The organism is Winogradskyella psychrotolerans (genome assembly GCF_018860545.1).
GTDB lineage: Bacteria > Bacteroidota > Bacteroidia > Flavobacteriales > Flavobacteriaceae > Winogradskyella > Winogradskyella psychrotolerans_A.
Genome location: NZ_JAHKPN010000044.1, coordinates 57,672 through 115,342 on the forward strand (window position 1 = coordinate 57,672; position 57,671 = coordinate 115,342).

The 57,671-nt window shown below is 33.1% G+C and carries 53 protein-coding genes (2 of these 53 cut by a window edge); 15 read left to right on the forward strand and 38 right to left on the reverse strand.

What is annotated here, in order from left to right; genetic code table 11:
• Both KO515_RS14910 and KO515_RS14915 read right to left on the reverse strand, forming a co-directional pair.
• On the reverse strand, nucleotides 1-63 hold the start of the coding sequence (locus KO515_RS14910; protein WP_215937136.1) for a T9SS type A sorting domain-containing protein. Its footprint begins 1,413 nt before the window's first position; only the first 63 of its 1,476 coding nucleotides appear in the window; it begins with the start codon at nucleotides 61-63; the stop codon falls past the left edge of the window.
• Nucleotides 64-379: 316 nt separating this feature from the next.
• Nucleotides 380-1,312, reverse strand: a complete 933-nt coding sequence (locus KO515_RS14915) for a peptidylprolyl isomerase (RefSeq protein ID WP_215937137.1) — start codon at nucleotides 1,310-1,312, stop codon at nucleotides 380-382.
• 210 nt (nucleotides 1,313-1,522) lie between these two features.
• On the opposite strand from KO515_RS14915, the gene KO515_RS14920 reads away from it, so the two are divergent.
• Entirely contained in the window at nucleotides 1,523-1,969 is a 447-nt protein-coding gene (locus KO515_RS14920) for a hypothetical protein (protein WP_215937138.1), read from the forward strand.
• 195 nt (nucleotides 1,970-2,164) lie between these two features.
• Here the strand turns inward: KO515_RS14920 and KO515_RS14925 are convergent, their stop codons facing one another.
• The gene (locus KO515_RS14925; RefSeq protein ID WP_215937139.1) at nucleotides 2,165-4,366 is read right to left on the reverse strand and encodes a RecQ family ATP-dependent DNA helicase; all 2,202 of its coding nucleotides are present in this window, start codon (nucleotides 4,364-4,366) and stop codon (nucleotides 2,165-2,167) included.
• A gap of 88 nt (nucleotides 4,367-4,454) precedes the next feature.
• Here KO515_RS14925 and KO515_RS14930 point away from each other — a divergent pair, with 88 nt between their 5' ends.
• From KO515_RS14930 to lptB, 4 genes are all read left to right on the forward strand, one after another.
• Nucleotides 4,455-5,420 carry a KpsF/GutQ family sugar-phosphate isomerase gene (locus tag KO515_RS14930; protein WP_215937140.1) on the forward strand — a complete coding sequence of 322 codons (966 nt, stop codon included), beginning with the start codon at nucleotides 4,455-4,457 and terminating at the stop codon, nucleotides 5,418-5,420.
• A complete protein-coding gene (tatC, locus tag KO515_RS14935) occupies nucleotides 5,420-6,256 on the forward strand; it encodes a twin-arginine translocase subunit TatC (protein WP_215937141.1) in 837 nt (278 codons plus the stop codon). The genes KO515_RS14930 and tatC overlap by 1 nt, the downstream gene beginning before the upstream one ends.
• A 10-nt stretch (nucleotides 6,257-6,266) precedes the next feature.
• Nucleotides 6,267-6,623 (forward strand): carboxymuconolactone decarboxylase family protein, encoded by a 357-nt coding sequence (locus tag KO515_RS14940; protein ID WP_215937142.1) that lies wholly within the window; start codon nucleotides 6,267-6,269, stop codon nucleotides 6,621-6,623.
• A gap of 74 nt (nucleotides 6,624-6,697) precedes the next feature.
• Entirely contained in the window at nucleotides 6,698-7,438 is a 741-nt protein-coding gene (lptB, locus tag KO515_RS14945; RefSeq protein WP_215937143.1) for an LPS export ABC transporter ATP-binding protein, read from the forward strand.
• 116 nt (nucleotides 7,439-7,554) lie between these two features.
• On the opposite strand, the gene KO515_RS14950 is transcribed toward lptB, so the two are convergent.
• Together KO515_RS14950 and KO515_RS14955 are read right to left on the reverse strand one after the other, a co-directional pair.
• Nucleotides 7,555-8,436: a DUF808 domain-containing protein gene (locus KO515_RS14950; protein ID WP_215937144.1), complete on the reverse strand. Its 882-nt coding sequence runs from the start codon at nucleotides 8,434-8,436 to the stop codon at nucleotides 7,555-7,557.
• Between the two features lie 25 nt (nucleotides 8,437-8,461).
• A complete protein-coding gene (locus tag KO515_RS14955; protein WP_215937145.1) occupies nucleotides 8,462-9,217 on the reverse strand; it encodes a CDP-alcohol phosphatidyltransferase family protein in 756 nt (251 codons plus the stop codon).
• A 306-nt stretch (nucleotides 9,218-9,523) separates the two neighbouring features.
• Here KO515_RS14955 and KO515_RS14960 point away from each other — a divergent pair, with 306 nt between their 5' ends.
• Both KO515_RS14960 and KO515_RS14965 read left to right on the forward strand, forming a co-directional pair.
• Complete coding sequence (locus tag KO515_RS14960; protein WP_215937146.1) at nucleotides 9,524-10,597, forward strand: PorV/PorQ family protein; 1,074 nt, start codon at nucleotides 9,524-9,526, stop codon at nucleotides 10,595-10,597.
• A gap of 8 nt (nucleotides 10,598-10,605) precedes the next feature.
• Nucleotides 10,606-11,775 (forward strand): lipoprotein N-acyltransferase Lnb domain-containing protein, encoded by a 1,170-nt coding sequence (locus KO515_RS14965; RefSeq protein ID WP_215937147.1) that lies wholly within the window; start codon nucleotides 10,606-10,608, stop codon nucleotides 11,773-11,775.
• A gap of 258 nt (nucleotides 11,776-12,033) precedes the next feature.
• On the opposite strand, the gene KO515_RS14970 is transcribed toward KO515_RS14965, so the two are convergent.
• The 18 genes from KO515_RS14970 to KO515_RS15055 form a co-directional block, all read right to left on the reverse strand.
• A complete protein-coding gene (locus KO515_RS14970; protein ID WP_215937148.1) occupies nucleotides 12,034-13,428 on the reverse strand; it encodes a sugar transferase in 1,395 nt (464 codons plus the stop codon).
• Nucleotides 13,429-13,484: 56 nt separating this feature from the next.
• Nucleotides 13,485-14,492, reverse strand: coding sequence for a glycosyltransferase family 4 protein (locus tag KO515_RS14975; RefSeq protein WP_215937149.1), 1,008 nt, complete (start codon nucleotides 14,490-14,492; stop codon nucleotides 13,485-13,487).
• Nucleotides 14,443-15,807: an O-antigen ligase family protein gene (locus KO515_RS14980; RefSeq protein WP_252723887.1), complete on the reverse strand. Its 1,365-nt coding sequence runs from the start codon at nucleotides 15,805-15,807 to the stop codon at nucleotides 14,443-14,445. Before KO515_RS14980 ends, KO515_RS14975 begins: the two co-directional genes overlap by 50 nt.
• Before the next feature lie 67 nt (nucleotides 15,808-15,874).
• Nucleotides 15,875-16,681, reverse strand: coding sequence for a transglutaminase-like domain-containing protein (locus KO515_RS14985; protein WP_215937150.1), 807 nt, complete (start codon nucleotides 16,679-16,681; stop codon nucleotides 15,875-15,877).
• Between the two features lie 154 nt (nucleotides 16,682-16,835).
• Nucleotides 16,836-17,972: a glycosyltransferase gene (locus KO515_RS14990; RefSeq protein ID WP_215937151.1), complete on the reverse strand. Its 1,137-nt coding sequence runs from the start codon at nucleotides 17,970-17,972 to the stop codon at nucleotides 16,836-16,838.
• Between the two features lie 3 nt (nucleotides 17,973-17,975).
• The gene (locus KO515_RS14995; protein WP_215937152.1) at nucleotides 17,976-19,073 is read right to left on the reverse strand and encodes a glycosyltransferase family 4 protein; all 1,098 of its coding nucleotides are present in this window, start codon (nucleotides 19,071-19,073) and stop codon (nucleotides 17,976-17,978) included.
• Nucleotides 19,074-19,139: 66 nt separating this feature from the next.
• Complete coding sequence (locus tag KO515_RS15000; protein WP_215937153.1) at nucleotides 19,140-20,495, reverse strand: glycosyltransferase family 2 protein; 1,356 nt, start codon at nucleotides 20,493-20,495, stop codon at nucleotides 19,140-19,142.
• A gap of 156 nt (nucleotides 20,496-20,651) precedes the next feature.
• Nucleotides 20,652-21,506: a sulfotransferase family protein gene (locus KO515_RS15005; RefSeq protein ID WP_215937154.1), complete on the reverse strand. Its 855-nt coding sequence runs from the start codon at nucleotides 21,504-21,506 to the stop codon at nucleotides 20,652-20,654.
• Between the two features lie 108 nt (nucleotides 21,507-21,614).
• On the reverse strand, nucleotides 21,615-22,679 hold the full coding sequence (locus tag KO515_RS15010; protein ID WP_215937155.1) for an exostosin domain-containing protein: 1,065 nt from the start codon (nucleotides 22,677-22,679) through the stop codon (nucleotides 21,615-21,617).
• Between the two features lie 26 nt (nucleotides 22,680-22,705).
• Nucleotides 22,706-23,572: a hypothetical protein gene (locus KO515_RS15015; protein ID WP_215937156.1), complete on the reverse strand. Its 867-nt coding sequence runs from the start codon at nucleotides 23,570-23,572 to the stop codon at nucleotides 22,706-22,708.
• 3 nt (nucleotides 23,573-23,575) lie between these two features.
• Nucleotides 23,576-25,012: an MBOAT family O-acyltransferase gene (locus KO515_RS15020; RefSeq protein WP_215937157.1), complete on the reverse strand. Its 1,437-nt coding sequence runs from the start codon at nucleotides 25,010-25,012 to the stop codon at nucleotides 23,576-23,578.
• A gap of 5 nt (nucleotides 25,013-25,017) precedes the next feature.
• Nucleotides 25,018-26,196 (reverse strand): glycosyltransferase family 4 protein, encoded by a 1,179-nt coding sequence (locus KO515_RS15025; RefSeq protein ID WP_215937158.1) that lies wholly within the window; start codon nucleotides 26,194-26,196, stop codon nucleotides 25,018-25,020.
• A 3-nt stretch (nucleotides 26,197-26,199) separates the two neighbouring features.
• A complete protein-coding gene (locus tag KO515_RS15030) occupies nucleotides 26,200-27,048 on the reverse strand; it encodes a sulfotransferase family protein (RefSeq protein ID WP_215937159.1) in 849 nt (282 codons plus the stop codon).
• Nucleotides 27,035-28,135, reverse strand: coding sequence for a glycosyltransferase (locus tag KO515_RS15035; protein WP_215937160.1), 1,101 nt, complete (start codon nucleotides 28,133-28,135; stop codon nucleotides 27,035-27,037). The genes KO515_RS15030 and KO515_RS15035 overlap by 14 nt, the downstream gene beginning before the upstream one ends.
• A 75-nt stretch (nucleotides 28,136-28,210) precedes the next feature.
• Nucleotides 28,211-29,599, reverse strand: coding sequence for an asparagine synthase-related protein (locus KO515_RS15040; RefSeq protein WP_215937161.1), 1,389 nt, complete (start codon nucleotides 29,597-29,599; stop codon nucleotides 28,211-28,213).
• 32 nt (nucleotides 29,600-29,631) lie between these two features.
• Entirely contained in the window at nucleotides 29,632-30,633 is a 1,002-nt protein-coding gene (locus tag KO515_RS15045; RefSeq protein ID WP_215937162.1) for a glycosyltransferase family 2 protein, read from the reverse strand.
• Between the two features lie 162 nt (nucleotides 30,634-30,795).
• Nucleotides 30,796-31,707 (reverse strand): hypothetical protein, encoded by a 912-nt coding sequence (locus tag KO515_RS15050; RefSeq protein WP_215937163.1) that lies wholly within the window; start codon nucleotides 31,705-31,707, stop codon nucleotides 30,796-30,798.
• Between the two features lie 85 nt (nucleotides 31,708-31,792).
• Nucleotides 31,793-32,647 carry a glycosyltransferase family 2 protein gene (locus tag KO515_RS15055; protein ID WP_215937164.1) on the reverse strand — a complete coding sequence of 285 codons (855 nt, stop codon included), beginning with the start codon at nucleotides 32,645-32,647 and terminating at the stop codon, nucleotides 31,793-31,795.
• 109 nt (nucleotides 32,648-32,756) lie between these two features.
• On the opposite strand from KO515_RS15055, the gene KO515_RS15060 reads away from it, so the two are divergent.
• Nucleotides 32,757-33,650, forward strand: a complete 894-nt coding sequence (locus tag KO515_RS15060; protein WP_215937165.1) for a sulfotransferase — start codon at nucleotides 32,757-32,759, stop codon at nucleotides 33,648-33,650.
• Nucleotides 33,631-34,470, forward strand: coding sequence for a sulfotransferase family 2 domain-containing protein (locus tag KO515_RS15065; RefSeq protein WP_215937166.1), 840 nt, complete (start codon nucleotides 33,631-33,633; stop codon nucleotides 34,468-34,470). The genes KO515_RS15060 and KO515_RS15065 overlap by 20 nt, the downstream gene beginning before the upstream one ends.
• Before the next feature lie 182 nt (nucleotides 34,471-34,652).
• Here the strand turns inward: KO515_RS15065 and KO515_RS15070 are convergent, their stop codons facing one another.
• The 15 genes from KO515_RS15070 to KO515_RS15140 form a co-directional block, all read right to left on the reverse strand.
• Nucleotides 34,653-35,801, reverse strand: coding sequence for a glycosyltransferase (locus KO515_RS15070; protein ID WP_215937167.1), 1,149 nt, complete (start codon nucleotides 35,799-35,801; stop codon nucleotides 34,653-34,655).
• The gene (locus KO515_RS15075) at nucleotides 35,798-36,871 is read right to left on the reverse strand and encodes a glycosyltransferase family 2 protein (RefSeq protein ID WP_215937168.1); all 1,074 of its coding nucleotides are present in this window, start codon (nucleotides 36,869-36,871) and stop codon (nucleotides 35,798-35,800) included. Before KO515_RS15075 ends, KO515_RS15070 begins: the two co-directional genes overlap by 4 nt.
• 128 nt (nucleotides 36,872-36,999) lie before the next feature.
• Nucleotides 37,000-38,106: a glycosyltransferase family 4 protein gene (locus tag KO515_RS15080; protein ID WP_215937169.1), complete on the reverse strand. Its 1,107-nt coding sequence runs from the start codon at nucleotides 38,104-38,106 to the stop codon at nucleotides 37,000-37,002.
• Nucleotides 38,107-38,139: 33 nt separating this feature from the next.
• Entirely contained in the window at nucleotides 38,140-39,018 is an 879-nt protein-coding gene (locus tag KO515_RS15085) for a glycosyltransferase family 2 protein (protein WP_215937170.1), read from the reverse strand.
• A complete protein-coding gene (locus KO515_RS15090) occupies nucleotides 39,011-39,817 on the reverse strand; it encodes a sulfotransferase domain-containing protein (protein ID WP_215937171.1) in 807 nt (268 codons plus the stop codon). The genes KO515_RS15085 and KO515_RS15090 overlap by 8 nt, the downstream gene beginning before the upstream one ends.
• The gene (locus KO515_RS15095) at nucleotides 39,814-40,512 is read right to left on the reverse strand and encodes a WbqC family protein (RefSeq protein ID WP_215937172.1); all 699 of its coding nucleotides are present in this window, start codon (nucleotides 40,510-40,512) and stop codon (nucleotides 39,814-39,816) included. The genes KO515_RS15090 and KO515_RS15095 overlap by 4 nt, the downstream gene beginning before the upstream one ends.
• Nucleotides 40,509-41,582 carry a DegT/DnrJ/EryC1/StrS family aminotransferase gene (locus KO515_RS15100; protein ID WP_215937173.1) on the reverse strand — a complete coding sequence of 358 codons (1,074 nt, stop codon included), beginning with the start codon at nucleotides 41,580-41,582 and terminating at the stop codon, nucleotides 40,509-40,511. The genes KO515_RS15095 and KO515_RS15100 overlap by 4 nt, the downstream gene beginning before the upstream one ends.
• Complete coding sequence (locus KO515_RS15105; RefSeq protein WP_215937174.1) at nucleotides 41,575-42,210, reverse strand: sulfotransferase; 636 nt, start codon at nucleotides 42,208-42,210, stop codon at nucleotides 41,575-41,577. The genes KO515_RS15100 and KO515_RS15105 overlap by 8 nt, the downstream gene beginning before the upstream one ends.
• Before the next feature lie 3 nt (nucleotides 42,211-42,213).
• Entirely contained in the window at nucleotides 42,214-43,443 is a 1,230-nt protein-coding gene (locus KO515_RS15110; protein ID WP_215937175.1) for an ABC transporter ATP-binding protein, read from the reverse strand.
• 77 nt (nucleotides 43,444-43,520) lie between these two features.
• A complete protein-coding gene (locus KO515_RS15115; RefSeq protein WP_215937176.1) occupies nucleotides 43,521-44,366 on the reverse strand; it encodes an ABC transporter permease in 846 nt (281 codons plus the stop codon).
• A gap of 204 nt (nucleotides 44,367-44,570) precedes the next feature.
• Entirely contained in the window at nucleotides 44,571-45,548 is a 978-nt protein-coding gene (locus KO515_RS15120) for an SDR family oxidoreductase (protein WP_215937177.1), read from the reverse strand.
• A complete protein-coding gene (locus tag KO515_RS15125; protein WP_215937178.1) occupies nucleotides 45,548-46,843 on the reverse strand; it encodes a nucleotide sugar dehydrogenase in 1,296 nt (431 codons plus the stop codon). The genes KO515_RS15120 and KO515_RS15125 overlap by 1 nt, the downstream gene beginning before the upstream one ends.
• Complete coding sequence (locus tag KO515_RS15130; RefSeq protein ID WP_215937179.1) at nucleotides 46,840-47,430, reverse strand: sugar transferase; 591 nt, start codon at nucleotides 47,428-47,430, stop codon at nucleotides 46,840-46,842. Before KO515_RS15130 ends, KO515_RS15125 begins: the two co-directional genes overlap by 4 nt.
• Nucleotides 47,431-47,539: 109 nt before the next feature.
• A complete protein-coding gene (locus tag KO515_RS15135) occupies nucleotides 47,540-50,017 on the reverse strand; it encodes a polysaccharide biosynthesis tyrosine autokinase (RefSeq protein ID WP_252723888.1) in 2,478 nt (825 codons plus the stop codon).
• Between the two features lie 6 nt (nucleotides 50,018-50,023).
• Nucleotides 50,024-50,824: a polysaccharide biosynthesis/export family protein gene (locus KO515_RS15140; protein ID WP_215937180.1), complete on the reverse strand. Its 801-nt coding sequence runs from the start codon at nucleotides 50,822-50,824 to the stop codon at nucleotides 50,024-50,026.
• 102 nt (nucleotides 50,825-50,926) lie between these two features.
• On the opposite strand from KO515_RS15140, the gene KO515_RS15145 reads away from it, so the two are divergent.
• The 6 genes from KO515_RS15145 to secA all read left to right on the forward strand — a co-directional run.
• Complete coding sequence (locus KO515_RS15145) at nucleotides 50,927-52,789, forward strand: ABC-F family ATP-binding cassette domain-containing protein (RefSeq protein ID WP_215937181.1); 1,863 nt, start codon at nucleotides 50,927-50,929, stop codon at nucleotides 52,787-52,789.
• A gap of 170 nt (nucleotides 52,790-52,959) precedes the next feature.
• Nucleotides 52,960-53,730: an O-methyltransferase gene (locus tag KO515_RS15150; RefSeq protein WP_215937182.1), complete on the forward strand. Its 771-nt coding sequence runs from the start codon at nucleotides 52,960-52,962 to the stop codon at nucleotides 53,728-53,730.
• Between the two features lie 166 nt (nucleotides 53,731-53,896).
• A complete protein-coding gene (locus tag KO515_RS15155) occupies nucleotides 53,897-54,583 on the forward strand; it encodes an ABC transporter ATP-binding protein (RefSeq protein WP_215937183.1) in 687 nt (228 codons plus the stop codon).
• Between the two features lie 439 nt (nucleotides 54,584-55,022).
• On the forward strand, nucleotides 55,023-55,598 hold the full coding sequence (locus KO515_RS15160) for a cob(I)yrinic acid a,c-diamide adenosyltransferase (RefSeq protein WP_215937184.1): 576 nt from the start codon (nucleotides 55,023-55,025) through the stop codon (nucleotides 55,596-55,598).
• 361 nt (nucleotides 55,599-55,959) lie between these two features.
• Nucleotides 55,960-56,181 carry a DUF2795 domain-containing protein gene (locus tag KO515_RS15165; RefSeq protein ID WP_215937185.1) on the forward strand — a complete coding sequence of 74 codons (222 nt, stop codon included), beginning with the start codon at nucleotides 55,960-55,962 and terminating at the stop codon, nucleotides 56,179-56,181.
• A 251-nt stretch (nucleotides 56,182-56,432) separates the two neighbouring features.
• Nucleotides 56,433-57,671: the beginning of a preprotein translocase subunit SecA gene (secA, locus tag KO515_RS15170; RefSeq protein ID WP_215937186.1), read on the forward strand. 2,118 nt of this gene lie beyond the right edge of the window; the window shows 1,239 of its 3,357 coding nt (coding positions 1-1,239); the start codon lies at nucleotides 56,433-56,435; its stop codon lies beyond the right edge, outside the window.

Sequence of the window (57,671 nt, forward strand, 5' to 3'; positions counted from 1 at the left end):
TTGTGCACCAACCAAACCGAAAACACCGATGATTGTAAATAAATTGAGTAATAGTTGTTTCATAAATTGTTTTTTTGAGTTTCCATAAAATTAAATAATATTGACAATAATAACTGTTAAAAATCAATTTTTATAATAGCGAGATAAATCGATTTTGAGAATTGTATTGAAGTAAACTTCGCATTAAATCTCAATTTTAAAACCCAACGGAATACCTTTAAAGTATGTTAAGAATAACCAATGTGGCAGTTGAAGCTCTAAGAAAAATACCTTAACTTTTAATAAATTGTGTTATCAATTTAATCTCACAAAAAAAAGCCTCACATTTAGGGAGGCTTTCTTGTTCTATTTAAATAGGTAAATACCTAATAAAGTATATTTATTTTACATTCATTAACTCTACATCAAATACTAAAGTAGCGTTTGGAGGAATGACTCCACCAGCACCTGCAGCACCATAACCTAAATCACTAGGAATTACTAAACGTGCTTTATCTCCTACATTTAAAAGACAAATACCTTCATCCCAACCTGCAATTACCTGACCAACTCCAACTTGAAAATCTAATGGTGAGTTTCTTTTATATGACGAATCGAAAACTGTTCCGTCAGCTAACTGTCCTTTATAATGTACAGATACTGTATTCCCTTTTTCTGCTTTTTTACCATCTCCTTTTTGAATGATTTGGTAACGTACCCCAGATGCTGTTTCATCAAATCCAACCGCTAATTTATCTAGTTCCGCTCTTGCAGCTTCACGTTCAGCAGCGATTCGTTTTTCACGAGATCCTTCAAAAGTTCTAAAGGCTTCTATAGCATTAAAATTTTCAGCAGCATCACCTTGTCTAATAATTTCCAAACTTTCAATTTTATCACCTTGCGCAATAGCATCTACAACATCTTGTCCTTCTACTACGTTTCCAAAAACCGTATGTTTATTATCTAACCAATCTGTTGCAATATGGGTGATATAAAACTGACTTCCGTTAGTGCCAGGACCAGAGTTTGCCATAGCTAAAACTCCAGGACCGCTGTGTTTTAAATCTGGATGAAATTCATCATCAAATTTATAACCTGGATTTCCTGTTCCTGTACCTTGTGGACAACCTCCTTGAATCATAAAATCTGGAATAACTCTATGAAATTTTAAACCATCATAATATGGAGTACCTTGTGGCTTTGCTGAATTTTCTAAATTACCTTCTGCTAAAGCTACAAAGTTACCAACTGTTCCTGGAGCCTTTTCAAACTCTAAATTTACTAAGATTTCACCTTTTGAAGTAGTGAATTTTGCGTATATACCGTCTTGCATTGTGTTTTATTTTGTTTAAGAGTGCAAAGATAGTGAACTGATTTGGAAGTTTGAAGCGTGACGTTGGAAGTTATTACACAGAGTTACACTAAGATTAAAAATCTCCATAATCAACCCCTTTTAATTATGTAACAGAGAACCAAATTATTGGAATTTGAGATTTTAATTTTGAGGTTTATTTTTTTTCTTAGTTTTGAAAAAAAATTAGTCATGGCATTTTTATCTAAATTCTTTGGTTCTAAATCACAATCTAGCTCTGGTGACTCAATAGAAGCCATTATTAATGATGTTGAAAACAAACCATTTGGTGTTTCTGATCACAATGTGCTTTTTGCTGGTTTAAATGAATTGGGAGGTTATTTCTTTTTTCAAACCGTTATTGTTGGTCAACTTAATGTTAAGTGTAAAAACGGAGCACAACTTTTTTTTATTGGTGATAATTTCAAGTTAAAACTTGAAGCTGATATGCCAGAATTTGAATCTGAAAGCTCAGATATTAAAGGTAGAAACATCACTAAGATTGATTTTCAGATTGAAGAAAGCGAAGTAAAAAAATTAGAAAGTGCAAGGCTTAGTAGTATTCAATTAAAGGTTAAAAAGCACGATATTCTATTTAGTAAATATGTTGTAATTGAAGCTACTGAGGAGGAGGAATAAAATAGTTCGTCAGTTCGAGTGGAATTAAAATTGAAACGTAATGAAAATTTTAATTTTGTATCGAGGACTTTTAAACAAAGGTATTCTCGATACAAAATTATTAAATTAAGAACTTTCGCCCTAAAATTATATCATTGAGAAAGGTATTGACTACTGACCAGTGACCATTTCTCAATGCTCACTACCAACTAAAAACTAATTAGCCACTTCACTCATAAACTTAATACGATACAATCGTAATTCTTCATCATCATAATCACCGTCGAATTCCTCAATAGCATCATTTATTTTATCACTTTCAGATTCCATAAAATACTCATGGATTTCTTCCTGTTGATCTTCATCCAAAATCTCATCAATCCAGTAATTGATATTCAATTTGGTACCAGAAAATACGATAGCCTCCATTTCTTTTATAAACTTAGACATATCCATACCTTTGGACGAGGCAATATCATCTAATGGTAACTTCCGATCGACATTCTGAATAATGTATAGTTTTATGGCAGAATTAGTCCCGGTAGATTTCACTACCATATCTTCTGGTCGTAATATATCATTATCAGTGACATAATCCGAGATAAGACCAACAAAGTCCTTTCCGTATTTTTTAGCCTTACTTTCACCTACTCCATGAACATTCGTTAATTCCTCAATAGTAATAGGATATTTTAATGACATATCTTCTAATGAAGGATCTTGAAAAATCACGAATGGAGGCACGCCTAACTTCTTAGCATTACGCTTACGCAAGTCTTTAAGCATTCCCATTAACTTCTCATCGGCAACAGCTCCTCCTCCTTTTGCATTTGTTACAATACCATCATTTGAATCTTCATCAAACACATGGTCTTCTGCCATCATAAAGGATGTTGGTTGTTTAATAAATTCCTTTCCTGTTTCACTTAACCTTAAAACACCATAGGTTTCAATATCTTTCTTTAGGTAACGCGCAACCAACACTTGACGAACTAAAGCCATCCAATAACGTGGTTCCTTATGTTTACCGACACCAAAGAAATTTTGCAAATCTGTTTTGTGAGACGTAATCAGCGCATTAGAATTTCCAACAAGTACTTGCACTAAATCTTTTGCTTTATACTTTTCGTTGGTTTTACTTACGGTTTCTAAAAGAATCTTAACATCGTCTTTCGCTTCTACTTGTTTTTTAGGAAACCGAACATTATCGTCCATATCTCCACCTTCACCTGTTTCATTATCGAATTCTTCTCCAAAATAATGAAGGATAAATTTACGTCTAGACACCGAAGTTTCAGAAAAAGCCACCACTTCTTGTAGTAAAGCATGTCCTATTTCTTGTTCAGCAACAGGTTTACCTGCCATAAATTTTTCGAGTTTTTCGATATCCTTATAAGCATAGTAGGCTAAACAGTGTCCTTCACCTCCATCTCGTCCTGCACGACCCGTTTCTTGATAATAACTTTCGATACTCTTAGGAATATCATGATGAATTACAAAACGTACATCGGGTTTGTCAATACCCATACCAAACGCAATAGTAGCCACCACAACATCCGTATCTTCCATTAAGAACATATCTTGATGTTTTACTCGGGTTTTAGCATCTAAACCTGCATGATATGGCACTGCTTTAATTCCGTTGACTTGAAGCACTTGTGCCAAACCTTCAACACGTTTCCGACTTAGACAATATATAATACCGGACTTACCTTCATTCTGTTTTACAAAACGAATAATATCGGCATCTACATTTTTAGTTTTTGGACGTACTTCATAATATAAATTAGGTCTATTAAAAGACGCTTTAAAAGTCACCGCATTCGGCATCCCTAAACTCTTCAAAATATCCTCTTGAACTTTAGGAGTTGCCGTTGCTGTAAGTCCAACAATAGGAATATCGTCACCAATTCGCTTAATAATCGTCCTAAGATTCCTATATTCTGGTCTAAAATCATGTCCCCATTCACTAATACAATGGGCTTCATCTACAGCCATAAAAGAAATTTTGACGGTTCTTAAAAAGTCAACATACTCTTCTTTAGTTAATGATTCTGGAGCGACATAAAGCAGTTTTGTTATGCCGTTTGTTATATCATCTTTTACCCGTTTTACTTCCGTCTTATTTAAAGAAGAATTTAGTACGTGTGCCACACCTTCGTGTTCAGACACGGCCCTTATGGCATCTACTTGGTTCTTCATCAGTGCAATAAGTGGAGATACTACAATAGCAGTACCTTCAGCAATTAACGCTGGTAGTTGATAACATAAAGATTTTCCGCCACCTGTTGGCATAATAACAAAAGTGTTATTACCTGCTACGACGTTCTTTATTACTTCTTCTTGAAGGCCCTTGAATTCTGAAAATCCAAAGTACTTTTTTAATGCGGAGTGTAAGTCAATTTCTGCAATACTCATTAATCCCTATTGGTATTTTATATACATTTGCAACAAGTTTAAAGATAACAATTTCTTTAAACTTTGAAAACTCAATAAAAAATAAGTTTTGAACACTAAGCAATCCATTTTAAAAACAGCAACATCTACCATAAAAATAGAAAGCAAAGCCATAGAACATTTGTCTGAATTACTGACTGATGATTTTGCAAATGCTGTAGAGTTAATCTATAATTCTAAAGGTAGAGTTATTATCACAGGAATTGGCAAAAGTGCTATTATTGCTAACAAAATCGTTGCTACTTTAAATTCAACTGGCACTCCAGCGGTTTTTATGCACGCTGCAGATGCCATCCATGGAGACCTTGGATTAATTCTAGAAAACGACGTTGTAATTTGCATTTCTAAAAGTGGAAATACTCCAGAAATAAAAGTTTTAGTACCACTTATTAAGAACGCAAAAAATAAAATGATTGCAATTACCGGCAATATTGAGTCGTTTTTAGGTCAGCAAGCTGATTATGTTTTGAACACTTTTGTAACACATGAGGCGTGTCCGAATAATTTAGCACCAACAACAAGTACTACAGCACAATTAGTGATGGGAGATGCTTTAGCGGTTTGTTTATTAGAATTACGAGGATTTTCTAGTAAAGATTTCGCGAAGTACCATCCAGGAGGAGCACTTGGCAAACGTCTCTATTTAAGAGTAAATGATTTATCGTCTCAAAATCAAAAACCACAAGTCAGTTTAGAAACCTCCTTAAAAGAAGTAATTGTAGAGATTACAGAAAAGATGTTAGGTGTAACAGCTGTCCTAGATAATGAACAAATTGTAGGTATTATTACAGATGGAGATTTAAGACGTATGCTGAGCAAAAGTGATGATTTTATGACTCTAAAAGCAAAGGACATAATGAGTACCAATCCGAGACGTATTTCGGAAGACGCCATGGCTGTGGATGCTAAGGAAGTTATGGAAGAATTTGGTATTTCTCAATTACTGGTGGAGCATGACGGTAAGTATTCTGGAGTAGTTCATCTTCACGATTTAATAAAAGAAGGCATTATATAATGGCGAAAAAGAATGTAGATGAGATGTCTTTTTTAGATCATCTCGAAGAATTAAGATGGCATTTAATTAGAGCAGTCCTTAGTATTGTGATTGCCGCGACTTTAGCTTTTATCTTTAAAGATTTTATTGTTGGGATTATCATGGCTCCAAAGCACATGGATTTCCCAACATATGTTGCACTTTGTGAAATGTCTAAATTTTTTGGCATGGATATGTCATTTTGCGCCAATGAACTGCCTTTTGTAATTGAAGTCAGATCGGTTGGAGGTCAGTTCTCTGCACATATCTGGACATCCATTTATGCCGGATTAGTTATCGCATTTCCTTATGTCTTATATCAATTATGGAGTTTTATAAGTCCAGGACTACAACCTAGAGAACGTAGAAATTCGAGAGGATTTATATTAATAGCTTCCTTTCTATTCTTTTTAGGAGTCGCTTTTGGATATTATGTCATTACTCCGTTATCATTAAATTTTTTAACCAACTACACCTTTGCAGAAGAAGTTTCAAATGCATTTGATTTAAGTTCTTATAATTCTATTGTGAGATCATCATCTTTAGCTGCAGGATTAGTTTTCGAATTACCAATAGTCATCTATTTTTTAACGAAGGTTGGGTTAGTTACCCCACAATTTTTAAGAAAATATAGAAAATACGCTTTAGTTATAGTCCTTATATTGTCTGCTATTATAACTCCGCCTGATATTGCGAGTCAAATTATCGTAGCCATTCCTATATTAATATTGTATCAAGCTAGTATTTATATTTCGGCTATTGTAGTAAGAAATCAAAAGCGAAAAGAAGCAAGAGAAAACAAAAAATCTAAAAGTTAAGCCCTAAATTATGTCTAATATTGTAAAAGAATTCAATGACTATCGCGCTAAAATGAATGATAAAATATTAGCCGATAATAATAAAATTGTAAAACGTATTTTTAATCTCGATACTAATGCCTTTCAAGAAGGAGCTTTAGATAAAAAGACTAAAGAACTGCTAGGTTTGGTGGCTTCGACTGTTTTACGATGCGATGATTGTGTCAAGTATCACTTAGAGTCATCTTATAAGGAAGGGTTGACCAAAGGAGAAATCAGTGAAGCCCTTGGCATTGCCACGTTGGTAGGTGGTACTATTGTTATCCCACATTTACGTCGTGCACACGAGTACTGGGATGCTATAGAAGCGCACAACTCACAAGGTTAAACTTTTAATAAATTGACAACCAAAGTCAATAGAATCTATATGATTTTATTAAATTTAACGTTGTTATACGAAATATGAAGTTACGAGCAGAAAATTTAATGAAGTCCTACAGTGGACGAAAAGTAGTAAAGGATGTCTCTTTGGAAGTTAATCAGGGAGAGATTGTTGGTTTACTAGGCCCTAATGGAGCTGGTAAAACCACATCGTTTTACATGATTGTTGGGATTATTAAACCTAATGGAGGTAATATCTATTTAGATGACACTAACATTACCAAATTCCCAATGTACAAACGTGCTCAAAACGGTATTGGTTATTTAGCCCAAGAAGCATCTGTATTTAGAAAATTAAGCATAGAGGATAATATTTTAAGCGTGTTACAACTTACAAAATTAAGTAAGAAAGAACAGCACAACAAAATGGAATCACTTATCGAAGAATTTGGTTTAGGCCACATTAGAACCAATAGAGGCGACTTACTTTCTGGTGGTGAGCGACGTAGAACGGAAATTGCTAGAGCGTTAGCAACCGACCCAAACTTCATATTGTTAGATGAACCTTTTGCGGGAGTCGATCCTGTGGCTGTTGAAGATATTCAACGTATTATTGCTAAGTTGACCAAAAAGAATATCGGTATTCTTATTACCGACCACAACGTACAAGAAACGTTAGCGATTACGGATAGAACGTATTTAATGTTTGAGGGTACCATCCTTAAAGCTGGTAAACCTGAAGAATTAGCGAGTGACGAAATGGTACGCAAAGTGTATTTGGGTCAAAATTTTGAGTTACGTAAGAAGAAGTTAGAATTTTAACACGTTCATCATTTTTTATTATCATTCCTATAAAACAGAAATCCACTTACCGTCAACTAAGCTCTAATTCGTTTGTCATTCCTGCGAAGGCAGGAATCCACTTACACCAAAATCCTTTAATGCTTACCTTCTTTTTTAGGAAGTATTAACTTCACACCATTGACTAACAGTAAACAAACAGCACCAGCCACTAGTCCAACTATAAAATCACGTAAAATTGAAGGAATCTGCTCTAAGAAATGATGCATAAATTCTATGTTATGAACAAAAATACCACCTGCCACTAATAATAATGCAATGGTTCCGATAACAGATAAACTTCTAATTACAACAGGCAACGCTTTAACTAATAACGTTCCTAAACCAAATAAGAATCCACTTTCTCCATTACTCTTACTTATGAATCTTAAACCCAAATCATCCATCCTAACAATTAAAGCGACGATACCATAGACTCCTACGGTAGCAATCAATGCCACAATAGAAACCACTATAATCTGAGTTACAAGAGGTTCATTAACAACACTACCTAAAGCGATAATAACGATTTCAACCGAGAGGATAAAATCCGTAACCACAGCTGACTTAATCTTTGCTTTTTCTAAATCTAAAAGTTCTTCTTCTGTAAATTCTTTTTTAAGTTTGGCCGTCACTTCTTTGGGATGCGGCACAAAAAACTCATAAATTTTTTCAGCCCCTTCATAGGCCAAATATAGACCTCCAAGAATTAATATTACTATTATAGCCATTGGTATAAACGCACTTAATAAAAATGCTAATGGCAATATAATGAGCTTATTGAGCATGGATCCCTTAGTGATAGCCCATAATACTGGTATTTCACGGGAAGACACAAACCCGGACGCTTTTTCAGCATTCACAGCCAAATCATCACCTAAAATACCTGCTGTTTTTTTAGTCGTGATTTTAGTCATTGCAGCAACGTCATCCATTATAGCCGCTATATCATCGAGTAATGCAAAAAATCCTGAAGCCATTGATTATCTTTAAGTTTGAGTGAAATTAAATTTTAGATTGTGTAACTAAAGAAAGTACAATATACAACCCAATAACAAGTGGGATTGCTGCAAAATGAAGTACAATTAAAAGCACCAAACTCAGCAATAGAAATATATAACGTACCGCATTATCCTGAAATCCCCAAGTTTTAAATTTTAAAGCAAATAATTTGATATTCGAATTTAACAGATAACAGCTCAAAAACGTTAAACCGATTAAAAACCATTGGTTATAAATTATAGAATTCATAAAATCATTATTCTGATATTCTAAAATTAATGGTAATGATAAGATAACCAACGTATTTGCTGGTACTGGTAAACCTTTAAAGTAGGTCTGCTGATCTTCATCTATATTAAATTTTGCCAAACGATATGCCGATGCTAAAGTGATCAATAAACCAATTAAAGGTAGCAATGGCAGTTGAAAATCTTCCCAATGAAATACAGAATTCCAAGTATTAGAGTTCACTCCTAGTTTTGGCGAATTTGTAGCTTCAGAAATCAGTTGAAACATTATAATGCCGGGCACTACTCCACTCGTAACTAAATCCGCCAAAGAATCTAATTGGATACCCAATGGGCTTTGAACATTTAGCTTCCGTGCCAAAAGACCATCAAAAAAATCGAAAAACACTCCTAAAAACACAAAAATAGCAGCTGCAATAAAGTGACCATTGACAGCAAATATTACAGCAATACAACCCGAAAACAAGTTGAGAAGCGTAACAATATTAGGAATGTGCCTTTTAAAACTCATAAATATATTTTTTGTAAAAATATAAAAGTATTTGCGTCCAATCTCACTATTTTTCTGAATTGCTTTAAAATAAAACAATAAGAACAATAATTATCAGTTAAATATATAGAAAAATAATGTGCATCTTTGTAAAAAATTTTTGCTATTGAAAAGTTACTATGTAATTCTCTTATCCCAAATTGAACGACTAATATCGTATAAAGAAATTGAATTATTTTTAGATTAATTGAAATTACAAATTCTTAGCATAGCCTTTGTTACGATAACAATTTTTAATAAAAAATAAGCTAAAAAGAAACGATTTATATGCGACATAATGTGTTTAGTTTGGTATTGACACTTGCTACACTTACGGTTTCTGCTCAAACAACGCGAAAATATTCTAATGAATTTATGAATATTGGTGTTGATGCAGCTGCTCTGGGTATGAGTAATGCTGTAGTATCACAAACTGACGATGTAAATTCTGGTTATTGGAATCCAGCAGGATTGGTACATCTTGAAGATAATGAGTTGGCATTAATGCATTCTAGTTATTTTGCTAACATTGCCAACTATAACTACATTGCCTATGCGATGCCTTTAGATAATAAAAGCGCAGTAGGTTTATCACTCATTCGATTTGGAGTCGATGACATTTTAGACACGACACAATTAATAGATGATCAAGGGAATATTAATTACGACAGAATAAGCTCTTTTTCTACAGCTGATTATGGTCTTACGTTTTCATATGCTAGAAAGCTACCTTTAGATGGTTTAAATTTTGGAGTGAATGCCAAAATTATACGACGAATTATAGGTGATTTTGCTTCTTCTTGGGGTTTTGGTTTCGATGCAGGAATTCAATTTGAAAGCAAAAATAATTGGAAGTTTGGTATCATGGCCAGAGATATTACAACTACATATAATGCTTGGTCAATTGATGAAGAAAAATTTGAAGACATCAGCGGAGCCGTTGATGGTGAAAATCAAGAATTACCAGAAACTACGGAAATCACCATTCCTAAATTAGAAATTGGAATGTCTAAAAAATGGATTTTCAACTATGATTATGCCTTATTGGCCGCCGCAAATCTAAATATGCGTTTTGCCGAAAATAATGATATTATTTCTACGTCTTTTGCAAGTATTAATCCGGCTTTAGGCTTTGAATTTGGGTATACCGATTTAGTGTTTTTAAGAGCTGGAGTAGGTAATTTTCAAAACGAACTTCAAATTGATGATTCCGAGCAACTCACATTTCAACCAAATTTCGGTGTGGGCTTTAAATATCGAGGCATTCAAATAGATTATGCGTTTACCGATATCGGAGACCAAAGCGCAGCATTATATTCAAATGTGTTTTCATTAAAAATAGACTTTAGCGTCTTTAGATAGTTATACTTATGAAATTAAAGTTGTTCTCATTTATTTTCCTATTTACGATTATTTCAACATTTGCACAACAATTTCAACTTTCTGACAACGCAAAAATATCGGTATTAACCATTGGCCCAGGCGAGTCTTTAAATGATGCTTTTGGTCATAATGGATTCAGAATAAAAGATACAAATTTAGGGATAGACGTCGTTTATGGCTACGGGGAATATGATTTTGATGCTCCTAATTTTTATTTAAAATTTGCACAAGGCAAACTCAATTACCTCATTAGTCGACATAATTTTAATGCCTTTTATTACGCCTATACGAAGAGTAATCGTACTATTGAAGAGCAAGTTTTAAACCTATCAGCTGAAGAGAAACAGAATTTATTCAACTATTTAGAAAACAATTACAAGCCTGAAAACAGACGGTATTTATACGACTTTTTCTATGATAATTGTGCTACAAGAATTAGAGATGTTGCACAAACAACAACGAAAAGTAAAATAGAATTTATTGCTCCTCAGAATCTTGAATCAAAAACATTTAGAGAACTTATACATGAACAGGTTGGTTTAAATACGTGGGGAAGCTTTGGGATTGATATTGCTTTGGGATCGGTTATAGATAAACAAGCCTCTCAAAGAGAGTTTATGTTTTTACCGAAGTACATTCATGCATTTTTTGAAACCGCAAAAATAAATACTTCGGAAAATCTAATAACAAGTTCATCTGTATTATATGAGAAGAATGAAACCAACCTCGCTTCAAACATCTTATGGAGTCCATTGGTTATAATTGGTTTGTTAGCGCTTATTATACTGTATATTACATACAAGGATTACAAAAACGAAACAAGACATAAGTGGTTAGACTTGATTCTTTTTAGTACAACAGGTCTTATTGGCATCCTTATTTTGCTATTATGGTTTGCTACAGACCATTCCGCTACAGCTCAAAATTATAATCTCTTATGGGCATTTCCACTTAACATTTTGGTAATCGCCCAAGTGTTAAAATCAGAAGTTAAAACCTGGTTTAAAAAGTATTTAAAATTTCTAATTATAATGCTTTGTTTACTCACATCACATTGGGTTATCGGAGTACAAGTCTTTGCAATAGGTTTGATTCCTTTGCTCATTGCATTATTAGTAAGATATATCTATTTAGTAAAATTCTTTAACCAGAATTAGGCCTAAACACCTAACAATTTTAAATCGCTAATATTTGATTAATAATTAGTTAGAGAATTTGTGTTTATTTAAATAATCACATCAACCCTATTAGAACATCGGATTATTAGAATTTGTAGAATAATTGAAAAGATCCCGGAAAATGAAGTTTTCTTTATAAGGAATATATGATAATTTAGTCGTATTTCTTAATTTTTTCACACTTCACACTTCACACTTCACACTCATAACCTCCAACCAACAACCAACAACTCAAAACTACTGCCCTCTATAATACAATATGGTACTTAAGGTTTTAATAACAATATTTAAGTCTAAGAATATACTTCTGTGTTTGATATAATACAAATCATATTGAAGTTTAGTTAGGCTATCATCCACTGAAGCACCATAGCGTGTACTTACCTGCGCCCAACCCGTCAAACCTGGATTAATAATATGTCGTGTTTCATAAAATGGAATGATTTGAGATAATTCATTCACAAAGTAAGGGCGTTCTGGACGTGGTCCAATTATACTCATTTCACCTTTAAGAACATTATAAAACTGTGGAATTTCATCGAGACGAGAGCGTCTTAAAAACATTCCAAATTTCGTTATTCTAGAATCATTTTTTTGTGCCCATTTTACACCATCAGCTTCGGCATTAATCACCATACTTCTAAGCTTAAGTATCTTAAAAGGCACACTATTTTTACCAACGCGCTCTTGAGAATAAAATAAAGGCCCTCTATTTCCTATTGCATTTCCTATTAAAATAAAAGGCAATAACAACACACCAACGGCTAAACCAATAATAGCAAAAATGATATCAAAAGCACGCTGTGTAAACATATAAAGTTTATTTTCATTACTGCGGCTAAACGGAAAGTACTTGTAGAAATCTTTACCCACGAATTGAATAGGCACTTTATGCAATAACTCTTCATAAACTTGAGTATAATCTCTAATTTTAAAACCACGTTCTAGCAATGAAATCAGATCGTGATACACCCCTGCCATGATGGCTTCTGAATTAAAACTAGCGACTAATATTTCAGATATGTTTTCCTTTTTAATAGTCTCTAAAAAATCTTTTGCTTCAAATTCTGGAAGCCCTTTATATTTAACAGCCTCAACTGAAGAAGCTTCGCTATTAATAAAACCAACGATTTTATAATTGGGGTCTGAAGTATTTAATGCCTTAATTAAACCTTGGATATTAGAAATTTCACCAACCAAAAGTACACGTTTATAAAAGCGTGGTGATTCCACTAAATTAATGTAAACAAGGCGCCATAACAAAATTGAAATAATGATAGCAATATAGAGGTACACTATTTGCATTCGTTCATTAGGTAATATGGGAGATAAAATGGGTGTCAGTAAATAAAAAAGTACGACTGTTGAAGCCGATATAACAATATTTTTAAATGTACTATCAAAACGGCTGGCTTTTTGAAGATCGTACAACTCGAATATAGTTCCAAATAGGGAAATATAAACTCCTAATAAAATTAGAGCGACACTATTCTCAACACTAACTTCAATATATTCGAAGTCAAAAAAAAGGCTTAAAGCATAGACCCCAAAAAACACCATTAGCAAATCTAAAACTCTAAGTAGAATTTTTCGTTCAGAAATTTCGAAATGAATGCCTTTTTTATTCGTCATTATGAAAGTAAACAGTGCTGTAAATATAAGAAGTTCAAATGATTTTTAACAAAAACTTAGGACAAAAGAGATTTCCATAAGGGTTTAATTGCAGACCAAGTAAAATGTTCACTTTTCAAACGTGCATTAGTCATTAAATTTGTTCTAAGATTTTGGTCTAATTGAATTTTAATAATGGCGTTTACCATGGCATCTATATCATTGGGAGACACTAAAACGCCATCGTCATTATGAGAAATTAAAAAAGGGATACCCCCAACATTCGTTGAAACAATTGGAAAACCTAAGGCCATCGCTTCAATAACACTCACTGGTGTATTATCTACATTTGTAGTATTAATAAATATATTATATTGCTTCGAGAGCGCTATCCATTCTGATTTGCTTAGTTTGCCTGTAAATTTAACATTTAAATTAAGTTCTAAAGCCAAGTCACTAACTTTTCTCAATGTACCATCTGAATCCGGGCCAACCATACACAACGTAGCATTTGGATATGTCTTTTTTAATATAGAAAATACTCGAATAGCTAATTTAGGGTTGTAAATTTTTGAAAATGAACGCACCCAAAGTAATTTTGGCGCATCAAATGTTTTACACGTTAAAGGGTAGTTTTGGATTTCTATGGCATTTGAGATGTGAATTGTATCATAACCATAGTTTTGAAATATTTCTTTCAAAAACAAAGAAGGGGAGACATTTTGATGTGCATTTTTAAAAATAGCTGCGCTTAATTTAGGATTATTTTCTAATCTCGCTGAAAGATTTCCCCCATGTAAGATGGGAACATAAGGGATTTTAAATAGTCGACAACATTGGCTTACCAAAAGAGCATAATAAAAATTCTGAGTACTATATGTGTCAATGAGTACGTAATCAACTTTATGCTGTAATTTAAAAACACACCAAAGCATATCTAACAACCGTAATATCTTATTTGGTATACTAGAAGCATAATACACCGTAAAACCATCTCCTTCTAGCAAAACTCCTAGGGTTTGAACTCCGGATATATTAGACCGCTTGTTCTTTAAGTTGTTTCCTATGTATAGGACGTTTATCATTTTTAACATTTAATAAGGCAAGGGCATAGATAAAAGCCGGCATAGCTATGCGCATACCCGAATGATTAATAGTAGCAAACCAAAGGCATAGAAAGGCGTAAAAAAATACATTATTTCTGTTCTGCGCGCGGTAGTACAATGGTTTAAAAATTAAAATAATTAATATAAACACCCCAAATATACCGTGCTCTGCTAAGGTTCTACTCACTTCGTTGTGAGAAATCACACCTTGACCAGAATCTTCTATACGTTGGTCTTTAGCTCTACTAGAACCTATCCCAAAAATGGGATTATTGATAAAACCATCTATTTCTTCTATAAACAAATCAGTTCGCCCTGTTGAAATATCCGCCTTCTCACGTCCTAAAGAGTCCTTATTAGCATAGCGTTTGTCAAGCATACCACTAGTTTGTGTAGAAGTATACAACCAAACCGCAAAAACACCAAAACAAAATAAGCCTAATAATTGAATAAGTTCCACTCGTTTTTTTACACTGACATAACCATAATAAATTATCAAAAACGCAAGTATTGCTATAATAGCCGCAATGACCCCACCCCGACTAAAGGTTACTAACGCTCTAAATGTAAGCATTCCGAAAAGCCCTATATTTAAAAGTTTTAAGCCCAAATTCGGTGATTTCATAAAAAATCGGACAGTTAAAATAAACATTCCTAAGCCAAAAACTGTAGCAACCTGATTAGCACCAAAGCCGCCAGAGGCCTTCGTATTAGAGGCTGTATTAGATATAATATCTTTTAAATCAGGAGTGTAAAAAAAATTATATGTTGCATGAGCAATAAGTGGTAACAGCATAAATAGAAGCACCCTTTGCAATTGTTGAGATGTCACTTGTTTATCATAACAAAAAAGTGCCGCGAACCCCAAACAAGATGGCCCACTTAAAACGAAAGCGATATTAGTCCTGAAATTAGCATCAAAACTCAAGGTTGTGGATGCGACAAATATAGATGGCACTAAAAACATTAGGTACAAAAAGTATGGATATGCTTTACCTGAAGCACCTTTATAGAACATCCCGATCAACGTGAAAAGAATTACCAAATATTTAGAAGCCTCATAAGAAACAGAACCTTTAGTTGTCCGCATAAAAACCTCAATGCCCACAAAATAAGCGCAAGCCTTTAAAACCTCTAAAGTTTTTCGATGATTTGGAGCTATAACTACCTGATAAATAAAATAAAAAAGAGCAGCAAAAAAGTAAACTTTGGCTATAATTTCACTGAGATAAATCAACATCCCCAACACCGCGTGTATCGCAATGATACTTATATAGGTAATATTGGTTTTCAATATAAAAAGTTAGTTTATTTATTGAATAAGAATTGCAAGGTAATATAAAATTAAAGCTTTACGAACGTTACGAAAAAATCCGTTTATAATTATCTATTGGAAACTGATAAAAATAACTTCTACCAGACAGATAAACTATAAAGTGAATAACAAAGACCGGTAAATAAGGTCGAGCCCATTTTAAATAACGATCATACGTTTTGTTCCTATACTTACATATTAAAAATGGCGTGATATCTGGATTTAAATAGTTCTTCGTCACTTGTTCGTGTTTTATAACCTTATTGGGAATAAAAGACTTATAATTAATTTTCTTCCCTGACCGCGACAGATTATATAGTTCAAGTACAGATAATGGTGACCCGTTTTCGTTATAAAATAACATGCCCCATGAGGGGTCAATTAACACCCACTTATCTAATTCCTTAATATAAACCTCATTAAAAGAGTGTCCACCATTAGCACGATTAAAAGGAGCACTCGTCGTCCCCCATTCGCGTACCTGTAAGTCGTTAATAAGACAAAAATTATTGAAAATTTGTGCCATGTCACTACAAACCCCTCCGTTACCGTACAACATGGTTTCTAAAGCTTTATCAGAGGGCTTACTTAAACCTGGACCAACTTTTGTATGCTCACATAACCATAAAGATATGCATTTTGCCAACTCTAAGGCCGTCTCTGGCTTACCCTTTTTAAAAATCTCAATATTAATATCATTAAAAAAATTTGGTATATCTCCTTTTCTATTCCAATCGTTATATGCTACAGTAGCAATAGACGCAGCATCAGAATTCTTAGAAAGCAAACGAAATCGAGTTAAATACAGAAACGGATGACGTTTTAACGTCCAACGAATTTTTTTTAATGACATTAAGAAAATAGTAATGAGTTAATTGTGCTCAAAATTATGATTTTTTTTTAAATCAGTGTCATTTTAAAAATAACTTTGCGTTAAATTCCGAAATCCCTACAAAACCACGTTTAAATAATGAAATTTTAAATAAAACAATCTAGTATAAAAATTTTTACTTTGAGTAATCTGTTATTTCGGTTAGTACACGACGATTATAATGACTAAAACTAAATTTGTTTACAACAACACGTTGATTCCTCAATATTTTTTGATGAAGATTAACATCCATATTCAAAACTAAAATCAGCGTACTTGTCACGGTTTCGCTAGCAACATTTGTTAAACAAATTCCGGTTTCATTAGTTTTTATATATTGACTAATAGACGACACACTAGAAACTATGGGTAAGCAACCAAAATTCATGGCTTCTGCAATTACCTTTGGAAAGCCTTCTGAAGCCGTTGTAGGCATTAAAAACACATGACTTTCTTTATAGATTTCAAATACTCGTTCTCGTGGTAACGCACCATGAAATTTAATATTAATACCAGATGTTGCAGCAATTGACTTAAAATAATCTAATGCTTCACCTTCTCCAACCAGATGTACAACGTTTACTCTGTTTTTTAAATGTTCAGGTAGATTGGTGAGTGCTAAAATGATTCGTTCCACTCCTTTTGGTTTTTCTAATCTGCCTACAAAACAAAATGTTAGTGCGCCATCAATAGTTTTATTTAAAGACACTTGTTCTCCTTCTAGTAAATCGGTTTCAGTTAAACACGGGTTTTCAAATGTTATACAATGCGAAGGTTGGTTTTCCCAAGATCCATTGATGGTTACCAACCGTGACTGATTTTTCATCATCCAGCGCTGCAATCGATAACCTAATGGCGGTTGTTTCTGATTCCAGTTACCAGCATACTTAAACCATCCGCTTTTTTTTACACATAACACTAAAAATGGAATGACATAAACTCCAATTCCTGTTGGTCCTCTAAATTGAAAATAGTCTACTTTTTTTAAGGTACTATGTATATGTTTTAGAACGACAGGAGCCTTTAAAAGCAAGTCAAATTTCGATCCAATTGTGGCACCACCTAAGGCTGGTAATGGTACAAAAATAACACGATCTGAATGATATGGTAAGGCACTTGCCGGTGCTTTGCCATGATGAAACATCGCTACATGATAGATGGTATCAAATACGCTTAGTAAATGATTAATTTCAGAAATCGTTGGTCCCCAACCTACTAAGGTACCATCAACCGTTTTATAATGTTCTGTATGAGAAATAATGGCTAATTTCATTGATTAAGCTTCAATAACTTTGATATAACGTTTAATTATTTCGTGCCAAGAATGCAACGCTGCCCAATCCTTAGCCGCTTGTTGATAAACCTCTGGTGTTGCTAAAATTGATTTAAGAGCCATACTAAATTCAGAAACCTTTTCATTCTTAATTAATAGTCCTGATTTCCCATGGTGTATGGCATCTTCAATACCACAATTTTTAGAGCCAATTGCAGGTATTCCTAATGCGTTAGCTTCTAAAATAGCAATGCCAAACCCCTCTACATCACCAGTTTCACTTTCAGTACTAAGCATTACAAAAGCATCACTACCTACTAGTTTTTGTTGTAATTCTTTTAGTTCTAAAGCACCGTGAAATGTCACCCTATCAGCAACTCCTAATGTTTTGGCATGACGTTTAAAGTCTTCCGCTTCAGTTGGAATACCAACACAGTGGTAATGTATTTCAGGAAACTCTTTTATTACATCTGGTAAGAGTTTTATAACTTGTAATTGTCCTTTTCTAAAACTTACCCGTCCAACGGTAGTGATTGCAGGTTTCCCTTCTAATTGAGATGGTATCAAACCTTCTCTTTTCCATTGATTAATACTAATTCCATTTGGAATCACTTCCACATCTTGTTTCAAATGTGCAACTAAGGTTTTCGTATAATTTGATACTGCTACTATAGTTTTAAATTGTTTTAGAGATAAATCAATCGCTTTTTTTAATAGCGTAGATTTAAAATTCACCTCCGTACCATGAATTACAGCCATAGTTTTCCGTTTGAAAAATAGCGAACAAAAAGCAACATTCCACAATGAAAACTTTCCTGTAGCAATGATGCAATCGGTCTTTTCTAGATTTTTAAAGGTCTCAACCACGCGATTAAAATACATTAAAAACCTCGGTTTAGTTAATGTAATTCTTTGCACATTAAATGGAAGTTGGGCATCAAAAGACAATTCATCTATATTAATTTCATCGCGTTGATCTGCTATAACAGTTACCTTATAATGGTTCTTAGATAAATACAAGGCCAATGAATAAGCATGGTTTCCAATACCACCAGGCTGTGGTGGAAACTCTGAAGTTACTATAAGAATCGTCTTATTCAATCTATTTTAAACTTTTACTGAGTGAAATCAATTTTAAAAGAGTTCAATACTCTCCGCTACTTCCTTTTAAATACTTAACAACTCATCCCTAACACCTAACTTTTCAATCAAAGCACCTTCCTCCAATTTATTGCTTGCAAGCTTCCAACTTTTTAAGACCTGAAATAGCACTAAAGGCACTAACAACAAAGAAACAAAAACGCCTAGAATTAACAAGGGTTTATTCTTTTTAAACTGATAAGGCATAATAGAGATTGGTACTGTTCTAAACAATGCAAACCTTGACGCTTTATTACCAAAATAACGTCTAAATAAATACAGCACACTAGGTATTGGTCGTGGTGCAAACCAATTATTTGTTCTAAACGCGTCCCAACTCCCCATATCTCGAAGCCCTCCTGAGCCAACTTTTAGATGCAACCGTTTGGCATACGGATTCGATATATTTAAATAACCATTAAGGTAAGACCTCAACCCAAATTCTCCATCTCCCATCCGTTGCTTTTCAAACTGTCTATCAAATAACCCTATCTCTTCAAAAACCTCTCGTTTAATTAGCACGTTTCCTGTGTCTAATTGATCACTTACTCTAAAAAAATTATAATTTGATGGCACTTCTGCCCCAACTTTAGATATAGATACACCTGAGGACATATCTGCATTAAAGTAGTCTAAACATTTTAAATGATTTGTAATCCAATCCGTATCGACACGGCTATCGTCATCAAACAACAGTAGAAAATTTCCTTTAGCTTTCTTAATAGCGGTATTTCTTGCCAACCATAAGGCTCTTTCTTTTTGATATAACACGTGTAAATCTAATTGAAAACCTTTATAAAACTGGCGTTGAAATGGTTCTGATTGATCTACTATAATTACTTCAAAGTTTGTATAATCTTGAAGTTCTAAATCTCGCAAAACGTCTTTTAAATACGTATATCGGTTCAACGTAGGGATAATAACTGATACTTTTGGTTGCTCAATTACTAGTGATGATTTAAAATTAAACCACTCTTTGTGATTAATTGGCGTTTCTAAGTAGGTACTTCTCTTTACTGCCCTAGTGACATAATACGCCTTGAGTTCAGTTATAGGATTTTTAAAACTCAATAACCGTATTAATAAAACATACAGCACCCAAGCTTTATTAAAATATTTTCGAATAAAACGATACTCATCCGCTAACGGTACCGGCTCAAAACAGGTATACATGGCTGCCGATCCAATATAGCCTTTTTGAGTAGCTTGCCATGACATGTCATAAGCTTTTGCCTTTGCTGACTGAAAACCCGAATCCTCTGCCAACTGTTCTAAAACATTGGTCTCCAAAGCCGACGCTTTAGGAAATACACTCCCTCCCTTTGCTGTAAACAAACGAAAATAATGTGTGGGTTGTAAGTATCTAAGAAATTGAAAAGGCATATATAAGGTTTCGTATAAAATTAGAGGTTTCTAGAATTGTTTGATCTTTAATTAAAATCTATACTTAAATTTTTATAATTTGCATTTATAGTTTTACAAGGTTACCAAACTTTTTTTTTTTACAAAAACTAAACGATTTAACAGTAAAGCCAACGTTTAAATTTTATGATTATATCCTAGTGATTTATTACTTGCATTCGCAAATTTATTATACAAAAAACGATTTAACCACCCCCATGAATTGTATCTATTCAATGGATTAAAATTCTCATCTTTATCTAATTTCCCCCAGTTTTGAATTTGCTTTCCAGCACCAAAATAAGAAGACCCTACTACTTTTGCATTTACCGCTTTTTCAACAACGTCTTCATTGTAATCAATCTCACAAAACGAAAATAATTCTGGTATTTTAACTTCTGGATTTTCAACGATGTCTTCGAATTTAACTTCATAAAAGCGGCCAGGTAATTCACGCCTTAGTTTATGTAATTTCTCAGCATGCTTAGCATAAGCCTTAGCATAAGACATCATATTATAACCTGTAATATATTTTAATCGCGCTAGTATTTTCTTTTTTATACTATAGCTACTTCGAGTTAATAGAGACCCCTTTAATGAAGACGCTAACAAATCTGGAGCACATCGGGTTAAAACAATTAATTTTCCCGTTGGAAAAAAATCGAAAAATTTTTCAACATTATTTAAACTCGGGTCTTTCACAAAAATAACATCGGTTGTAATATTGTATTCATCCTTCAAATAGCTTAAAAATAGTTCTCCAAAATACGGACTCATTTTATCACTATTTAAAGTGTCTCTTACAAACATACCTTTATTAAAATTGGCTATCCAATCTTGATATTTTTGAAACACTTCATCTCTAAAAAATGGAAACTCGCCCTTTGACTTATCTTTGGGTATAGATGAAACATTCGGTACTTCCGAAAAAATACTCCCCATAAAATTTGTACCCGACCTAACCGAAATACCTGCACATAATATGATTTTCATAATCGTTTATTTATTTCACCAACCTCTGTAAGACAATTTTTAAACATTTACTTAAAACAATTTTGAAAAACTGTAATTATCAAAACTAAATTTTAGTAATGATTTCATTTAATTCTTTAAAATATATTCTTTTTGGGTCTCGAAAAAACCTGATAGCGTTAGTTTCTCCTCCCATAATTTGCGATTTTTTTGACATAAAGCAACTAATTGTTTCTGATCTAATTGCTGATGAAATTCTAACAAAATCTCAGCAATACGGTGCCTATCTTTATAATCAACCCAAACCACATGCGATTTCCAATCTATAGTATCTGATAAGGGTAAAAATCCATCCGTATGTACATATAGAGGAATGCGCCCCATCATTAATGTTTCGTAAAAACGCACAGAAAAATTTCCAGCTCCACGCACACATAGCACATATTGTGAATTTAAAATATTATTATAAAACTCTAAAGTGGTATCATGAGAGGCTTTGTTTTTAGTAACACCTGCCCTATACGTTTCGCGAATGATAAAGCGGTTGTCTATGGCTTTATGTTTTTCTAATTTCTGTAATAAATTTGCGCGTAAATAACTTGAAGCTATAATGCGCTGTGCTTCATGATGCGTCCCTCCAATTGCGCTGTTTAAATTTCTGTAAATTTGTTTAGCCTTTTCAAGTAGCGCATTGCGTTTAGAGTTTACGGCCAAACCACAGAATCCAACAACGGGTTTTAAACTGTACTTTGTTTTTAGATACTCCTTTTCTAAATTATTTTTAAGTAAATAATCTTCTATTATCGAAGGAAATCCACAATGTCCTTTTTGATTTCTAGACACATAACCGCTTTGCCTAAACACAGTTAAATTTTTAAATGATGGTATTTTTACACCAAAGTCACCGGTAGTTATAGACCATACTTTTTTGCCATTTTCCCTAGCCTCCTCAATACAGTTATAAGCTAAATTTAATTGCTTGTTCTTAATATAATAATTCCAAGACATCGGTAAAATTACAACATCGGCATTAGCAATGTTTTCAATTAATTTAAAATCACGGTCGCTAACACCATACACTTCTATCCTTTGTGCATCCGTAAAATTATTATCTTTGATATAAGCTTTTAGTAGCGGAAATACTTGTCCACGGAACTGACTGTTATAATGATGTTTAGGGTAATATAATTTCATACTAAAACCTATAATGCATATACTATTTAAAAATACGTAAGGCTAAATAAATTAGTAAAAGCTTCAGCTCCGCGTTCATTCAAATGCGAAGAATTACTAAAGTAATCTTCACGTTCAAAAGTATTAGAAAAATCTTTATAATTAGGTAAATTTTGCTCTAAAACATTGGTATTAATATTGGTATCATAATATGGTGCAGTAAAAAAGAATACGTCCACATTTTTATTTTTACAAATATCAATAATCGCTTCCAAATGAGAATTCTTTTTGTTTTCTAGGACGATGTTTTTAGCCGTTTTTCTTTCGTTATTACCATTAAACATTGGGATAAACCCATTAGTAGATTCAAATTTATTTGGATTTATAAAACTCATCATTAACTCTCGAAACCCTAATTTGGAATCGTAAATCATATACCTATAAAAGGGCAGATATTTTTTATAAACTGCTGTAGAATCTACTGCTTTTATTTCGTTATAAATTGTTGCATTGTGTATAAAAGGCAGCCAGGGAATTATTGCCGTAGGATCAAAATGCTCTTTATTGTACTGATCATCTACCTGAATAAAAATTTTTTTTGTTTTTTGATGTTTTAAAAATTCCTGAACCATTAATTTAATCTCAAAATTATTTGAAGCTGGATATCCTAAATTGATACCATTTAAACCTGTTTTAGATTTAATTTGTTCCGGATTTAAATGAAAAAAGACACGAGAAGACCCAAATATGGCATAGTCGTATACTTTATTCGCCGGTTTATTCATTAACCAAGACACTTTATTTCTAGCATGTACTGGATATCGATAGATACAACTGTATGTAAAATCTAATATCACTAAGAGGATAAAAAACAAAAATATAGTGACAATAAAATATTTTAAAAATGATTTCATAGTTTAAAATTGAAAATATATAAACTCTTGAATATTTGAAAAGCTTCCAAATAAAATAATCAACAACAGTATAAAAATCATATAAAGTGTTGAATAAGCATTTGTTTTTATAGGGTGCTCTTTTTGCCTAGAAAACCATTCTATAATAATTAATATGCCAATTAAAGGAAGCAATTCAAAAGCGTAGCGGTTCAAGGTTAAACGATCTTCTAATTGGACAGAAAACTCAAAAATCCCCTTGATATATAATAAAGCTTTTTCTACACTCTCTGCTCTAAAAAATATCCACGCAAATACTGTCAGTACAAATGTGATTATCATTTGTAACGTTTCTCTTAAGGTAGGTATTGTATGATTTTCAGCCACTACATTAGTGTGCTTACGATTTTTATTTGTTAATAATAAGGGTAAAAAGAATAAGGCATTTAAAGTTCCCCATACAATAAATGTCCAGTTTGCCCCGTGCCAAAATCCACTTACAATAAATATAACAAATACATTACGTAATTGAATAATTTTCTTTCCTCGCGAACCTCCCAAAGGAATATACAAATAATCTCTAAACCAAGTTGATAAAGAAATATGCCAACGCCGCCAAAACTCGGCGATATCTCTAGAAAAATAAGGGGTTGCAAAGTTTTGTTTTAAATTAAAGCCAAAAAGTTTGGAAGTCCCTATTGCGATATCAGAATAGCCAGAAAAATCTCCATAAATTTGAAATGCAAAATACACGGCTCCTAACCATAACGTGCTAGATGAATAGTCATCGTAATTAGAAAAAATATCATTGGCAAATTGCGCACAATTATCAGCGATTACTATTTTTTTAAATAATCCCCATACCATCTGACGTAAACCATCTTTAGCTAATGATGCATTGAATTGGCGTTTGACGTAAAATTGAGGTAATAAATTAGTAGCACGTTCAATAGGTCCTGCGACTAATTGCGGAAAGAAACTCACAAAAGCTGCAAAAACAATAAAATCTTTAGTGGGCTCTAATTTTCTTTTATAGACATCTATAGTATAACTTAGGGTTTGGAACGTGTAAAAACTAATACCAACTGGTAAAATAATGTTCAGTGAATTAGCTTGGATATTTTTTCCAAAAAAAGAAAACGCCGAAACAAAATTATCAAGAAAGAAATTATAGTATTTAAAAAAGCCTAAAAAACCAAGGTTTACAACAATACTAATCCATAATAGTACCTTACGCGTCGTTCGTTCTTTTTGTTTAGACAGTGCAACACCAACCGCATAATCAATTGCAGTACTAAATGCAATCAATGCTAAAAAACGCCAATCCCACCAACCATAAAACACATAGCTTGCAAGTACAATAAAAAGATTCTGTAACTTTAATTTTTTGGATACTATAAACCAGTAAATTCCAAAAACAATTGGAAGAAATACGGCAAAATCGATAGAGTTAAATAACATAAATTTTAAAAATCATTGGTATAGAACTCTTGAAAAGCTTCTTTCTGTTGCTCCATATTAAAATTTTGCACCACTCGATTAATAGCATTTTGACCTATCTCAACTCTTTTTTCCGTAGATAGTTTAGAGACTGCGATGATCATGTCCTTCATTTCAGTTAAATCATAGGGCTCTATTAGCCATCCTGTTTTATGATTACTTATGTTTTCTGGAAGTCCACCGACTCTAAAAGCAATGGTAGGAATTCCCATAAACTGAGCTTCTAACACCGCATTACAAAACCCTTCCATAAGACTGGTTTGAATATATACATCGCTATTTTTTAAAACAGCTAGCGTGTCTTCATGTGAGCATTGCCCTTGAAGTTTGATGTAATTCTCGAGTGATTTTTCCTTTATTTCAAATAAAAATCGTTCTTTTTCTGAAGAATTATTATCACCTATCAATGTCCATTCAAATTCAAATCCGGCAGTTTTCAATCTCGAAGCTATTTCTGTAAGATAATCTAAGCCTTTAATCCAATTAAACCTTGCTATCGTAGTAATTTTAAATTTAGTAGTATTCGATTGTAAATTAATTTCAGGCCTATTTTTAAAATCAATAGCTGGCGATATTATCTTAAATTTTGTTTCTTTTTTTAGACCTAAACTATACGCTTTTAGCAGTAAAAAATTTGAAATAGAATGTACTTTATCCACCTGATTCCATAACGTTGTATAACAATTTTGATGCTTCAAAGGATAAACATTAATGTCATAGCCTCTAAAACTTACTGCCATTTTTGCTCTTATAGCCAGCGGTACCATTTCACGTTCTAATGCTGTTGTTGCAAATCCGAAATGAACCCATTCTCCTTTGAATTTTAGTAATGCGGCATTTAAGTATATTTTTTCAATAATACGTTTATGCGGTGTTCCTTTTCTTTTTTCTAAATAAAAGAATCGCTTAACCACTTTAAAATAAGGAACAAGAATAATAAAGTGGTACATCATATTAAGTATTTGAATCACTCTTAACCGATGAATTCCAGGATTCTTAATATGTGTACAGGCCATATATGTCGAAGAATCAGACCCTGTAAACAAATTTACATCATGACCATTAGATTTTAATCCATCTATAAGTGCATTAAAAAAAGTTTCAGAGTAACTTGGTGCAGACGATAAAACCAATGCAATTTTCATTTGCTAATATTCGCGTTCATATAAATTAATTTTAAATATATCTAAATATGTGTTCAATTGCTCACATTCTTTAGCATTTAATTTTGAACTTGCTCTGTTTCCTGTTCTTATTTCACTTTTAGGATGTGTTTTACTAGACGGGTTTTTAAAAGCAGTTTCAATTGTGATTAACGGTTTTAAATCATAACGTTTACAAAACTCTAGAAAAAAATCAATATTATTATTAACGTCTTCATATTTAATCAACTCAAAAGCCTCATCACTTTTATACCGTAATAGAGGAATTGAGTTTTCAATACACCATCGAATACAGAGTTTTTCATGCGCACTTAAATCATTCTGTTGTTTAAGGTTAAAATTAAAGTGTTCCCATATTAAATCACACAGTACATCTTGACTTTTAAACCAACTTAAATCGTAAAGCCAAGGAAATTTCACCCGTTGCTGTGAAGCTATAACGTCATAAGGATTTCTTACGATAAAGACCACGGGAATATTGAATTGATTCGCCATATAATGGGCAGACAAATTGCAACGCACAAATTTTATAATAAACTTTTTAGGAATTATAGGCCAAAGATGACGTTTCCATTTCCGGTTACTTATCTGCGCTATCCAATCACAATCCACTTGGTTAGAAAAAACCTTTTTTAAATAATTATCGATATTATTGGTCTTAGTCTTCTCGGTAATAAATCTGTCACAAATTAATTTACCTTTTGCCGTATTAAATTCGTGCTCTGGTTCAAAAAGCATACGGTAGCGATGTTGCAACGCAATGAGCTCTGAAAACCAACTTGTTCCACTTCTTGCAGAACCTAAGACAACTAAATGTTTGTTATAAGCTTTCATATAGCTTTTCTCTAGATCTTATAAATTCTCTTAAACTATAATTTTCTACAACCATTTTGCGCATATTTAACCCAATTTCTTTTCGTATAGGCTCATCCATTCTAGCAAAGAGACATATTAATTTTGAAAGTTCTTCTATATCCCCTGCCTGAAACAAATGATCTTCAAAATTTTTCAAAATATCTGTAATACCAGCAATTCGAGACCCTAAAACAGGGATTCCCATAGCCATCGCTTCCACAGGTGCCATTGGCATACCTTCTTTTTTACCTTCATTTTTTGTAGGAATTACAAATAGATCTGCAACTGATAAATAGTCCTGCACATTACTTTGTTTACCTATAAAGATAATATTAGGACGCGATTTATATTTAGATTTTAATTGATCGACATAATCAGACCGGTCATCTCCAACTAATAACAACTTTATGGATTCTTGTTGCGTTCTAATTACGGCTTCAATTAATATTTCTATTCCTTTTACGGGTACCATATTAACTACGGAAATCACTACAAATTCAGAGCTAGAAATGGCATAACGATCTCTAATCGTTTTATTCTTTTCTTTCGGCTTATATTCTTCGACATTTAATCCTAGCGGCAAAAACACGGCATTCACCTTAGGTAATGGATTAAAAAACTCGGTCATCATGGCCGTATTAATAGCTATTACTTTGGTACTTAATAGTGATTTCCACTTCCACGCCTTATTACCCCAGCCCATGGCTTTTTTGGTATACACAAATTTAATTCCGGCAAATTTTGCTGCTAAGGCTTCTGAAAAATCAGAACTCCAATGCCAAGAATGAATGATATCCCAATTATGTTTTTTAAAATAACGAACAACTTTTAATAAGCGGAAGAAAAAAGACCAAAACGGATAATACGATGTTTCATAAGGAAAAACATGAATTGGAATACCTAATTTTTCAACTTCCTTAAAAAAAACACCGTTTTTGTGCTTCACTAAAATCTCGGGGGAAAATCTCTTTTTATCCAAACCTTTTACTAAGTCGACAACAACCTTGCCACTACCCGCAGTATCAAAATTGGGAATACTATAAAGAATCCGAAGTTTTCTGGTCATACCATATTAAAACTCAAAAATAATATTTTAAAACCATTTATATGGAAGCCGTTTTAAAAAATATCGTTATTAAAACTATGGTTGTTTATTTTTCTTTAACCACAGGGCTAGCGTCAAAAGCATACTTACAGCATGTGAATAAAACACGGCATCTTTATTTTTAAAAGCATTATAAATTGTTGGCACCACATCAGATCCTATAAATGCATTAAATTGAGAATCGAAAACATAATTTTCTAATTGATTACTATTTGACTGGCCAAGAAACTGTAGTTCCCAATTACGTTGAATAAAAGGCATTCCCATTAATGAATTGATTTCACGCTCCAATTTATTCTTAGCGCGGTAGACAATAGACTTTAACAACTTAGGATTTTTATAAGTGTATAAATTAAAAGGCATATGATCTTGCCATGCTATTGCTGCCAATTTTGGATTTCGATTTTTAATGTATTCAATTTGAATTCTTCGATCTGCTAAATAGGCTTCAGGAATTTCACAAATAAAACGACATATTCGGTCATCGTAATACGGTAGATGTATGGGGTGTGCAACTTCAAAGAAACTTAAACTAACAGAGGTCCACCTTGGTGCCCAATACAAAGATTTGAAAGCTCTTATTCTCGCACTCTTATCCCTTATATCTATTTCATTCAATAAATTTTGAATTCGTTGTTTAAAATAAGATTCAAAATCCCCTTCTAGCCCCCATGATTTCCATAATTGAGTAGCTAAAGCAATCCCCCCTTTTTTAACCACTTTTTTATAGATTATTTCTACATCTGATAATGAACTGTAAGCTTCTGCAATTCCGCTATCAAACAACACATCTCCCCAATGCCCTAGCGAAAATTGCCCATTCATTCGACTAAACTCATCTAAAACAGCCATTTGCCTAGGATGTGTAAATTCTGAATAACAATGGTTAATATCGCCCATCTTTTCTATGACGTTCCAAAGATAGTTTGGTGGAATTACCAAAGAATCAAATTTAAAATCGCAAGCCTCAGCAATTTTTTTCCCTATTACATCCTCTTTAAAACCATTTTTAAACCGATAAGAATAAGAATGAACATCAGCACCTAGCTGCTTAAGCGCAACTGCCTGAGTACGACTATCTATACCGCCCGAAAGTGGTAGTAAAACCCTGTGATTTGCACTTTGTTCTTTTATAACAAATTCAAATAAGTCGGTAAATTCATCTACGGCCGTTTTAAATGAAATGTTACGTGGACGATGATACCAGTTAAAATATTCGTTGTGTTTTATAATATTACCTTTTACATCAAAATTGTAGGTTGACCTCGGTTTTAAAACTTTCTCATCTTTCCAATAAGTATCTTCATCTAAAAAGAATCCAATAGCTGCAAATATACAAATAGCCTTATAATTAGGTTCATGAACTCCTTCTACTTTAACAATAGTTTGTTTTAATGGTATTATTGGAGTTTTAATTGTTTTCAAGGTGATGATATATTTTAATATTCTTAATAGAATTAATGCTGTACCTGATCTAAAATTTGTTTAGGCAAATCAATTGAAATTACTGCGGATTCTTTTCTTTTTAGAAGATTCCACATTCTGGTTTGGTTTAGCCGCTTCAATTTAGATGGTGTAAACAATAAATTTTTCTCAAAATATTCCATTAATCTTTCCCTTGAATAGTGTTTATCATTTACTAGTTTTATCCACAAACTTTTTAAGTCTTCTATTTTATTACCACTTAAGAATGTATCTGGATGGGTTTTAAAATTCTGGAATTTCTTTATAAAATCCTCAAAGTCATAACTATGATAGTGCAGTATATAACCATTATTGTGAATATTTAATTCGCTACCATCTATAGCTGAATAACGATGCACATTATTTGGAATAACAGAACTTTGAATGTTTATTGCCCCCTTCCCCATTGTATGCCCTAACCAATACGAAACCGTTAAATAACTGTTTTGATACGGATCAAAGATTTTTTGATAAATTTGATCAAATTTAGAATTGAAATTTTTCTGAGTTTTAAACAGCGTTTCCTCTTGCATCACATTTTTGTAGGCGGTTTTCCTTGCAATCACCTCCATGGGTTTCAAATTAACAATATCAGCCCCTTCATTGCTTGCGGCTATAAAAAACTCTTTTAAGGATTGCCTTTGATCTTTAGTGGTTAAAAAAAGCTCATCAGCATCTAAGGAAATAAGCCAGTCAATGCGTTCTGTTTTACACTTTTGTATAGCATCATAGGTATTGAGACATTGACGTGCCGTATGATGCACAGCGGCATTACTCCAAAATTTCTCTAAATAGGGTACATTTTTATAAGACTCTGGGGATACTGAGTTATTAATTTCAACGGCTTTTAAATCAGAAACTGTTTGATCTCCATGGTCAGTTGTGTTATCTAAGTATACGTATACTTTATCAATCCCTAATCCTAAATGGTAAAGTATATTTTGACGAAGCAATCTCGCCTCATTTTTAACAGTCATAACGACACCTACACGCATCTTTAATTCTTTTTATTGCATTTATTATGCTTAGTAATGCCAACATTTTGATTGATACCACTCTCTTAATTAATTGGACCCCATATAAATCAAACTATAAAACATTTCATTTGGTAAAATTACTATTTAAATAAACACCTTACCAAATCATGGGTTAAAACATTAATCAAACGCCTTATTAGTAATACCAAAGTATTTAAAAATTTCATCCATTTGTCTGTCATTATCGGCTTCAAACACATTAGAGGAAAATAAACTTTCTTTTTGAGAATCTGGTATCTCTATAAATTGCCGAACGTAAAAATTGGTAAATGCAACTGATACATTATTTGCAAGTTGACCAGATTTTAACCATATATCATCATTTCTACAATTCGTTTTCTTAATGCCTTCAATATCATAAAATGAATTTTGAAAAAAACGAGGTTGATATAATACACCGCCAGCACCTGTTGAAAATATTCTTTTAGAAGGGTTATCTCCGTCAACTTTATTTATTTTCCATTCTCTATAAGGCTTAAACCCATCAGCTCCAACTTCCATATAACGAACGCGATTAGCAACGACGCAATTCGGGTATTTTTGGTGGGTATCTAGTAACACTTCAAGAAAGTTTCTAGGGTATATAATATCATCGTCAACGGTTACAATTAGATTTTCAGAATATTCTTGGAAGGAAAAAAAATACTTTTTATGTGCTTTTATATCTTCGCAAAAATCAATTTTTAAACCTAAAGGTTTTAATTCTAACAACTTATTTGGCAGTCCTTGTTCTCCCAAAGGAAATTGCTCGTTAGCTAACCACAATACAACTTGTTTAGGCTTTTTAGTTTGGTTTAAAACACTTCTTATGGCCAAATGAACCACATCTATACGAGCCGGAAAAGAAGTTAAACTTACTACAATATTACTGCTAGCATCCACTCTTAAGTTACTTGTTGCAAGGTTCTTATAATGCTCAACTAATTGACTTTTCAAGAATTTGTAGAGTTGCCAATGCAACCACTTATGTAACGAATTTCGCTGCCTATTTTTTTTATGCGTTAGAAAGTAGTTGTATAGAGAATGAAGCATAATGTATTTTTAACTTTTATTTTGGCGATTAGTAATGGGGATAAAACTACTTTATTAATTTGTAAACTCTTACACATTAATAGAGTTATATTAACTTCTTAAATTTATAAACCATAAATAATTTAATGTAATTAATTGAAAATTTTTGTCGCTTTGTAACTCTATCTCTTACACGGTTAAAAAATCGGGTGTAATAGACTTTAACAAAAGGCTTTATTCTTATTGGCTCAATAGTTTTTGCATTTTGAATAAATTGATAATGCTCTTTTAAATATTGACTATAATACGGTAAACTTCTCCCTTCAAGTTTAGAGGTATTAGATTCACTTTGTCTAAAGTAACTCGTGGTGTTTTTATTATATATTATTTTTGAATTTCGAAAAAATTCATAGTAAAATACCCGATCACCAATAATATTAAAACCTGTATAAAAATTATTCTTTTTGGTTTCAAATTCCGACGCTTTAAAAAGGACACTACTCACATTTAAAATGGGACAATAAAGTATACTATCTTTTTGCTTATCAGAATCAAAAATAGGATGCCGTACTTCATTTATACTTGTCCCTTTTAAATAAGCCATTGTTTTGGCCACTGCCACATCAGCGCTTTGCAATACTTCTATTTGTGTTTCTAAAAAGTTCAAATCACAAAAATCATCACTTTCTGCAATCCAAATTAAATCACCTTTAGCTAACTCCAAGCCCTTTTGCCATTGTATAAAAGGTGAGCCACTATTTTTTTTGTTAGATATCAAATGAGCTACTTTAGGGTGAGTTTCATAAGGTTTTAAAATTTCTAGACTCTCATCTGTAGAACAATCATCTAGAATAATGACTTCAAAACTTTGATAAGTTTGGTTAAAAATACTATTTAACCTCTCCTCTAAGTAGGCTTCATGGTTGTAATTAGGAAGTATAACAGAAACGAATTTTTCCATAGCAGTCAAACTTATAAAAAAAAATAAGAGTTTGTATTTTAATTTTGAGGTTATTGAAAAATTCTTTTCATGAAAAAATATTACTTTAGCCCATGTACAATATAATTCAATGAAGAAAGGAATTCTCATTACGGGAGCACATCGTTCAGGGTCGACTTGGACAGGTAAAGTTATTAGCAAATCTGAACAGGTAAGATACGTACAAGAACCTTTTAATATTGCTATAAAGAAATATAAGGCACCACTTAAATATTGGTTTGAGTATATTCATCGCAATCAAAACAAAGTTTACCAAGATAAAATAAGAACCTATATAAATGGGTTTCTAGATCCCTTTGCCTTTAAAATTTTCACAAAAGACAACGATAAATCTCTGCTAAAAAACACTTACACCCAACTATTAGAGTTTAATAGAAAAGCTACTAAACGCAGCCTTTTAAAAGACCCTATCGCTCTTTTATCGGCAGAATGGCTTTACCAATCCTTTAACCTCGATGTTGTTATATTAATTAGACATCCGGCGGCCTTTATTGCAAGTATAAAAGTAAAGGAATGGGAATTTGACTTTAATAATTTTTTAAATCAACCTGAATTAATGAATTCTCTGCTTAAACCATACAGAGAACCCATTGCTTTATACGCCAACAACAAACATAGCATTGTAGATCAAGGCATATTATTGTGGACCATTTTATACCATGTGGTTTTACACTATCAAAAAAGCTATTCTGACAAATGGTATTTTGTAAAACACGAAGACCTTTCTAAAAGCCCAATAAAAGAGTTTGAACATATATTCAAATTTTTAAATGTACCCTTCGATCAAAATGTGCAGCAATACCTATTAAAAACAACAACATCTAAAACCAGTACTGAACTAAATAGAGATTCTAAATCGAATATTCAATCATGGAAAAATCGATTAAATAAAAGTGAAATAGACCATATTAAACAAGGTACTTTTGAGGTTTGGAAGCATTTTTATGAAGAAAACGATTGGTAGTTATTTAAATATGAGAGCACCTAATAAAGAGAATTTAATTTTTTTACACCTTCCTAAAAATGGAGGAATGACTTTTAACCGGTTATTAGATCGACTGTATTCTAAAGATAGGGTATTTCAAATTAGAGTCAAGAGCAATTCTGAATTAACTACTCAAGAATTCATTGACCTACCAGAATGCGAGCGTGCTAAAATTGACGTTCTTAAAGGCCACATGTATTACGGATTACATAAACATATGACGGGTGATTCTAAATACATTACTTTTTTAAGACATCCTGAAAAAAGGCTTTTATCATTTTATAACTTTGTAAAAGCTCGCCCAAGCCATAGGTTATATAATACAATTACTAAAAACAACATGTCTTTTCATGATTTTGTTGAAAATATTGAAGCATCTGATGTTAATAATGCACAAGTACGGCTAATTAGTGGCTTAAAACATGGAGATCCAAATACAATGTTAGAAACTGCCATGCTAAACATCAATGAGCACTTTTCTTTTGTAGGCCTACAAGAGAATTACAATGAATCTCTTGTGTTGTTAAAAATTAAATATGGCTGGGGTATTCCCTATTATCATTATAAAAATAAGACAAAAAGTGAGCACGCTGTAAAAACCATTAATGAAAAAACTAGAGCTTTAATAGCCACTAAAAATGCAGCCGACATTGCATTATATAACTATTATAAAAAGGAACTCACTGAAAAACTAAAATCTGAAAAATCCCTTAAGAAAGAACTTTTAAAATTAAATTTCGCGAATAAACTGACCCAATCGGTTTGGGGAAGGCGTGCTTTAAAATTGTTAAAAGTATAACAACAGCAATTTCAATTAGGCCTTTAAGGAATAATATTTATTTAATAAATTATAGCTATAGTGTAGACCTGCTCCTTTTTCACGCTCAATAACAGATAATTCTTCATTAATTTCAGCTGTATCATATCCATATTAACCATTCTAACCTCTCGCTTACCTATGTGACGTTACTTATGCTTCACTTAAGATTCGTTATTAATCAAACTCAATATTATATTATAAAATTTTACACTTTGTTTTTCGGGAGTAAATTCTTGAAAAACATCTTTCATTTTTTTACCAACTTCAATTTTGAACTGGGTGTTTTCGTAATATTTAATCACTAACTCTCCCATTTGAATTATATCCATGTAAGGCACTATAGTCCCTTCTATAGTTTCTAAAACCTCTTCTGTACCTGTAGCACCTTTAAAACATATAATTGGTTTTCCTAACATCCCTACTTCGATACAAACTAATGGAAAAGGATCCTCTTTTGAAGTCATTAAAAAAATATCAAAATTAGAATAATAATCGTGTGGATTTTCCTTGGCACCAACGAACTCTACTTTATTAGTTAGATTTAATTTTTTCAAATCCTCTTCAAAAATTAATCGATTAAAACTAGAAATTCTTCCAACCCATTGAAATTGAATAGTAGCTTCCGGCATTTTTTCGAAAACATATTTAGCTACCATTAAAAAAAAATCAGGTCCTTTACGCCAACTTGCAATTCCTGAAGCCCCTACAATAAATTCTCTTATTTTTTTATTGACGGCATTAGGCGTCGCACTAGGCATCGTAGAATGTTCATAAACTACACTAATATCATTATTCTTAAATCCCCAATTAGATATTAAATTATCCTTGACTCTATATGATGCAGCAATAATGTGATCAATACTTGATGAAAAAAAACTGAAATTTGGGCAATATCTTTGAAGGACAATATTTAATTCATGGATATGCACTAATAATTGTAAATTATTTAAACTATTTTTTTTTATATAATAGCCAGCAGGCAGACTTAATATACTATTAGCATATATCAAGCTGTAATTATTTTTAGAAATTGACTTAAGATCACTTTCTGGATATAATAACCCTGTAATACTTCCTTCTTCCTGAAACCAATTTATATACCGTTTAGTTTTTACGAAAAGATTATCTTTTTTTATCTTGTAAAAATGTTGATCACTAATAATTGAAAATTCATCTAGTAAATCCCCGTTTTGTAAACTTAAAACATCAAATCTTACATTTTTTGATTTTAACCATTTTAAAAAATGCAGCAACATTATTGGTGCTCCTGTTCTTGATGCAGAATGGTTGATAAATAAAATTTTTTTCATATAAATTGAGAGGGAAATTTAGAGGTATTAGATTTTATTTTATACCAACTTCTATTCTTATAGTTTTCAACAGCAAAGCGTTTGTTAAAATAAATCATTTTAAGTGTTAATATAAACCTGAATACGATACGATTAAGTATTTTATTTTGACGCTTTCTAAAAAACAATAATAAATTCCAAAACCAAAAATCTATTTTTGGTACAAGGTATAAAATGTTCTGAATATTCTTCCATAAATCTTGTTCAAAACTGGTTATTGGGAGTTTGGAAATGACAAAATAAAACAACTTAAATAATAATAGTTGCACCTCTTTTTCATCAAATACCGAATGTTGTTTTATCTCACTCAACATAATAAAAATCAAATCCAATCTTTTTTCTATTACTGAGATAGAATTATTTTTATTTATAGTTTCATTCTTATGAAATCGTTGAAGGGCAGCGCATGATTCATCTGGAAATTTCACGTAATTGGTACTAATTAAAAGCACACGAATATGAAATTCCCAATCTTGCCAAGATGGAACACCTTCTGTATAAAAAAGATTTTTATCAATTAAAAATGTTCTGTTCCACAAGGGGCCAGACGTATGCCAAACCGGACTTAAATTTAAAAAGCTCTTGAAATCGGCTGTATTAGGTTGGGTTAAATCATTCCATAAACAATCTTTATTTTCAATCGTGTCATAAAAGCGAATGGTCTGAAAGACACAGAAATCGTACCCCTTGTTATTTAATGCCAATTGGACTCGTTGGTTTAACATGTTAATCGGCATTAGATCATCAGAGTCAAAAAACATCACGTAATCGCCTTTAGATTGCTTTAAACCAATATTACGACATGAGGGAGCTCCCTTTATGCTCTCTGAAGGTCTTTTTGTATAAACAAACCTCTCATCGTTTTTTACATATGTATTAATTACGGTTGCTGTTGCATCTGTACTCCCATCATCTACAACAATACACTCCCAATTCGCATACGTTTGAGATACGATAGAATTTAAGGTCTCACCAATTAAATTGGCACGATTATACACTGGTATTATAATAGAAATAAGGGGAGTCGTCATCAACACATTTCTTAAATTATAAATCTAGTATTCTTTTTTTTTTAAATTAGACAACATCGACTTTTAAATCACTTTAAAAAAAAGGTATGGTTAAAGTGAATAAAAATCTCGAAGTTAGATGTTATTATTTAGTTCTCCAGACTAACCTCTTCTAAAATGTCTTGAAGCCCCTGAATATGTCTCTGCATACTATAATATTTTAAAATATGCGCTTTACCAGCATCACCTAATTGCTTAGCGTAATCCCTATCATCTAAAAGTTTAATCATATGGTTTGTCATACTGTTTACATCATGTTCTTCACTCAACAATCCTGTTTTTTTGTGGATAATAACATCAGGTATTCCTGCATGGTTGGTAGAAATCACAGGCAATCCAGCAACACTAGCTTCTAAAACAGCCAAAGGCGTACCTTCCATATCTCCGTTCGCCGCAGTAATAGAATGTTGCACAAAGGCTAAAGCATCTCCTAATAGCCTTCTGTATTCGTCTGGTGTTACCACCCCTAAAAATTCTACCTGATTTTCCAGTTGATACTGACGAACTATATTCTGGCACACATTCATTAACTCCCCGTCCCCTGCCAGCAGTAATTTTGCATCAGGATGCTTACTAAGCACTGCCTTAAAAGCCATAATTGTGTAATAAGGGGCCTTTTTATCAGTAAACCTCCCAATCCCAATAAATTGTTTTTTTGAAAAAGATGCTTGTACTTTTTGAAATTCTACTTGTGGGCCATAGACATTATATATAAGCTTTTCTTTAGGGCATCCAAGATCTAATAACATTTGTTCCATTTTTTTTGAAACTGCTATGATTTTTGTGGCATGTCCGAATACATCTTTATAGTTATTACATTTTTTCACCACGTCATGTACGCTAGCATCAAATCCATGAAAGTGCACCACAATTGGCAAATTACTCAATTTTAAAAAATTTAATAAATGATAGGCATGCGTTCCATATTCTACCAAAATCACATCTATAGCTTGCTTTTTCAAGGAAGCCAAAATAGATTGCTCGTTAATATACTTAAAAGAGTAATTATTTAGTTTACGAATCAAACGATGGCGCCATGCTTCCGTCTTTGATATTAAATACCCAGAACCCTCTAGCTTAATACGTCCGTATGGACCATAATAATAGAACACATCGTCTTTTAAATAGGTTTTATGAGCCTGAATAAAAGTTTCAGAATAAGGATTTTGACTAGGTGAAAAAATAGCAATGTTCATTTATTATTAGTATTCTTTTATTTTAATACACAATTATTGTTTGAACATGCATCTTAAACGCTTTTTCAATCTATAATACAAAGACTTTTCTTTAGTTAATCTTTTTAATTGTGCTTCATGAATATTGATTATTTTAAATATTCGATTTCTATCTCTATCCTTTAAAAAATCATTAAGATGTTTAAACAGTTTAATACGATTATTATGATAATCAATTGGTTTAACGTTATTCGTAATGCCTGTTGCATTTTTTCTATACACACTCATAACATCATCGATTCTAAATAAATTACCTGTAGAAGCCAAAATTGTAAACAATGCCATATCAACACTTTGAACTGACTTAAACCAGCTAGGAATAATTAGATTAGTTCTTCTAAATAGAAATGAACTTGTATGAAATAACGCTGTTATCGATAAAGTGTCTTCCAGTTTAAAAATTTGTTTGTCATAAACTCTCCAAGGCTTTAGTTCTGAATTTATATGATTTTCATTAATCATTAAAGTATCATGAAAATTTCCAGAAAAATCACTATTCCCTTCCAAAAAATCAACCTGTTTCTGTAACTTTAAAGGGTCCGTCCAATAATCATCCCCTTCACATAATGCTATATATTTTCCTTGACAGGCTTTTAAATTTTCCATAAAATTAAACCGCCCAGTCGGCTTACCGTTGATTTTAATGACATCCTTTCTAGAGCGTAAAAACAATCTAATTTTATCTGGAAAACGTTCTGCATAATTTTTACAAATAGCTCTAGTTCCGTCAGAACTATCATCTTCCCCTAAAATAATTTCGAAAGGAAACGTAGTTTTTTGCATTAAAATTCCATCTAAACATTGTTTAATATAACTAGCATGATTATAGGTTACCACGCTTACACTAACAAGTGGTTTTGTTTGCTTATTCATATAAAAAGCGCTCTAAATTTGTCCCTTTCAAATTTTGAATAATTTCATCTTGGATATCTATGGCTATATCATTTTTATAAGCTTCATCATTAATTTTAACTCTAAAAACACTATTTGGGTGATCAACTTGTATCGTTTTACTTTCATTAATAAAATTTTCACATTGTTGCCCAAATGTAATTTCTGCAAAGTCATATAACGCTTTCGACACCTCTAATGTATTATTAAGCATCGACTTATATGTCACCAATTTCACCCGCTGTGGATACGTTTTTTCTAATGCTAAAAACATTTTTGTAACTTCCTTCCATTTATCGAAGCCAAAATAATCAGCCCTATTCGTATTTTTTAGTTGTGCTAATTTCCATTCTTTAGTAAAATCCCAAGATGGATCAAATTCTCTTGGTGCATTTTTCCAAGAACTTAATACAGACAATGGGTTTCTAATCACTAAAATTAGTTTTACTTGATTATTGTTCTTCATTAAATTAGGTAGAATATAATGGTAACGCACATGCTTAAAAACCAAATGCTGTTGTTGTGCTAATTTTTGAAATTTAGGATAACCTTTAAGTAAGTCAGTATCCCGCATATTAATAAAATCGTCATCACTGTTATAAATAGCTTTAAAAAACTCTGTGATTTCTTTAGCTGAAGAAAATTCATTAAGGTCCTCTTTGAAAGCATATGAAAACAAAGGTTGAAACTTCAATCTTACTTCTGGAGACGCATTAAAAATTTGAGCTAGCCACGATGTTCCAGATCTTGGTACGCCATGAATGCCTGTTATTGTTTTCATTGATAATTAACTTTTTCTATAAATGACTGTACTTTTTCAACCTCATTGAACATTAACACATCTATAACGGATAAATTTTCTACAAATTGAAAATTAAATTGTTTATAATTAATTTCAAGGCTTTTTAATGTCCTTTTTTTAGCTTTAATGGGCTCCCAATTTTTATATAATTCTTTTGAACCCGGTGGTAATATAATTTCACTGGCCTTATATGTATTTAAAATATGTTCAAGTTTTTCAACCTTATCGTTAATTTCATTTAATCCTTCAATTTCTGAACTAAATAAAAATTGATTCTGCATCCCTAAATAATTACATATCATAATAACGGATTCAGCTGAGAAATCACTGATTTTATCGTACTTTTTATTTTCTAAAAATTGCTCTAAAATCATGTAAATATCAGAAAAAAATGGAGCTTTAGAATAAGTAAATTTAATTTGTTTTAGAAACTTAACTTTCCACTTGCCATAATCACTTATCACAACCTCATTTATTTTCGTCCCCAAACTACTTTTTTTTACAGGAACTGTAAAATACTGTTTGCCATCACCTGACAATAGGTTATTTCTATTTATATAACCTCTTTGAATGTAATCTACATTATCGTAAAAAACAAATATATCACTAGCATTAACCATCTGAAAATATCCTATATAAGGAAATATGTATGGTTGCATAACCGCTATTTTCATATGTTTTCTTTTATAGATTTAACAATATATTGTATGCTCTCTATATCTAAATCATGAAAGAGTGGTAAACATAAAACACGTTTTGATATGGCAGCCGAATGAGGTAAATTAACAGCCTGTACATAAGGTAAGGTCTCTAGACTTGGATAAAAATAGCGTCTAGGAAAAATAGCTTTATCATTTAGAACCGCTATAACTTTTAAGAGTTGTGTTTCCGTTTCAAAAATTATTGGGTAATAACAATAATTCCATTGTGTTTCCGAACGAATTACTAATTGCTTAATGGCTGAAACTTCTTCAAATAATTGATCATAGGCATTTACAATTTTTCGACGCTTATCTATAATGTCATCCATATAAGGCAATACGGCTAATCCCATAGCAGCCTGTGGCTCGCTCATCTTGGCATTAATCCCTAAACTTTGAAAAGCTTCAGGACCATCGTGTCCAAAATTATGATGAGAAAATATAGCATCGTAATAGTCTGGTTTACAAAATACCGCTCCACCTTCACCGGTATGAAATAGTTTAGTTGCATGAAAACTACAGGTACTGACATCTCCATAATTAAAAATAGACTCTCCTTTATATGTGACACCAAAACAATGTGCCGCATCGTAGATGACTTTTAAATGATAGCGCTTTGCTATAGCGGCTATAGCTTCAACATTACAAGGATTACCAAAAACATGAGTTGCAAGAATAGCGGTAGTTTTAGGGGTTATTGCGACCTCTATTTTAGTTTCGTCAATGGTTAAAAAATCAGGGGCAATGTCTACAAAAACTGGCGTACAGCCTTCCCATACTATACTACTCGTGGTGGCCACATAACTAAAAGGTGTGGTTATAATTTCCCCATGAAGCTTTAATGCTTTAATGGCTATTTGTAATGGCAAAGTCCCATTGGTCATAGCAATAATATGCGGAGTATCTAAATAGGCTGATATTTTAGTTTCCAATTCTTTTACCAGTACTCCTCTATTAGTCATCCACCCTGTATCCCAAGCTTTTTTTAAAATAGCTTGATATTCGGTTTGTGGTGGTAAAAATGTTTTTGTAACGTTAATCATTATTGGTCTGATTCAAATGAGGAAACTCTTCATGTAGTGCATCTTTTTGTAAAAATTCAGCTAATAACTTATAACTTTCTTTTTGGGATACATCTAGGCAAATAAAGTTTGGTTTATCTTTAAAAAAATGAAGAACATCTTCATTATGTCTTCTATAATTAGCAATAAATAGGTCTTTATTATAGATATCATCTTCTGGAGTTTTCCATACCGCTCTGTTAGCTTCCCAAATAAATCCTGGATATCTATAGTTTGCGTTTATTAAATCCTCTTTTACAGGAATTCTTTCTCCTTCAGTAAACAATTTGGAATGAAATGATGTAATCGATCGGTACCAATCTTCCTCATTTCTAACCGTGAGGATAAATTTAGCGTTTGGATACGTTTTATATAAAAATAACCAAGTATAAGGCCATGAAAATGGAACATCCTGAAATGCCTCGGCGCTTTTACAAAATTTCACAATTTTATCCCAATCATGTTCTCGATAAGCTGATATAAGCATCTCACCTTCCATCTGATTACCCATCTTAAAACCAAATTCCTTCAATACTTTCTCCAAACTCGTTGTACCAGTTTTATTACGACCAATACAGAACACCTTATCATTTTTATTTCTTAAAAACATATATTAGCAATTTTCGTAGGTCGCTTTTAAAAGTAACGGTGGCCAAATATCTTTTGAATGAATGACTTGGAATTTTAGGGCATCGTTAATCCTTAAGATTGGCTCATTTGAGGCGTCATCAGTAGCAGAGACATTCAACGAGTACAGGCCTTTAGATAGTTGTAGCCCTTTATGAGTTACTATAAAAGACAATACATTATCCTCTTTAAAAAATAATTTATCCGTTTGTTTCCTTTGTTCAAATGCTGCCACAGGTCGTTGCTCTTTATCAAAAATTGTAATAAAGAAATTAGGGACCTCCCTATTTAGTAAAGACTCAAACTCAAGTTTTATTTTAAAATTATCCATCCAAGAAACTTGAGGTAACCCCTCTTCCTCTTGAACGCCTAATAGTGTTATAGTTTTTAATTGTAATGATCCATCTGTAAATACAACGTTTGAACTATTACCTGCAAATCGAGAATAATACAAATCTATACCCTTACTCACATCATTTCCTTGAAATTGAGCACAACCATGTTCCATTAAAATAATCTGAGAACAGATCCGCGACACCATCGGCATATTATGAGATACAAAAATCACAGCCGTATGCGGTAAAATAGTATCGATAGTTTTAAAGCATTTTAAAATAAACCCTAAATCTCCAACAGCCAATACCTCATCTATTATCAACACATCGGGTTCCATCTGTGCCGCAACAGCAAAACCCAAACGCACCTTCATTCCAGAACTGTAATGTTGTACAGGCATGTCTATAAACTCTTCGAGCTCTGCAAAGGCGATAATGTCATCTAATTTACTTTTAATCTCTTTGCGGCTAAAGCCTAAAATAGCACCATTGTTATAAATGTTTTCACGTCCGGTAAGAATAGGATTAAAACCTGCTCCTAATTCTATAAGCGCCCCAACACGGCCTTTAATGGTGACTTTTCCTGCGTCAGGATTGATTAAACCATTGAGTATTTTGAGCAAGGTACTTTTACCTGCCCCATTATGGCCTATTAAACCTAAACATTCACCACGGCGAAGTTCAAAATTAATATCCTTAACCGCCCAAAATTCTTTAGGGCGCAAAAGGCGTTCTAGACTAGAACCGCTAACACCACTTACTAAATCTTTAACTCCATACCATAAACTTGTTTTAAGATCTTTGCAAAACTTTTTGCTTAATCCCTCAACTTTTACAAGTACTTCATTATCTGAAGATGATATTACACGCTTATCTGACATCTAATTTTATAAAATCGTTATTCCCAAAAATTATAATACAATAAAAAACACCCTATTCCCTAATTGCTTTAAACCTACTACGCACTCAAACGTTCCACAATTATAGGAATAGATATCCTATAAATAATTAACCCTAAAAATAAAAAGGGGATACAGACCGCTAATACCACTGAAAAATAACCGAGATATTCGGGGGTGAATCCCACTACCAAATCACGAGCAGTTAATACAATTGGAGTTATAGGGTTCCAAAGCATAATACTCTTCATTATACCTGTACTCGGAATCGCATAAACCACGGGTGTAACATACATTAAAAACTGCATACCGAACGTGATAATTTTACTAATATCCTTATATAACAAACCGATTGGAGTTAAAAATAAACCAACAGTAGTTCCAAAAATAATGGCACCAATAATAGCGAAAGGAAACAAAAACAAACTGGTGTTAAAACCAACACCGTACAAAAACACGAAGGATACTAAAATAAGGATCTTGACAAAACTATCAAATAACAATTTATAAACTCCCGAAAGTAATAAGGCTTCTTTTGGAAAATTTATTTTGGTCAAAATACCCTTAGCAGCTTGCGTACTTTGCATTGGTGAATTTATGGAAGCTACAATAATAGACCAAATTAACGTACCTGTAAAAGCATACACAGGGTAAGGGACACCTGTATTAGATAGCTTAACCGTACCACTGCTATTTAAAAAAATCCAAACGGCAGCTGTCGTCAATGGCATAATAAACGCCCAAAGAATCCCTAAATAAGATTGGCGGTACATTGCTTTTATGTCACGTTCTGCCAATTGCCGTGCTAAAAAACGTGAATGATACATATCAGACAAACTCGCTTTTAAAAGCTTGCCAAATTTTATGGTACGTTCCTTCTGGTAAACACGAGTTTCTAAAGCCATAGTTAATTACTGAAATTGAGGAAAATGGTTCCTTTTTTCAACAGGCTAATATACTAATTACATAAGGAAACGAAAACATAAGTAATAGAATTAATAACGACTTTTAAATAGCAATCCGACATTCTTATTGGTACAGTAGCCTTAGATCACTGCATTTGTAACTTAGTAAAGTAATCAAGAAATCTATTCTACAACAACTCACAACTAACTAAAACTATCCCAAGTAATCTTCAACCCTTCTCTAACCGTATATTGTGGCTTATAACCCAATAAATTTTCTGCCTTAGAAATATCAGCTAATGAGTCTCTTACATCACCTTGTCGATTAGGCCCGTAAATAGCTTTTAAATCAGAGTCAGCTGCAATACGTAAGGATTCCCATAGATAATTTATGGTGATACGTTCTCCACATGCCACATTGAAAACTTCATTTTTAGCATCTTTAGAAGCAAAAAAACCTTTAACATTAGCTTGTACCACATTATCTATAAAGGTAAAATCACGAGTTTGTTCTCCATCTCCATTAATCTTCGAAGGCTCATTATCTTTAAGCGCTTGCATAAATAACGGAATTACAGCCGCATAAGCTCCATCTGGACTTTGCTTAGGCCCAAACACATTAAAATAGCGTAAGCCAATAACATCAGTATCATACGTAGTTCCAAAGACATCAGCATATAATTCGTTAACGTATTTAGTAACGGCATAAGGCGACAACGGTTTTCCAATAGTATCTTCCACTTTGGGTAAAGCTTTACTATCACCATAAGTAGAACTCGAGGCAGCGTACACCATGCGTTTTACAGTTGAACTATCTTTTAATGCAATCATCATATTTAAAAACCCAGAAATATTAACTTCATTGGTTGTCGCTGGATCATTAATAGAACGTGGCACCGAGCCTAAAGCGGCTTGATGCGACACATAATCCATACCATCCATCGCTTTTTTACAGGTTTCCAAATCCCGAATATCTCCTTCTATCAATTCGAAGGCAGGATGATTCATAAATTCAATTAAGTTTTCGCGATGACCATTAGAAAAGTTATCTAAAACGCGAACTTTCTTAGCTTTATATTTTAATAAGTATTCGGTGAGATTAGAACCGATAAAGCCTCCACCTCCAGTAATTAAAAAACTTAACTCAGAAAGGTCTATGGTATGATGTGGATTGTTGTACATTATAATCTAGCGTCTATGGTATCTATAGGAAGTAAGGATTTTACATCAAAAACAACACCTGTTTGTGATTTTAATTTTGTTATATCTAGTTTCAAAAATTCATTATGAGAAACCGCTAAGATAACAGCTTCATAATCTGAGCTTAATTCTGCAAAATCTGTAATTAAGTCAAAACCATACTCATGCTTAACCTCCTCAACTGAAGCCCATGGATCATACACATCAACATTAACATCGTATGTTTCTAATTCTTCAATAATATCAATAACTCTAGAGTTTCTAATGTCTGGGCAATTTTCTTTAAATGTAACCCCTAACACAAGAGCCTTTGAGCCTTTAATGGTCGCCCCTTTTTTAATCATCATTTTCACAGTTTCGGTAGCTACATAGCCACCCATACTGTCATTCATCTTGCGACCTGCTAAAATAATTTCAGGATTATACCCCGACTCTATAGCTTTTTGAGCTAAATAATAAGGGTCAACTCCTATACAGTGCCCTCCTACTAAACCTGGAGAAAACTTTAAGAAATTCCATTTGGTTCCTGCGGCTTCTAAAACAGCTTTAGTATCAATATCTAAAAGTCTAAATATTTTAGACAATTCATTTACAAAAGCAATATTGATATCACGTTGCGAATTCTCTATCACTTTAGCCGCTTCTGCCACTTTTATGGAAGGTGCCATATGTGTTCCTGCAACGATAACTTTTTTATAAAGGTTATCAACTTTTATAGCTATTTCAGGTGTAGAACCAGAGGTTACTTTTAATATTTTTGTAACTGTATGCTCCTTATCACCCGGATTTATACGTTCTGGAGAATAACCCGCATAAAAATCTTGGTTATAAACCAGACCAGAAGTTTTCTCTAATACAGGAATGCAAATACCTTCTGTTGCTCCTGGATATACCGTAGACTCATATACCACAATATCATTTTTAGATAACACTTTACCTACAGTTTCACTAGCTTTAATTAAAGGAGTAAATACAGGTTTATTTAAGGCATCTGTCGGTGTTGGAACTGTGACTATATAATAATTAGTAGCAATCAAGGCGTTAATATCATCCGTTATAAGTAAACCTTTACTGGCATTTATATCTGAAGTTAAAACCGATTTCAAATGATCATTCTCTACTTCTAAAGTTTTATCTAATCCTGTATTTAATTCGCTGATGCGCTGCTTATTAATATCAAAACCAACAACTAAAAACTGTTTTGCAAACTCTACAGCAAGTGGCAAACCTACATAACCTAATCCTATAATGGCGATTTTATCCTCTGAATGATTCATTTGTTTAAAATAGATTTTACAATGAGAGTCAAATCTAAGTAAAAACTGTAATTTTGAACGTATTTTTTATTAATTTTCACTTTATCGACCCAAATCACCGTTCTATTGTAATGTTCTGGATCGTTTTGACAATTTAAGTCCTCTTCTTCACGCTTATATTTTAAAGTAGCTGGTCCAGTAATACCTGGTTTGACTTTTAAAATGATGCGATCCTCCCCCGTTAAGACATCTGCAAAGCCTGGCAGATCAGGCCTTGGACCAACGAGACTCATATTTCCAATGAGTACATTATATAATTGAGGTAACTCATTTAGCTTACTACGTCTTAAAAATCGACCAATGGAAGTCGCATAACTATTCATTTGACCTAAATAATGTTCTCCTCCAACTAAAGTTCTAATTTTATAAATCTTGAAAAGTTTTCCATACTGCCCAACACGAAGTTGAGAATAAATCCCCCATGTTTTAGTATCTATAGTAGCAACGAAAACTAACAATAGAATAGGAAAAATAAGTAGAGGTAAAAAAAGTATAGCAATGACAACATCAAAAATACGCTTAACCCAAAGCTGACTTTTACTAATCATAAGTATAAAGTTAAAAAAACATCCATTTTTTTAAAGATCCGTCCTGACTTCAAGAGAAAATAAATTGAACCTCATAAATAATCAACGGCCAATAGTTTAAGACTAACAACTAAAGCCGCCTCAAAAATCCTTTTATTTTCTTAAAAATAGACTGCTTATCATTCTCATGGTACGCATTACCATACACACCATAACCGTAGCCATAACCGTAACCATAGCCATAGCCGTACCCATAATTACTATTGTTTTTATGCCTATAAAAATTCAGAACAAAACGTACATTTTTCAGCTCTCCAGTGCGATGTTTAGCATTTACTAATTGCAGCATGCCTTTTTTCGTATAATCTAAACGCACCATAAAAATAGTTGCATCCGCATATTGTGTGAGCTCTAAAGCGTCCGTAACCAAACCTAAAGGTGGAGTATCTAAAATAATCATATCGTAATCCTCTTTAAGTTGACTAATTAATGCTTTTAAATTACCACTCATTAATAACTCAGAAGGATTAGGCGGAATAGGACCTGATGGTATAATATCTAAATTCTCAATATGGGTATGAGTCACAATATCTTCAAAATCATCATCCCCAATTAAATAATTAACAACACCTTTATCATTGGTAATGTTGAAATCATCAAAAATCTTCGGTTTTCGTAAATCCAACCCTAAAAGAATAGTCTTTTTACCAGAAAGTGCATAAACTGTAGCTATATTTATAGATGTAAACGTCTTACCTTCACCACTCACTGAAGAGGTAATCATTAAGGTGTTTGCCCCCTCTTCGGAATCCTTTTTATTAAAGATAAATTGCAAACTTGACCTTATCGACCTAAATGACTCTGCTACAGCGGATTTTGGTTTTTCAAAAGCAACCAAGTTATTTTTATACCGATATTTCCCAACTAGTCCTAAAATTGGAATTTTAGATAAGCGAGCTATCTCATCAGAACCATGTATGGTATTATCCAAAAGAAAGACAATAAAGATAAGAAACATTGGAATAAAAAAGCCCAGCATTAGCCCCATCAAATAATTTAAGGTCTTATTAGGACCAATCAAGCCACTTCCAATATCCTTTGCTTCATCAATAATGGTAATATCCGAAATGTTCGCTGCCTTAACAATGGCTGCTTCACTACGTTTAGACATATAAACATCATATGCTTCTTGGCTAATATCCAACTTTCGCTGAATTTTTAAATATTGTTGCTCATCTTCAGGTAGGCCGGTCAGTTTCGCTTCTAAATTTGCGATATTTCGATTTAAAGTCCCAACACGGATTCCAATTGTTCCTTTCGTTGCATCAATCGTTTCAAGCAAGACATTTTTCTCAGAATCTATTCGGCGATCCAACTCTTTAAACAAATCTGAACTTTCCTTAGTTGTGTATTCTAAATTTTGCCGCTCCGCTGCTAAAGCTACTATGTTTGATACACTATTTAAAATGTTACTTTCCTCTATACCTACACTCGTTGGAGCTGCGATATTTGTGTAATTTGTCTTTGTATTTAAATATACTTCGAGGTTCTTTAAATATTCTAATTTAGACTCTTCTTCTTGTTTTGCCAATTCAAATTGTCTTAATTCTTCTGATATTTGAGCAATTTCTGCACTTACATTAAATACCTTATTATCTTTTCTAAATTGATTCATCTCATCGGTAAAATCTTGAAGACTCGTGTTTACCGCTGCAAGACTACTATCAATAAACTTAATGGTGTTTGTAGCATATAAATTTTTTCGCTCTAATTCAGTAGCACTTAAAATTGCTGAAGTAGTATTGAGATAATCGACAATTTTTTCTTTATTATTTCCTGCCAATTGCAATCTTAATATTGAACCAGATGAAGCCCCAAAAGTGTTGATTATAATGCCATTTTTATACGTGTTAACAACTCCATCGAAATTCTTAAATCTCAAAAAATATTCATCCCCAGGCTTAATATCATTAGAAGCCTTTATTCTAACTTCTCCATTGAGAAATGGCAAGTTAATTGGCTCCCTATTTCTAAAGCGTTTTACATAAACACCATCCGTCATCTTAACCGTCGATTTAGCTTTATCACCGTAACGCTGCCCTTTAGAACTTGTTCCTTCAAAAGCAGTAAAAACCTCAAATTCCTCTGCATTTAAAAATCGAATACCTACAGCATATTCTAAAACTTGAGGTTTCGATTTATCTATTATAAACTCGAACGGAGCTTTCTTATAAACATCTATTTTATGATACTTCCCCTCCTCTAAATACTGCATGTAATATTGCAAAGAATCTACAACTAGTTCATTGTGCGTCCGGGTTTTTACAGCAGTCATGACTTTCCCTACTTTCCCTGAAGCTCCACCCCAATTAAAAGAAATACTGGTATTGGCTGTAAAAAAAGGGTTCTGATCGTTTTCTACAGAAATTAAAGAATCGAGTTTATAGACATTTTGTTTTCTAACATTTATAAAGTAAGCAATGAGCATTGCTGCACCGGCACAAATTAAAACAAACTTCCATAGGTTTAAAACCTTAAAAAGATAACCTCTAAAGTCAAAACTTATACTTTGTGACTCATGGTCTTCTAATTCATCATAATCCTTCATAATAATTTATAATCTTGAATAAAGTAAAAGCCCTGTGGTTATTAAGGAAACTATTGAAGCAATTGTAGCGATACTAGAAATTGCCGTTGTACCAGTCCCAATGGTCTTCTGTACCAACGGTTCAACATAAATAATATCATTAGGCTGAATATAATAATACGGCGACTCCATAACCTTTATATCAGTTAAATCCAAACTATGTATTTTCTGACCCTGTGGATATTGTCTAATAATTTTAACATCCTTTTTATTACCAGTCAAAGGAATTTCTCCAACATTCGCAATCGCTTCAAATATATTCACGCGTTCAGTGAATAACACCTGACTTCCAGGCCTCCCTACTTCACCACTAGCCGTATATCTTAATCCTGCTAGTTTTACCGTCACAAAAATATTAGCCGTTTCTTTAAATTGTTCTTCTAGTAATTTTTTTTCTATGCTTTTTTCAATTTCTTCCGTGGTAAAGCCTAAAACATTAATATAACCTAACGTCGGAATTCTGACATTGCCATGCACATCTACCGTGAACCCATCAAAAAAAGCGCGTTCAGCACTGCTCGCATTTAAATTTCCGTCTCCTGTAGGATTTAAAATAGTGACCGTTTCTTGATCAAGGGCTTTTACACGGATATTCAAGATATCGTTAACTTGTACACGATAAGGTTTCTGAATTTCAATCAAATTATTTGGAATCGTATCGTTAACATCCCCCTCCTTAACTTGCAAATAAACCGTGTCTTTATGAGGGATACAAGACGAAACAACAACACAACTCAAAACAATTATTAAAAGCTTAATAGGCTTCATATATACTATGGATCTTTGGACACAAATATAATGTATCAACACTAATATCAAAACTAATACGTTTCTTTTTGGTTTATTTCCGTTCTTTGCAAAAAAAATAGTTTGAATTACCTTAACGTAGAAAATATATCAAAATCATTTGGAGAGCTCGTACTTTTTAAAGATTTGTCATTCAGCATTCACAAAGATCAGAAAATCGCTTTTGTGGCGAAAAACGGAAGCGGAAAAACCTCTATTCTTAAAATGTTAGCTGGGAAAGACACTCCTGATGATGGACAAATAGTCGCTAGAAAAGGGCTGCGCTTAGCCTTTTTAGATCAAGAACCAGATTTAGATCCTAATCTTACCCTCGAGGAAACTATTTTTGCGTCTGATATTCCCATTCTAAAAATCATTGAAGCCTACGAACATGCTTTAAAAAACCCTGAAGATACGGATGCTTATCAAAAGGCATTTGAAGGTATGGATCGGCATAACGCGTGGGAATTTGAAACCCAATACCAACAAACTTTATCCCAGTTAAAATTAGATGATCTTACCTTAAAAGTTAAAACACTTTCTGGTGGACAAAAAAAACGTTTAGCATTAGCACAAGCCTTATTGAGTAAACCAGATATCTTAATTCTCGATGAGCCTACCAATCATCTCGACTTAGAAATGATTGAGTGGTTAGAAGACTATTTTTCAAAAACGCAGCAAACCTTATTTATGGTGACGCACGACCGTTATTTTTTAGAACGTGTTTGTAACGAAATTATAGAATTAGATCATGGCGAACTTTACACCTATAAAGGCAACTACTCTTACTATTTAGAAAAGAAAGAAGCTCGAATAGAAAATCAAGCGACGGAAGTTGGTAAAGCCAAACAACTCTTTAAAAAAGAATTGGAATGGATGCGCCGTCAACCTAAAGCGCGTACTACTAAATCTAAAAGTAGAATTGATGATTTTTCGGAAATTAAATCGAAAGCCCACCAACGACGTAACGATCATACTATCGAATTAGACATTAACATGGAACGTTTGGGGAGTAAAATCATAGAATTTCATAAGGTTTCCAAGGCCTTTAAAGATAAAACGATTCTTAATAATTTTGAATATACCTTCAAAAAAGGAGAGCGCATCGGTATTATTGGTAAAAACGGCACAGGAAAATCAACATTTTTAAACCTCCTTACACAAACAGCGCAACCCGATAGCGGTAAAGTTGTTTTAGGTGAAACGGTTAAAATCGGTTATTACACGCAAGGCGGAATTAAAGCCAAACCCAACCAAAAGGTGATTGATGTCATTAAAGAGTTTGGCGAGTATATTCCACTAGCCAAAGGCCGACAAATTAGCGCACAACAATTACTAGAAAAGTTTTTATTTGATAGAAAAAAGCAATGGGATTTTGTAGAAAAGCTAAGTGGTGGTGAACAAAAACGTCTGTATTTATGTACCGTTTTAATTCAGAATCCGAACGTTTTAATTCTCGATGAGCCTACAAACGATTTAGATATTGTAACCTTAAACGTACTTGAAGAATTCCTTATGGATTTCCCAGGAGTATTATTAGTGGTGTCTCACGACCGTTATTTTATGGATAAAATCGTGGACCATATGTTTGTGTTTAGAGGTCAAGGTGTCGTTGACGATTTCCCTGGTAATTATTCAGATTTTAGAGCCTATGATGCAAGTCAACCTAAACAAATTGAAGTAGTAGAAAAAATTGACAATTCAAAAGCCGAAAAGCAAAACGAAGCCAATAAACTAGATTATAACGAACAAAAAGAATACAAGAATTTAACATCAAAAATAAGAGCATTAGAATTCGACAAAACAGAACTTGAAGCCAAATTCCTTAATCCGGATCTATCACAAGACCAAATCAGTGAACTTTCAGAAAAGCTGCAGGTAATTATTGATACCATTGAAGAAAAAGAAATGCGTTGGTTTGAGTTGGCTGAGAAACTGGAAGGTTAGAAGCCTCTCACAAAGCCTCAGATACACAAAGCATTAAGCTAAGTCATATCTTTTTTTCTATGCACCTTAGCGCCTTTGCAAGAAAAGAAACTTTACAACTCTGCACCTCTGAAACTTTGCAACTTTGAAGCTTTGAAACTTTGAAACTTTGAATCTTTAAAACTCCAAACGTGTACCCAATAATAGCATACATAAAATTCCTATTCAATTCCTCCAATCAGCACGGAGTCCACTCCCCTTTTGTTTATAATTTTGTCACCAAATGCCTTTATGACAAAACGAAATATGAAGCCTACACTAAACTTGAGCACTATAAAAAAGAGTTACGCAACTCAAAAACAACGCTACAAATAACAGAATTAGGCGAAGGCTCAAAAACTTTAGACGCTAATCTCAGACATGTATCTAAAATGGCAAAGACCTCTAGCAGTTCTAAAAAAGATGCACAGCTTTTATACCGACTTTCAAAATATTTTGGGTTTAAAAATAGTTTAGAACTAGGTACGTCTCTTGGCATGGGAACTTATGCTTTAGCATTAGCAAATCCAACTTCACAGATTATTACTATTGAAGGCTGCCCAAACACTTCAGATTATGCCAAATCCAAAATAGTAAATAACAATATAAGGAATGTGGAATTCTTAGTCGGTAATTTTATGGATACAATTCCCAATTTAAAAGAAGAGACTTATGATTTTATTTTCTTCGATGGACATCATAACAAAGAGGCTACTATTCAATATTTCGAAGCCTTATTACCAAAAGTACATAATGACTCTGTTTTTGTTTTTGATGACATTTATTGGTCCAAAGGCATGACGGAAGCATGGGAATACATCAAAAATCATGATGCTGTTACGGTGACCGTTGATGGCTTTCATTTAGGGTTCGTGTTTTTCAGAAGAGAACAAGTCAAAGAACATTTTAAAATTAGAATGTAACAGGAATGTCACCCTGAGCGCAGTCGAAGGGTCTTACAAAATCAATCCACTTTTTAATAATTTACCTTAGATTGTAACAACCCAACAATTTAAACGTCTTATTGTTTCAACTGACTTTTAAATTCTTTTATCTTGCAAAAGGTTTAAGCAACAATATCTTTTATATATGAGCGGCAATGTCATCGAAATTAGAAACATCATTAGAGATTTTAAATTAGGACAAGAGATTGTTCATGTTTTAAAAGGTATCGATTTAGACATCAAGCGTGGAGAATATGTGGCCATTATGGGACCATCAGGTTCTGGAAAATCGACATTAATGAATCTATTAGGTTGCTTAGATACCCCAACTGCAGGTTCCTATAATCTAAACGGAAATGACGTCAGCCAAATGTCAGACGACGAACTCGCCGATATTAGAAACACAGAAATCGGATTCGTATTTCAAACCTTCAACCTACTGCCAAGAACCACAGCTTTAGATAATGTCGCTTTACCAATGGTCTATGCAGGATTCTCAAAAAAAGACCGTATCGCACGTGCCACCGAAGTCTTAACCGATGTAGGCTTAGCAGACCGTATGGATCACAAACCTAACCAATTGTCAGGTGGACAACGGCAACGTGTCGCTGTAGGAAGAGCCTTAGTTAATAAGCCCTCAATCATCTTAGCCGATGAACCAACAGGAAACTTAGATTCTAAAACAGGAGTAGAAATCATGAAACTCTTTGGAGATATTCATGCTGCAGGAAACACCGTAATCATGGTAACGCATGAAGAAGACATTGCAGCCCACGCTAAGCGTGTCATTCGTTTACGCGATGGTGTTATTGAGAGTGATACGTTTAATTAGTAGGCAGTGGTCAGTTGGCAGTAGGCAGTGGTCAGTAAAACAGTGGTCGGTATTCAGTTGTCAGTGGTTAGTAGGCAGTGGTCAGTAAGACAGTATTCAGTGGTCAGTAGGGAGTTACTTTTAGCCTTTAGGTCAACATAGTCATCATCAACTAAAAACTCTATTCTCTATTCTCTATTCTCTATCCTCTATTCTCTATTCTCTATTCTCTATTCTCTATTCTCTATTCTCTATTCTCTATTCTCTATAATCCTGACTCTTGGTTGTTGCATCCTGCCTCGTTCCAACTAATCATCAACCAACAACTATATCTTCTATCTTCATCCTCAAATCTCAAAACTTTCCACTTCACACTTCTCTCTTTACACTTTTAACTTTCCACATATAATTTTTTAATCATAATTCTCAACGTTTCACTCATAACGCTTAACTTTGAAATATGAAAGTATACACAAAAACAGGAGACAAAGGCACAACCGCACTTTTCGGTGGCACAAGAGTTCCTAAACATCATATAAGAATTGAAAGCTACGGCACCATAGACGAACTCAATTCACATATTGGCTTAATTAGAGATCAAGATATAGATCAATTGTACAAAAACGCTTTGATGGATATTCAAGATCGGCTATTTACAGTCGGAGCTATTTTAGCAACAGACCCTGAAAAAGCAACATTAAAAAGTGGAAAAGACCGATTGAACATCCCAAAGATTTCCAGCGAAGACATTGAACAGCTAGAAAAAGGAATGGATCTTATGGAAGACAGCCTTCCTCCAATGACGCACTTTGTTTTACCTGGTGGTCATCAAACGGTGTCATTCTGTCACATTGCACGTACAGTATGCCGTAGAGCGGAACGTTTGGCGTCGCACCTTAACGACATAGAACCATTTCAACCCGAAACTTTAATGTATATTAATAGACTATCTGACTACCTTTTTGTGTTGGCACGGAAGTTGTCACATGACTTACACGCTGAAGAGATAAAATGGATTCCGAATAAAGAATCTTAATTAAGTCGTCAGTTCGAGTGTTTCGACTTTTTTGTCGAAATGTATCGAGAACAGAGTTTTAATGATAAGTTCGACTCTTGATACTAGCTTATTGGATTAAAAAAATCAATAAATTTACTCGAATTTATGAACACCAAAACTCAAAAGCACAAGATTAAAAAGCAAAATTTAGTCTGAAATAAAAGTTGAAAAATTACACGTTCTTTTTATTAATGATAAAACATTTATGAGTAGATTTTGAAAGGTTCAAAACACCTACCTATAAATGTTCTGCAAGACCGGTAAATTAATTAATTTGATTTTTTCTTGGATTGTTCAACTAAAAATTTATTTTTGCAAAAATTAAATTACACACGCAATTATGTATTGGACATTAGAATTAGCATCTTATTTAAGTGATGCACCTTGGCCAGCAACCAAAGATGAGCTTATTGACTACGCAATTAGAACAGGATCACCATTAGAAGTTGTTGAAAATTTACAAGCGATAGAAGATGAAGGAGATTCTTATGACTCTATTGAAGAAATTTGGCCAGATTATCCAACTGATGAAGATTACCTCTGGAACGAGGATGAATATTAACACATAAAATTATCACAAAAAAGTCTCTTGCGTTATCTTAACTAAGAGACTTTTTTTATTTTGGGATGTTATTTTATTCCGATTCCGAAATAAAACCGATAAACCATAGACTGTCCCCTTGAGTGGACTTTAGGGGTGCTTTTATTTAATAATTCAATGAATTAGAAGCATCACATTTTTAAAATATTGAAAAACGAACTGAAATTAACAATAAAGATTGATACCAATCAATCCGTTACAAACATTATTATATGACCTTTTTAGATAAAGTACTTAAAGTTTTTGTTGGAGATAAATCCAAACAAGACGTTAGTGCCATTAAGCCTATTGTTGAAAAAATAAAAACGTTCGAAAAAGCTTTAGAAGCTTTATCAAATGACGAACTTAGAGCAAAAACAGCTGAATTTAAAGCAAAAATTGCCGAAGCAAGACAACCGCTTCAAACTAAAAAAGAAGACCTTTTAGCAAAAGCACAGGTTACTGAAGATATTGATGAACGCGAGGACATGTATCTTGAGGTCGATAAAATTGATGATGATATCTACGAGGTTACAGAAGGAGTTTTAAATGACATTCTACCAGAAGCATTTGCTGTGGTCAAAGAAACTGCAAAACGTTTTGTTCACAATACAGAGATCCCAGTGACTGCAAATGCTTTTGACCGTGAAATTTCTGGTGACAATGATTATGTAACTTTAGAAGGTGACCAAGCCATTTGGGCTAACTCTTGGGATGCTGCAGGGAAGCCAATTACTTGGGACATGATTCATTATGATGTGCAACTTATCGGTGGTATTGCCATGCACCAAGGAAAAATTGCAGAGATGCAAACAGGTGAAGGTAAAACGTTGGTAGCAACACTTCCAGTATATTTAAATGCATTGGCTGGTAAAGGAGTGCACTTAGTAACGGTTAATGATTACTTGGCAAAACGTGATAGCGCATGGATGGCACCAATTTTTCAATTCCATGGAATGAGTATTGATTGTATCGATTACCATCAACCTAATTCTGATGCACGACGTAAAGCCTATAATGCAGATATCACTTACGGAACCAATAATGAATTCGGATTCGATTATTTACGTGATAACATGGCGCATTCTCCTGGTGACTTAGTACAACGTCCACATCACTATGCTATTGTCGATGAGGTCGATTCTGTATTAGTCGATGATGCACGTACACCATTAATTATTTCTGGTCCAGTGCCTAGAGGCGACGAGCACGAGTTTGATGCACTTAAACCTAAAGTACAACAAATTGAAGAAGTACAACGTAAATATCTCATCGGTGTTTTAGCAGAAGCTAAGAAATTAATCGCAGCTGGTGATACTAAAGAAGGTGGTTTTCAATTACTACGAGCATACAGAGGTATTCCTAAAAATAAAGCCTTAATTAAGTTTTTATCGGAAGAAGGTATCAAGCAATTACTTCAAAAAACGGAAAACTACTACATGCAAGATAACAATAGAGAGATGCCAAAAGTT

Coding starts and splice junctions, on each gene's coding strand:
- KO515_RS14915 (WP_215937137.1), bottom strand. CDS start 1,312: ATGCAAGACGGTATATACGCAAAATTCACTACTTCAAAAGGTGAAATC.
- KO515_RS14920 (WP_215937138.1), top strand. CDS start 1,523: ATGGCATTTTTATCTAAATTCTTTGGTTCTAAATCACAATCTAGCTCT.
- KO515_RS14925 (WP_215937139.1), bottom strand. CDS start 4,366: ATGAGTATTGCAGAAATTGACTTACACTCCGCATTAAAAAAGTACTTT.
- tatC (WP_215937141.1), top strand. CDS start 5,420: ATGGCGAAAAAGAATGTAGATGAGATGTCTTTTTTAGATCATCTCGAA.
- KO515_RS14940 (WP_215937142.1), top strand. CDS start 6,267: ATGTCTAATATTGTAAAAGAATTCAATGACTATCGCGCTAAAATGAAT.
- lptB (WP_215937143.1), top strand. CDS start 6,698: ATGAAGTTACGAGCAGAAAATTTAATGAAGTCCTACAGTGGACGAAAA.
- KO515_RS14950 (WP_215937144.1), bottom strand. CDS start 8,436: ATGGCTTCAGGATTTTTTGCATTACTCGATGATATAGCGGCTATAATG.
- KO515_RS14955 (WP_215937145.1), bottom strand. CDS start 9,217: ATGAGTTTTAAAAGGCACATTCCTAATATTGTTACGCTTCTCAACTTG.
- KO515_RS14960 (WP_215937146.1), top strand. CDS start 9,524: ATGCGACATAATGTGTTTAGTTTGGTATTGACACTTGCTACACTTACG.
- KO515_RS14965 (WP_215937147.1), top strand. CDS start 10,606: ATGAAATTAAAGTTGTTCTCATTTATTTTCCTATTTACGATTATTTCA.
- KO515_RS14970 (WP_215937148.1), bottom strand. CDS start 13,428: ATGACGAATAAAAAAGGCATTCATTTCGAAATTTCTGAACGAAAAATT.
- KO515_RS14975 (WP_215937149.1), bottom strand. CDS start 14,492: ATGATAAACGTCCTATACATAGGAAACAACTTAAAGAACAAGCGGTCT.
- KO515_RS14985 (WP_215937150.1), bottom strand. CDS start 16,681: ATGTCATTAAAAAAAATTCGTTGGACGTTAAAACGTCATCCGTTTCTG.
- KO515_RS14990 (WP_215937151.1), bottom strand. CDS start 17,972: ATGAAATTAGCCATTATTTCTCATACAGAACATTATAAAACGGTTGAT.
- KO515_RS15000 (WP_215937153.1), bottom strand. CDS start 20,495: ATGCCTTTTCAATTTCTTAGATACTTACAACCCACACATTATTTTCGT.
- KO515_RS15005 (WP_215937154.1), bottom strand. CDS start 21,506: ATGAAAATCATATTATGTGCAGGTATTTCGGTTAGGTCGGGTACAAAT.
- KO515_RS15010 (WP_215937155.1), bottom strand. CDS start 22,679: ATGAAATTATATTACCCTAAACATCATTATAACAGTCAGTTCCGTGGA.
- KO515_RS15015 (WP_215937156.1), bottom strand. CDS start 23,572: ATGAAATCATTTTTAAAATATTTTATTGTCACTATATTTTTGTTTTTT.
- KO515_RS15020 (WP_215937157.1), bottom strand. CDS start 25,012: ATGTTATTTAACTCTATCGATTTTGCCGTATTTCTTCCAATTGTTTTT.
- KO515_RS15025 (WP_215937158.1), bottom strand. CDS start 26,196: ATGAAAATTGCATTGGTTTTATCGTCTGCACCAAGTTACTCTGAAACT.
- KO515_RS15030 (WP_215937159.1), bottom strand. CDS start 27,048: ATGAAAGCTTATAACAAACATTTAGTTGTCTTAGGTTCTGCAAGAAGT.
- KO515_RS15035 (WP_215937160.1), bottom strand. CDS start 28,135: ATGACCAGAAAACTTCGGATTCTTTATAGTATTCCCAATTTTGATACT.
- KO515_RS15045 (WP_215937162.1), bottom strand. CDS start 30,633: ATGCGTGTAGGTGTCGTTATGACTGTTAAAAATGAGGCGAGATTGCTT.
- KO515_RS15050 (WP_215937163.1), bottom strand. CDS start 31,707: ATGCTTCATTCTCTATACAACTACTTTCTAACGCATAAAAAAAATAGG.
- KO515_RS15055 (WP_215937164.1), bottom strand. CDS start 32,647: ATGGAAAAATTCGTTTCTGTTATACTTCCTAATTACAACCATGAAGCC.
- KO515_RS15060 (WP_215937165.1), top strand. CDS start 32,757: ATGAAGAAAGGAATTCTCATTACGGGAGCACATCGTTCAGGGTCGACT.
- KO515_RS15065 (WP_215937166.1), top strand. CDS start 33,631: ATGAAGAAAACGATTGGTAGTTATTTAAATATGAGAGCACCTAATAAA.
- KO515_RS15070 (WP_215937167.1), bottom strand. CDS start 35,801: ATGAAAAAAATTTTATTTATCAACCATTCTGCATCAAGAACAGGAGCA.
- KO515_RS15075 (WP_215937168.1), bottom strand. CDS start 36,871: ATGACGACTCCCCTTATTTCTATTATAATACCAGTGTATAATCGTGCC.
- KO515_RS15080 (WP_215937169.1), bottom strand. CDS start 38,106: ATGAACATTGCTATTTTTTCACCTAGTCAAAATCCTTATTCTGAAACT.
- KO515_RS15085 (WP_215937170.1), bottom strand. CDS start 39,018: ATGAATAAGCAAACAAAACCACTTGTTAGTGTAAGCGTGGTAACCTAT.
- KO515_RS15090 (WP_215937171.1), bottom strand. CDS start 39,817: ATGAAAACAATAACAGGCATTCATGGCGTACCAAGATCTGGAACATCG.
- KO515_RS15095 (WP_215937172.1), bottom strand. CDS start 40,512: ATGAAAATAGCGGTTATGCAACCATACATATTTCCTTATATAGGATAT.
- KO515_RS15100 (WP_215937173.1), bottom strand. CDS start 41,582: ATGATTAACGTTACAAAAACATTTTTACCACCACAAACCGAATATCAA.
- KO515_RS15105 (WP_215937174.1), bottom strand. CDS start 42,210: ATGTTTTTAAGAAATAAAAATGATAAGGTGTTCTGTATTGGTCGTAAT.
- KO515_RS15110 (WP_215937175.1), bottom strand. CDS start 43,443: ATGTCAGATAAGCGTGTAATATCATCTTCAGATAATGAAGTACTTGTA.
- KO515_RS15115 (WP_215937176.1), bottom strand. CDS start 44,366: ATGGCTTTAGAAACTCGTGTTTACCAGAAGGAACGTACCATAAAATTT.
- KO515_RS15120 (WP_215937177.1), bottom strand. CDS start 45,548: ATGTACAACAATCCACATCATACCATAGACCTTTCTGAGTTAAGTTTT.
- KO515_RS15125 (WP_215937178.1), bottom strand. CDS start 46,843: ATGAATCATTCAGAGGATAAAATCGCCATTATAGGATTAGGTTATGTA.
- KO515_RS15130 (WP_215937179.1), bottom strand. CDS start 47,430: ATGATTAGTAAAAGTCAGCTTTGGGTTAAGCGTATTTTTGATGTTGTC.
- KO515_RS15135 (WP_252723888.1), bottom strand. CDS start 50,017: ATGAAGGATTATGATGAATTAGAAGACCATGAGTCACAAAGTATAAGT.
- KO515_RS15140 (WP_215937180.1), bottom strand. CDS start 50,824: ATGAAGCCTATTAAGCTTTTAATAATTGTTTTGAGTTGTGTTGTTGTT.
- KO515_RS15155 (WP_215937183.1), top strand. CDS start 53,897: ATGAGCGGCAATGTCATCGAAATTAGAAACATCATTAGAGATTTTAAA.
- KO515_RS15160 (WP_215937184.1), top strand. CDS start 55,023: ATGAAAGTATACACAAAAACAGGAGACAAAGGCACAACCGCACTTTTC.
- KO515_RS15165 (WP_215937185.1), top strand. CDS start 55,960: ATGTATTGGACATTAGAATTAGCATCTTATTTAAGTGATGCACCTTGG.